Source organism: Mycobacterium sp. Dal123C01, from assembly GCF_052566995.1.
Window position 1 is genome coordinate 2,163,738 of the sequence record NZ_CP199580.1, and the last position, 53,577, is coordinate 2,217,314.

Annotated in this window: 60 protein-coding genes (2 of these 60 running past the window's edge); 36 read left to right on the forward strand and 24 right to left on the reverse strand. The window is 64.1% G+C overall.

What is annotated here, in order from left to right:
* The 3 genes in view from ACTXG5_RS10370 to ACTXG5_RS10380 are tightly spaced (at most 29 nt apart) and all read right to left on the reverse strand, a layout consistent with a single transcriptional unit that may run on beyond the window.
* A protein-coding gene (locus ACTXG5_RS10370) for a cytochrome P450 (RefSeq protein WP_445163572.1) crosses the window boundary here: on the reverse strand, nucleotides 1-1,327 show its 5' portion. Its footprint begins 38 nt before the window's first position; only the first 1,327 of its 1,365 coding nucleotides appear in the window; its start codon is at nucleotides 1,325-1,327; the stop codon falls past the left edge of the window.
* A 14-nt stretch (nucleotides 1,328-1,341) separates the two neighbouring features.
* Nucleotides 1,342-1,542, reverse strand: a complete 201-nt coding sequence (locus ACTXG5_RS10375; RefSeq protein ID WP_066813790.1) for a ferredoxin — start codon at nucleotides 1,540-1,542, stop codon at nucleotides 1,342-1,344.
* 29 nt (nucleotides 1,543-1,571) lie between these two features.
* Entirely contained in the window at nucleotides 1,572-2,273 is a 702-nt protein-coding gene (locus ACTXG5_RS10380; RefSeq protein WP_445163573.1) for an SDR family NAD(P)-dependent oxidoreductase, read from the reverse strand.
* 268 nt (nucleotides 2,274-2,541) lie between these two features.
* Here ACTXG5_RS10380 and ACTXG5_RS10385 point away from each other — a divergent pair, with 268 nt between their 5' ends.
* From ACTXG5_RS10385 to ACTXG5_RS10430, 10 genes are all read left to right on the forward strand, one after another.
* Nucleotides 2,542-2,730, forward strand: coding sequence for a hypothetical protein (locus ACTXG5_RS10385; protein ID WP_445164638.1), 189 nt, complete (start codon nucleotides 2,542-2,544; stop codon nucleotides 2,728-2,730).
* On the forward strand, nucleotides 2,727-3,932 hold the full coding sequence (locus ACTXG5_RS10390) for a CaiB/BaiF CoA transferase family protein (RefSeq protein WP_445163574.1): 1,206 nt from the start codon (nucleotides 2,727-2,729) through the stop codon (nucleotides 3,930-3,932). Before ACTXG5_RS10385 ends, ACTXG5_RS10390 begins: the two co-directional genes overlap by 4 nt.
* Nucleotides 3,933-4,291: 359 nt before the next feature.
* The gene (locus ACTXG5_RS10395) at nucleotides 4,292-5,110 is read left to right on the forward strand and encodes an MlaE family ABC transporter permease (protein WP_445163575.1); all 819 of its coding nucleotides are present in this window, start codon (nucleotides 4,292-4,294) and stop codon (nucleotides 5,108-5,110) included.
* A 9-nt stretch (nucleotides 5,111-5,119) separates the two neighbouring features.
* The gene (locus tag ACTXG5_RS10400) at nucleotides 5,120-5,965 is read left to right on the forward strand and encodes an ABC transporter permease (protein ID WP_445163576.1); all 846 of its coding nucleotides are present in this window, start codon (nucleotides 5,120-5,122) and stop codon (nucleotides 5,963-5,965) included.
* A 19-nt stretch (nucleotides 5,966-5,984) separates the two neighbouring features.
* Complete coding sequence (locus tag ACTXG5_RS10405; protein WP_445163577.1) at nucleotides 5,985-7,247, forward strand: MCE family protein; 1,263 nt, start codon at nucleotides 5,985-5,987, stop codon at nucleotides 7,245-7,247.
* A complete protein-coding gene (locus ACTXG5_RS10410) occupies nucleotides 7,244-8,266 on the forward strand; it encodes an MCE family protein (protein WP_445163578.1) in 1,023 nt (340 codons plus the stop codon). The genes ACTXG5_RS10405 and ACTXG5_RS10410 overlap by 4 nt, the downstream gene beginning before the upstream one ends.
* Nucleotides 8,266-9,384: an MCE family protein gene (locus ACTXG5_RS10415; protein ID WP_445163579.1), complete on the forward strand. Its 1,119-nt coding sequence runs from the start codon at nucleotides 8,266-8,268 to the stop codon at nucleotides 9,382-9,384. Before ACTXG5_RS10410 ends, ACTXG5_RS10415 begins: the two co-directional genes overlap by 1 nt.
* Nucleotides 9,381-10,805 carry an MCE family protein gene (locus ACTXG5_RS10420; protein ID WP_445163580.1) on the forward strand — a complete coding sequence of 475 codons (1,425 nt, stop codon included), beginning with the start codon at nucleotides 9,381-9,383 and terminating at the stop codon, nucleotides 10,803-10,805. The genes ACTXG5_RS10415 and ACTXG5_RS10420 overlap by 4 nt, the downstream gene beginning before the upstream one ends.
* Nucleotides 10,802-12,085 carry an MCE family protein gene (locus ACTXG5_RS10425; protein WP_445163581.1) on the forward strand — a complete coding sequence of 428 codons (1,284 nt, stop codon included), beginning with the start codon at nucleotides 10,802-10,804 and terminating at the stop codon, nucleotides 12,083-12,085. The genes ACTXG5_RS10420 and ACTXG5_RS10425 overlap by 4 nt, the downstream gene beginning before the upstream one ends.
* The gene (locus tag ACTXG5_RS10430; RefSeq protein ID WP_445163582.1) at nucleotides 12,086-13,822 is read left to right on the forward strand and encodes an MCE family protein; all 1,737 of its coding nucleotides are present in this window, start codon (nucleotides 12,086-12,088) and stop codon (nucleotides 13,820-13,822) included.
* Between the two features lie 80 nt (nucleotides 13,823-13,902).
* Here the strand turns inward: ACTXG5_RS10430 and ACTXG5_RS10435 are convergent, their stop codons facing one another.
* From ACTXG5_RS10435 to ACTXG5_RS10445, 3 genes are all read right to left on the reverse strand, one after another.
* The gene (locus ACTXG5_RS10435; protein WP_445164354.1) at nucleotides 13,903-14,424 is read right to left on the reverse strand and encodes a hypothetical protein; all 522 of its coding nucleotides are present in this window, start codon (nucleotides 14,422-14,424) and stop codon (nucleotides 13,903-13,905) included.
* Between the two features lie 131 nt (nucleotides 14,425-14,555).
* Entirely contained in the window at nucleotides 14,556-15,197 is a 642-nt protein-coding gene (locus ACTXG5_RS10440; protein WP_445163583.1) for a hypothetical protein, read from the reverse strand.
* On the reverse strand, nucleotides 15,194-16,000 hold the full coding sequence (locus ACTXG5_RS10445) for a hypothetical protein (RefSeq protein WP_445163584.1): 807 nt from the start codon (nucleotides 15,998-16,000) through the stop codon (nucleotides 15,194-15,196). Before ACTXG5_RS10445 ends, ACTXG5_RS10440 begins: the two co-directional genes overlap by 4 nt.
* Nucleotides 16,001-16,211: 211 nt before the next feature.
* On the opposite strand from ACTXG5_RS10445, the gene ACTXG5_RS10450 reads away from it, so the two are divergent.
* Complete coding sequence (locus tag ACTXG5_RS10450; RefSeq protein WP_445164355.1) at nucleotides 16,212-16,604, forward strand: hypothetical protein; 393 nt, start codon at nucleotides 16,212-16,214, stop codon at nucleotides 16,602-16,604.
* 25 nt (nucleotides 16,605-16,629) lie between these two features.
* Here ACTXG5_RS10450 and ACTXG5_RS10455 read toward each other — a convergent pair whose 3' ends face one another.
* Nucleotides 16,630-17,163: a TetR/AcrR family transcriptional regulator gene (locus tag ACTXG5_RS10455; protein ID WP_445164356.1), complete on the reverse strand. Its 534-nt coding sequence runs from the start codon at nucleotides 17,161-17,163 to the stop codon at nucleotides 16,630-16,632.
* Between the two features lie 167 nt (nucleotides 17,164-17,330).
* Here ACTXG5_RS10455 and ACTXG5_RS10460 point away from each other — a divergent pair, with 167 nt between their 5' ends.
* The 4 genes from ACTXG5_RS10460 to ACTXG5_RS10475 are packed head-to-tail and all read left to right on the forward strand — an operon-like array spanning nucleotide 17,331 to nucleotide 19,797.
* On the forward strand, nucleotides 17,331-18,107 hold the full coding sequence (locus tag ACTXG5_RS10460; protein WP_445163585.1) for a hypothetical protein: 777 nt from the start codon (nucleotides 17,331-17,333) through the stop codon (nucleotides 18,105-18,107).
* A complete protein-coding gene (locus ACTXG5_RS10465; RefSeq protein WP_445163586.1) occupies nucleotides 18,104-18,919 on the forward strand; it encodes a hypothetical protein in 816 nt (271 codons plus the stop codon). Before ACTXG5_RS10460 ends, ACTXG5_RS10465 begins: the two co-directional genes overlap by 4 nt.
* Before the next feature lie 53 nt (nucleotides 18,920-18,972).
* On the forward strand, nucleotides 18,973-19,503 hold the full coding sequence (locus tag ACTXG5_RS10470) for a cytochrome c oxidase subunit 3 family protein (RefSeq protein ID WP_445164357.1): 531 nt from the start codon (nucleotides 18,973-18,975) through the stop codon (nucleotides 19,501-19,503).
* A 3-nt stretch (nucleotides 19,504-19,506) separates the two neighbouring features.
* Nucleotides 19,507-19,797 (forward strand): cytochrome C oxidase subunit IV family protein, encoded by a 291-nt coding sequence (locus ACTXG5_RS10475; RefSeq protein ID WP_445163587.1) that lies wholly within the window; start codon nucleotides 19,507-19,509, stop codon nucleotides 19,795-19,797.
* A 19-nt stretch (nucleotides 19,798-19,816) separates the two neighbouring features.
* On the opposite strand, the gene ACTXG5_RS10480 is transcribed toward ACTXG5_RS10475, so the two are convergent.
* The gene (locus tag ACTXG5_RS10480) at nucleotides 19,817-21,112 is read right to left on the reverse strand and encodes a cytochrome P450 (RefSeq protein ID WP_445163588.1); all 1,296 of its coding nucleotides are present in this window, start codon (nucleotides 21,110-21,112) and stop codon (nucleotides 19,817-19,819) included.
* A 187-nt stretch (nucleotides 21,113-21,299) separates the two neighbouring features.
* Between ACTXG5_RS10480 and ACTXG5_RS10485 the strand changes: the two genes are divergently transcribed.
* Complete coding sequence (locus ACTXG5_RS10485) at nucleotides 21,300-22,013, forward strand: TetR/AcrR family transcriptional regulator (RefSeq protein WP_445163589.1); 714 nt, start codon at nucleotides 21,300-21,302, stop codon at nucleotides 22,011-22,013.
* Here the strand turns inward: ACTXG5_RS10485 and ACTXG5_RS10490 are convergent.
* Both ACTXG5_RS10490 and ACTXG5_RS10495 read right to left on the reverse strand, forming a co-directional pair.
* A complete protein-coding gene (locus ACTXG5_RS10490) occupies nucleotides 21,929-22,309 on the reverse strand; it encodes a hypothetical protein (protein ID WP_445164358.1) in 381 nt (126 codons plus the stop codon). The genes ACTXG5_RS10485 and ACTXG5_RS10490 overlap by 85 nt on opposite strands.
* A gap of 53 nt (nucleotides 22,310-22,362) precedes the next feature.
* Nucleotides 22,363-23,109 carry an enoyl-CoA hydratase/isomerase family protein gene (locus ACTXG5_RS10495; RefSeq protein WP_445163590.1) on the reverse strand — a complete coding sequence of 249 codons (747 nt, stop codon included), beginning with the start codon at nucleotides 23,107-23,109 and terminating at the stop codon, nucleotides 22,363-22,365.
* A 108-nt stretch (nucleotides 23,110-23,217) separates the two neighbouring features.
* Here ACTXG5_RS10495 and ACTXG5_RS10500 point away from each other — a divergent pair, with 108 nt between their 5' ends.
* The 5 genes from ACTXG5_RS10500 to ACTXG5_RS10520 all read left to right on the forward strand — a co-directional run bounded on the left by ACTXG5_RS10500 (nucleotide 23,218) and on the right by ACTXG5_RS10520 (nucleotide 27,208).
* Nucleotides 23,218-23,637, forward strand: a complete 420-nt coding sequence (locus ACTXG5_RS10500) for a lipoprotein LpqH (RefSeq protein ID WP_445163591.1) — start codon at nucleotides 23,218-23,220, stop codon at nucleotides 23,635-23,637.
* Nucleotides 23,638-23,706: 69 nt separating this feature from the next.
* A complete protein-coding gene (locus ACTXG5_RS10505) occupies nucleotides 23,707-24,897 on the forward strand; it encodes an amidohydrolase family protein (protein ID WP_445163592.1) in 1,191 nt (396 codons plus the stop codon).
* Between the two features lie 52 nt (nucleotides 24,898-24,949).
* On the forward strand, nucleotides 24,950-26,386 hold the full coding sequence (locus ACTXG5_RS10510; protein ID WP_445163593.1) for a FadD3 family acyl-CoA ligase: 1,437 nt from the start codon (nucleotides 24,950-24,952) through the stop codon (nucleotides 26,384-26,386).
* On the forward strand, nucleotides 26,383-27,006 hold the full coding sequence (locus ACTXG5_RS10515; protein WP_445163594.1) for a fatty-acid--CoA ligase: 624 nt from the start codon (nucleotides 26,383-26,385) through the stop codon (nucleotides 27,004-27,006). Before ACTXG5_RS10510 ends, ACTXG5_RS10515 begins: the two co-directional genes overlap by 4 nt.
* 16 nt (nucleotides 27,007-27,022) lie before the next feature.
* Nucleotides 27,023-27,208, forward strand: a complete 186-nt coding sequence (locus tag ACTXG5_RS10520) for a (2Fe-2S)-binding protein (RefSeq protein WP_445163595.1) — start codon at nucleotides 27,023-27,025, stop codon at nucleotides 27,206-27,208.
* 23 nt (nucleotides 27,209-27,231) lie between these two features.
* On the opposite strand, the gene ACTXG5_RS10525 is transcribed toward ACTXG5_RS10520, so the two are convergent.
* Nucleotides 27,232-29,013, reverse strand: coding sequence for an alpha-keto acid decarboxylase family protein (locus ACTXG5_RS10525; RefSeq protein ID WP_445163596.1), 1,782 nt, complete (start codon nucleotides 29,011-29,013; stop codon nucleotides 27,232-27,234).
* On the opposite strand from ACTXG5_RS10525, the gene ACTXG5_RS10530 reads away from it, so the two are divergent.
* Genes ACTXG5_RS10530 through ACTXG5_RS10545 form a run of 4 tightly spaced genes read left to right on the forward strand, consistent with a single transcriptional unit; the run spans nucleotide 29,012 to nucleotide 31,552 of the window.
* Complete coding sequence (locus ACTXG5_RS10530) at nucleotides 29,012-29,455, forward strand: SRPBCC family protein (protein WP_445163597.1); 444 nt, start codon at nucleotides 29,012-29,014, stop codon at nucleotides 29,453-29,455. The genes ACTXG5_RS10525 and ACTXG5_RS10530 overlap by 2 nt on opposite strands.
* Before the next feature lie 5 nt (nucleotides 29,456-29,460).
* On the forward strand, nucleotides 29,461-30,540 hold the full coding sequence (locus ACTXG5_RS10535) for a CaiB/BaiF CoA transferase family protein (RefSeq protein WP_445163598.1): 1,080 nt from the start codon (nucleotides 29,461-29,463) through the stop codon (nucleotides 30,538-30,540).
* A 58-nt stretch (nucleotides 30,541-30,598) separates the two neighbouring features.
* The gene (locus ACTXG5_RS10540; protein WP_445163599.1) at nucleotides 30,599-31,054 is read left to right on the forward strand and encodes an SRPBCC family protein; all 456 of its coding nucleotides are present in this window, start codon (nucleotides 30,599-30,601) and stop codon (nucleotides 31,052-31,054) included.
* A 42-nt stretch (nucleotides 31,055-31,096) separates the two neighbouring features.
* A complete protein-coding gene (locus tag ACTXG5_RS10545) occupies nucleotides 31,097-31,552 on the forward strand; it encodes an SRPBCC family protein (protein WP_445163600.1) in 456 nt (151 codons plus the stop codon).
* Here the strand turns inward: ACTXG5_RS10545 and ACTXG5_RS10550 are convergent.
* On the reverse strand, nucleotides 31,518-32,735 hold the full coding sequence (locus tag ACTXG5_RS10550) for a pyridoxal phosphate-dependent aminotransferase (RefSeq protein ID WP_445163601.1): 1,218 nt from the start codon (nucleotides 32,733-32,735) through the stop codon (nucleotides 31,518-31,520). The genes ACTXG5_RS10545 and ACTXG5_RS10550 overlap by 35 nt on opposite strands.
* Before the next feature lie 204 nt (nucleotides 32,736-32,939).
* On the opposite strand from ACTXG5_RS10550, the gene ACTXG5_RS10555 reads away from it, so the two are divergent.
* Both ACTXG5_RS10555 and ACTXG5_RS10560 read left to right on the forward strand, forming a co-directional pair.
* Complete coding sequence (locus ACTXG5_RS10555) at nucleotides 32,940-34,151, forward strand: acetyl-CoA C-acetyltransferase (protein ID WP_445163602.1); 1,212 nt, start codon at nucleotides 32,940-32,942, stop codon at nucleotides 34,149-34,151.
* 9 nt (nucleotides 34,152-34,160) lie between these two features.
* On the forward strand, nucleotides 34,161-36,305 hold the full coding sequence (locus ACTXG5_RS10560) for a 3-hydroxyacyl-CoA dehydrogenase NAD-binding domain-containing protein (RefSeq protein WP_445163603.1): 2,145 nt from the start codon (nucleotides 34,161-34,163) through the stop codon (nucleotides 36,303-36,305).
* Between the two features lie 59 nt (nucleotides 36,306-36,364).
* Here the strand turns inward: ACTXG5_RS10560 and ACTXG5_RS10565 are convergent, their stop codons facing one another.
* Together ACTXG5_RS10565 and ACTXG5_RS10570 are read right to left on the reverse strand one after the other, a co-directional pair.
* Nucleotides 36,365-37,243, reverse strand: coding sequence for an alpha/beta fold hydrolase (locus ACTXG5_RS10565; RefSeq protein ID WP_445163604.1), 879 nt, complete (start codon nucleotides 37,241-37,243; stop codon nucleotides 36,365-36,367).
* 112 nt (nucleotides 37,244-37,355) lie between these two features.
* Complete coding sequence (locus tag ACTXG5_RS10570) at nucleotides 37,356-38,345, reverse strand: PucR family transcriptional regulator (RefSeq protein WP_445163605.1); 990 nt, start codon at nucleotides 38,343-38,345, stop codon at nucleotides 37,356-37,358.
* Between the two features lie 48 nt (nucleotides 38,346-38,393).
* Between ACTXG5_RS10570 and ACTXG5_RS10575 the strand changes: the two genes are divergently transcribed.
* The gene (locus ACTXG5_RS10575; protein ID WP_445163606.1) at nucleotides 38,394-38,552 is read left to right on the forward strand and encodes a hypothetical protein; all 159 of its coding nucleotides are present in this window, start codon (nucleotides 38,394-38,396) and stop codon (nucleotides 38,550-38,552) included.
* An 82-nt stretch (nucleotides 38,553-38,634) separates the two neighbouring features.
* Here the strand turns inward: ACTXG5_RS10575 and ACTXG5_RS10580 are convergent, their stop codons facing one another.
* The 3 genes from ACTXG5_RS10580 to ACTXG5_RS10590 form a co-directional block, all read right to left on the reverse strand.
* Nucleotides 38,635-38,979 carry a hypothetical protein gene (locus ACTXG5_RS10580; RefSeq protein WP_445163607.1) on the reverse strand — a complete coding sequence of 115 codons (345 nt, stop codon included), beginning with the start codon at nucleotides 38,977-38,979 and terminating at the stop codon, nucleotides 38,635-38,637.
* 102 nt (nucleotides 38,980-39,081) lie between these two features.
* Nucleotides 39,082-39,942: an LLM class F420-dependent oxidoreductase gene (locus tag ACTXG5_RS10585; RefSeq protein ID WP_445163608.1), complete on the reverse strand. Its 861-nt coding sequence runs from the start codon at nucleotides 39,940-39,942 to the stop codon at nucleotides 39,082-39,084.
* A gap of 53 nt (nucleotides 39,943-39,995) precedes the next feature.
* Nucleotides 39,996-41,204: an FAD-dependent monooxygenase gene (locus ACTXG5_RS10590; RefSeq protein WP_445163609.1), complete on the reverse strand. Its 1,209-nt coding sequence runs from the start codon at nucleotides 41,202-41,204 to the stop codon at nucleotides 39,996-39,998.
* Nucleotides 41,205-41,274: 70 nt separating this feature from the next.
* Here ACTXG5_RS10590 and ACTXG5_RS10595 point away from each other — a divergent pair, with 70 nt between their 5' ends.
* Nucleotides 41,275-41,811 carry a TetR/AcrR family transcriptional regulator gene (locus tag ACTXG5_RS10595; protein ID WP_445163610.1) on the forward strand — a complete coding sequence of 179 codons (537 nt, stop codon included), beginning with the start codon at nucleotides 41,275-41,277 and terminating at the stop codon, nucleotides 41,809-41,811.
* A gap of 12 nt (nucleotides 41,812-41,823) precedes the next feature.
* On the opposite strand, the gene ACTXG5_RS10600 is transcribed toward ACTXG5_RS10595, so the two are convergent.
* Entirely contained in the window at nucleotides 41,824-42,054 is a 231-nt protein-coding gene (locus tag ACTXG5_RS10600) for a hypothetical protein (protein ID WP_445163611.1), read from the reverse strand.
* Nucleotides 42,055-42,157: 103 nt separating this feature from the next.
* Here ACTXG5_RS10600 and ACTXG5_RS10605 point away from each other — a divergent pair, with 103 nt between their 5' ends.
* Nucleotides 42,158-43,141 carry an LLM class F420-dependent oxidoreductase gene (locus ACTXG5_RS10605; RefSeq protein ID WP_445163612.1) on the forward strand — a complete coding sequence of 328 codons (984 nt, stop codon included), beginning with the start codon at nucleotides 42,158-42,160 and terminating at the stop codon, nucleotides 43,139-43,141.
* Nucleotides 43,142-43,144: 3 nt separating this feature from the next.
* Here the strand turns inward: ACTXG5_RS10605 and ACTXG5_RS10610 are convergent, their stop codons facing one another.
* Genes ACTXG5_RS10610 through ACTXG5_RS10625 form a run of 4 tightly spaced genes read right to left on the reverse strand, consistent with a single transcriptional unit; the run spans nucleotide 43,145 to nucleotide 46,019 of the window.
* Entirely contained in the window at nucleotides 43,145-43,438 is a 294-nt protein-coding gene (locus tag ACTXG5_RS10610; protein ID WP_445163613.1) for a putative quinol monooxygenase, read from the reverse strand.
* Between the two features lie 18 nt (nucleotides 43,439-43,456).
* On the reverse strand, nucleotides 43,457-44,473 hold the full coding sequence (locus ACTXG5_RS10615; RefSeq protein WP_445163614.1) for an ABC transporter substrate-binding protein: 1,017 nt from the start codon (nucleotides 44,471-44,473) through the stop codon (nucleotides 43,457-43,459).
* Complete coding sequence (locus ACTXG5_RS10620; RefSeq protein ID WP_445163615.1) at nucleotides 44,470-45,207, reverse strand: ABC transporter ATP-binding protein; 738 nt, start codon at nucleotides 45,205-45,207, stop codon at nucleotides 44,470-44,472. The genes ACTXG5_RS10615 and ACTXG5_RS10620 overlap by 4 nt, the downstream gene beginning before the upstream one ends.
* Nucleotides 45,204-46,019 carry an ABC transporter permease gene (locus ACTXG5_RS10625; protein ID WP_445163616.1) on the reverse strand — a complete coding sequence of 272 codons (816 nt, stop codon included), beginning with the start codon at nucleotides 46,017-46,019 and terminating at the stop codon, nucleotides 45,204-45,206. The genes ACTXG5_RS10620 and ACTXG5_RS10625 overlap by 4 nt, the downstream gene beginning before the upstream one ends.
* Nucleotides 46,020-46,248: 229 nt before the next feature.
* On the opposite strand from ACTXG5_RS10625, the gene ACTXG5_RS10630 reads away from it, so the two are divergent.
* Nucleotides 46,249-46,674, forward strand: coding sequence for a Zn-ribbon domain-containing OB-fold protein (locus ACTXG5_RS10630; protein ID WP_445163617.1), 426 nt, complete (start codon nucleotides 46,249-46,251; stop codon nucleotides 46,672-46,674).
* A gap of 16 nt (nucleotides 46,675-46,690) precedes the next feature.
* Nucleotides 46,691-47,836 carry a thiolase family protein gene (locus ACTXG5_RS10635; protein WP_445163618.1) on the forward strand — a complete coding sequence of 382 codons (1,146 nt, stop codon included), beginning with the start codon at nucleotides 46,691-46,693 and terminating at the stop codon, nucleotides 47,834-47,836.
* Here ACTXG5_RS10635 and ACTXG5_RS10640 read toward each other — a convergent pair.
* On the reverse strand, nucleotides 47,833-49,482 hold the full coding sequence (locus ACTXG5_RS10640) for a DNA repair helicase XPB (RefSeq protein WP_445163619.1): 1,650 nt from the start codon (nucleotides 49,480-49,482) through the stop codon (nucleotides 47,833-47,835). The two genes, ACTXG5_RS10635 and ACTXG5_RS10640, sit on opposite strands and share 4 nt — an antisense overlap.
* Before the next feature lie 59 nt (nucleotides 49,483-49,541).
* Nucleotides 49,542-51,794, reverse strand: coding sequence for a helicase-associated domain-containing protein (locus ACTXG5_RS10645; protein ID WP_445163620.1), 2,253 nt, complete (start codon nucleotides 51,792-51,794; stop codon nucleotides 49,542-49,544).
* A 149-nt stretch (nucleotides 51,795-51,943) separates the two neighbouring features.
* On the opposite strand from ACTXG5_RS10645, the gene ACTXG5_RS10650 reads away from it, so the two are divergent.
* The 4 genes in view from ACTXG5_RS10650 to ACTXG5_RS10665 are tightly spaced (at most 9 nt apart) and all read left to right on the forward strand, a layout consistent with a single transcriptional unit that may run on beyond the window.
* Nucleotides 51,944-52,144, forward strand: coding sequence for a hypothetical protein (locus ACTXG5_RS10650; protein WP_313861514.1), 201 nt, complete (start codon nucleotides 51,944-51,946; stop codon nucleotides 52,142-52,144).
* Nucleotides 52,145-52,153: 9 nt separating this feature from the next.
* A complete protein-coding gene (gene moaC, locus ACTXG5_RS10655; protein ID WP_445163621.1) occupies nucleotides 52,154-52,681 on the forward strand; it encodes a cyclic pyranopterin monophosphate synthase MoaC in 528 nt (175 codons plus the stop codon).
* Entirely contained in the window at nucleotides 52,681-53,163 is a 483-nt protein-coding gene (locus tag ACTXG5_RS10660; protein WP_445163622.1) for a MogA/MoaB family molybdenum cofactor biosynthesis protein, read from the forward strand. The genes moaC and ACTXG5_RS10660 overlap by 1 nt, the downstream gene beginning before the upstream one ends.
* Nucleotides 53,160-53,577 carry the 5' portion of a molybdenum cofactor biosynthesis protein MoaE gene (locus ACTXG5_RS10665; protein ID WP_445163623.1) on the forward strand. The gene runs 8 nt beyond the window's last position, so 418 of the gene's 426 nt are visible here — the first part of the coding sequence; it begins with the start codon at nucleotides 53,160-53,162; its stop codon lies beyond the right edge, outside the window. The genes ACTXG5_RS10660 and ACTXG5_RS10665 overlap by 4 nt, the downstream gene beginning before the upstream one ends.

Genomic DNA, 53,577 nt, shown 5'->3' on the forward strand with positions numbered 1-53,577 from the left:
GCAATGCGAGTTGTTGCTCATCGCAGATGCGTTGCAGCTTGTCCAGTGTTTCGTCAAGCCCGACGCCAACCGTGGGGCCGGGAGTAAAGGTGGCCGGCAGCTTGCGCATGCCCTGGATGACACCGATGCACTCATAGTGGATCGCGCCTTCGGGGTCGCAGTGGTAGTCCGGCATCCGGTCCAGAACTGCGGTGAGCATGGACTTGAACACGGTGCGCGCCACGTTGGATCCGACGCATCGGTGCACACCGATGCCAAAGCTGAAGTGCCGATTGCCTTTACGATCGAGATCAACCTTGTCCGGGTCGGCGAACACCGAGGGGTCGCGGTTGGCCATAGCCCACGAAATCCACAGTCGCTCACCTTCTTTGAATTTGTTTCCATTGAGTTCGACGTCGTCGGAGAATGTCCGGCCGTCGCCGGCCGCCGGGGTGAAGTAGCGCAGGAATTCCTCGGTTGCGGGGTCGAGGAGGGTGTCGCGGTTCTTGGAGAGCAGATCGCGCTCCTCGGGGTTCTCCGAGAGCCATTCCAGTGAGTGGGCCGTCAACGCCGTCGTGGTATCGAAGCCGCCGCCGATGACCAAGCCGAGGTTGCCCAGAATTTCCAGATCCGGCGCCGGCTCGCCGTCAATTCGCAACTGCAGCAACCCATTGACGATGCCGGGCCGCGGATTCTCACGAATCTCGAGCATGTTGTTGACCATGTCGAGGCCCATCTCCCGGTGCATCGCGGTGACCCGCTCGATGTCGGGTGAGTGCTCCGGCGTGTAGACCGCCGCGTGCACCGGTTCGCTGTACAAGTTCCACTTCTTCAGCGGGATGCCCAGCATCGCCAGAGTCAGCACAGCGGGTACGACGTTGGCCAGGTCGTCGACGAAGTCGATACTGCCTGTTTCGATCTTCTCGTCGAGGCAGGCGCGGGTCACGTCGTGGATGAACGGCTCCCAGCGCTTGACCGCGGCCGGCGACAAGTATGGGTTGAGCACGTTGCGGTAGGTGCGGTGCTCGGGGTCGTCCATCTCGAGGATGCCGCCGCGCACCATGCTGACGCGTCTGGCCTTGGGGATGGAAATCCCGCCGTAGCCGCGGCGTTCGTTGTTGATGTCGTGGTCGTTGGAAACCGCGGGGCAGCGGGCGAGTTCGAAGACTTCATTGCTTCCGGCCGCGACCCAATGCCCACCGTAGGTCTCGGTCCACGCCATCGGGCACTTGGCGTGCATCTCCTCGGTGATGCCTTTGAACTCGGAGCGGTACTCCGCGGCGTTGCGGTCATAGTGATACCGCGGCTTCTCGTGGTCGCCGCCGGTGACGGCGTCATCGACACTCAAGGTGCTGTCTCCCTTTAGGTTTCGTCCGTGATCATGATCGCCTGCTCGGGGCACGAGTGCGCGGCCTCGCGCACCTGGTCCTCTTGGTCGGCCGGCACCACCTCGTTGACTGCCGACGAACTGCCGTCAATGTCACTGAGCTCGAATGAATCCGGCGCAATCATCGCGCACAGGGTGTGGCCCTGGCAGCGTTCTGAATCAACCCAGACCTTCACGATGTCTCCTCCAGGGGCTGTTGTGGGGCTCAGGTGTTTCGACCGCCGTTGACGCCCAATATCTGACCGGTGATGTAGCCGGCTTCCTCAGATACCAGGAATGCGCATGCGGCCGCGATGTCCTCAGGCTTGCCTATCCGGCGCACCGGGGTACGCGCAATGGTCTCGTCGATGTCGCCGAGGAACCCGTTCTTCTCAGCGGCGCGCAGCATTGGGGTGTCGATAAAACCCGGGGGCACCGCGTTGACGGTGACGCCGCTGGGGCCGTACTCGAGCGCCAGCGACTTGGTGAGTCCATTGACCGCGGATTTGGCCGCGACATAGTGAGACATATAGGGAGCGCCGGAATGTGTGCTCGACGACGAGATATTGACGATCCGTCCCCACCCGGCCTCGACCATGTCGGGCAGTACCGCCTGAGTCATGTGGAAGACACCGTGCAGGTTGACATCGATGACTCGTTGCCAGTCTTCGAACGTGAGGTTGCTGAAGCGCTTGAACCCATCCAGGCCCGCGGCGTTGACCAGAATCGCCACCGGCCCCAACCGCGCGCGGATCGCCGACAGCGCGGCATCCACCTGGGATCGATCCGTCACGTCGGCGGTGAAAGACAGATCGGCGTCCGACGGCCTGAGATCGATCGACGCGACGTCGAGTCCGTCGGCGCGCAGCCGATGCGCAACCGCCAGACCAATCCCGGATCCACCGCCCGTGACCACCGCTGTCTTCACGCCAAGGCCCTCACGGTAAATGCGGCCATCTCAGTCACAAAGAATCTCCTTCGCAATTATGAGAACCTTACTCTCCGCCGGAACTGGCGTGCAACATACGCATGAAACGCCCCACAGCCTGGGCCGAGGACCTTCGCAGGGTATCGTCTGCGCCGTCGCGATGCTGGCCAGCCATTCCTATGAATTTCTTGAATTCTCGAGACTCGAATGTAAGATTCGCCCGGGAAGAGAATGAAATTTTCGTGACCGTCACCACACAAGGAGTCGAATGCCTGGTCAGGTCACAGTCTCGGAGGTTGCCGAGACCACTGGCTCAGGGGTCGACCGCGGACTGTTGATCAATGGCCGGCTCGTCACCAGGCAGTCCGGCGTCGGTCGCGAGGTGGGCGTCGCCGGGGTCGAGGAGTTCTTGGAACTCAAGACCTTTGCCGTCCCGGTTATGGCTGGCAACACATGAGGCCACTGGAGGGCATCCGCGTGCTGGAAGTCGCCATGTACGGGTTCGTCCCGTCGGCGGGCGCCGTGCTGGCAGAGTGGGGCGCCGATGTGGTCAAAGTCGAGCACGCGGTGACGGGCGATCCACAGCGTGGACTTCGGCAGACCGGCATGTTGCGCGTTGAAGGCGATCCCAATCCCAACATCGAGCACGCCAACCGCGGCAAGCGCAGCCTCGGACTCGACATGTCGGTTCCTGAAGGCAAGGAAGTGCTCTACGAGTTGGCCCGCCGCTCGGACGTGTTCTTGACCAGCTTCCTGCCCGGCGCCCGGCAGAAGTTCGGCATCGACGTCGACGACATCCGCACGGTGAACCCGTCGATCATCTACGCGCGGGGTAGCGCGCTCGGGCCCCGCGGTGAAGAGGCGACCAAGGGCGGCTACGACATGACCGCCTTCTGGTGCCGGGCCGGAACGGCCGCCACTATCACTCCGAAGGGGATGCCCGGCATGATCGCGCCGCCCGGACCTGCCTACGGCGACACCATTTCCGGCACCAACCTCGCGGGAGGCATTGCGGCGGCGTTGCTCAAGCGCGAGCGCACCGGCGAACCGTCCGTTGTCGACGTGTCGCTGCTCGGTAGCGGACTGTGGTCGATGGGTCACACCGTCGCATTGACAAAGCATCTGAATCAGCGACTGGAAGCACCACCACCCGGCGTGCACGGCGCACCCAACAACCCGTTGGTTGGGTTGTACACGACATCGGATGGCCGCTACATCTCTTTCGTGATGATGCAGCCGACGAAGTTCTGGGCCGACGTGTGCCGGCACGTCGAGCTGCCGGAGCTGGCCGACGATCCGCGGTTTGCCACCATCGAGCAGATCACCGCGAATACGGCAGAAGCAGTTGAGATCTTGACCAAGGTCATCGCAACCCGCACGCTTGCGCAGTGGAGCGAACGCTTTGCCACGCTCGCCGGACCGTGGGCACCGGTCCAGGACACGTTGCAGGCAGCCGATGACACCCAAGTCCGGGCCAACGAATATGTTGTCCGGGCAGGCGAACTCGACCTGGTCGCCAACCCCGTCCAGTTCGACGTGACCGCACCGCAAACCGGGCCTGCACCCGGATTCGCGGAGCAAACCGACGAGATCCTGCTGGAATTAGGACTCGACTGGGACCGCATTATCGACCTCAAAACGGCAGGCGCCGTCACTTAAAACCGTCACTGAGAAGCGGAGCAGCCTCAATTGTCTAACCCGAATTTCACTAGTGTTCAGACCCGCCCGCCCTGTCCGGGTGCGGCGGCTACAGGCCATTCCATAACGGTTGCGCGTTTTTTGCTCCGCCAGGACGTGGCATGAGTCACAATGACCCGACGCTTCTGGCGCGACAGAACGGAGGACTGGCGTGAGGACGGTTTCCGTTGTCGCACCGGATCTCGATGCCGTGTGGCTGCTAGGTGGGCGTTTCACCAACGCGGACACGGACTTACGGCCGCCGGTTCCATCAAATTTACGGCAGCCATTGCGCAAAAACAAGACTGCCAGTCTCGTGGCGTGGGAAGGGGCTGGCGCTGATGGCAACTAAGGGCGCAGACCACTGGTCAGCGGGATTGCCTGCGCTGAAACTGAAATGGGACATCGCGGGGCCCATGCAGGCGGTCGGAGCCTTGTTCGCAATGTCGGTCGACGCGGTGAAATTCGCGTTCCGCCGGCCCTTCCAGGGCCGCGAATTCCTGGAACAGTCCTGGTTCATCGCGCGGGTTGCGCTGGCGCCCACGTTGCTGGTTGCGATCCCGTTTACGGTCCTCGTCAGCTTCACGCTCAACATCCTTCTGCGCGAACTGGGCGCGGCGGATCTATCCGGTGCGGGCGCCGCGTTCGGTGCAGTCACCCAGCTCGGTCCGCTGGTCACGGTTTTGATCGTGGCGGGCGCGGGCGCGACGGCGATGTGTGCGGATCTCGGGTCGCGAACAATTCGCGAAGAAATCGACGCGATGGAAGTGCTGGGCATCAACCCGGTGCAACGGTTAGTCACACCGCGCATGCTGGCATCCGGATTGGTGGCCTTTTTGCTCAACAGCCTGGTTGTCATCATCGGCATCTTGGGCGGCTACATATTCTCGGTGTTTGTGCAAGACGTCAATCCCGGTGCGTTCGCCGCGGGCATCACCTTGCTCACGGGCGTGCCCGAGGTGATCATTTCCTGCGTCAAGGCAGCACTTTTCGGCCTCATCGCTGGTTTGGTCGCCTGCTACCGGGGCCTGTCGATCACCGGCGGGGGCGCTAAGGCTGTTGGCAACGCGGTAAACGAAACCGTGGTTTACGCCTTCATGTCCCTTTTCGTCGTCAACGTGGTCGTCACCGCGGTCGGCATCAAGATGACGGCGAAGTAGGGGCTGCCAATGGCACTGAGGGCTGCATATCCGCGACTGAGCCGCCAATTCGAGAGGCCGGTCGCCTCGTTGGGTCGGATCGGCGACCACACCCTGTTTTACGGTAAATCCCTTGCCGGTGTTCCCTTCGCAGCTACTCACTACCGGCGCGAAGTTGTTCGACTGATTGCCGAGATCAGCATGGGCGCAGGCACTTTGGCGATGATCGGTGGAACCGTCGTGATCGTCGGCTTCCTGACGCTGGCGGCGGGCGGCACACTGGCCATTCAGGGTTACACCTCGCTGGGCAATATCGGCATCGAGGCGCTGACGGGCTTTCTGGCCGCGTTCATCAACGTGCGTATCGCGGCGCCGGTGGTCGCCGGGATCGGTCTGGCGGCCACCTTCGGCGCCGGGGTGACTGCTCAGCTGGGCGCGATGCGGATCAACGAAGAAATCGATGCGTTGGAGGCCATGGCCATTCGGCCGGTTGCCTATCTGGTGAGCACCAGGATCCTGGCGGGAATGATCGCTATCACGCCGTTGTACAGCATCGCCGTAATCCTGTCGTTCGTGGCCAGTCAGTTCACCACGACGTTCTTGCTCGGACAGTCGGAGGGTTTGTACCAGCACTACTTCAACACGTTCCTGAACCCGATCGACTTGTTGTGGTCGTTCCTGCAGGCCGTCCTGATGGCGCTCACTATCCTGCTGATCCACACCTACTACGGATATTTCGCTTCGGGTGGGCCGGCCGGCGTCGGCAATGCGACCGGTAACGCGGTGCGCACCTCGCTCATCGTCGTGGTGTCGGTAACGCTGCTGATCTCGCTTTCTATTTACGGTTCCAACGGCAACTTCAACCTGTCCGGCTAGCAGAGGAGGTGGAAAGGCAGTGACGCAGAGTGTGCCAGCGGGTCGCGGCGCGGTCGCCGGTCGACCCCCGCGTGCCGGCCATACCCGGCCCCCGGCCGGACGGAATTACCTGCCGCCCCTGCTCGGCCTGGTCACCGTCGTCATCATTTGCTTGATTTTCGCGTTGGCGGTGGGTCTGTTTCAGGGCTCCTTCACCGAATCCGTGCCGGTGACCGTGATTTCGCAGCGAGCCGGCCTGGTCATGAACACGGACGCCAAGGTCAAGATGCGCGGCGTGCAGGTGGGCAAGGTCGCCTCGATCGATTCGCTGCCCAACGGCCAAGCGGCCATTCACTTGGCGATGGACCCTTCGCAGTTGCGCTTCATTCCCGGCAACGTGCTGGTCGACATCGCGTCGTCGACGGTGTTCGGCGCGAAGTCCATCCAACTGCTAGAGCCTGCCCAACCTTCGGCGCAGCGGCTACACGGTGGCCAGACGCTGCAGGGCCAGCACGTCATGGTTGAAATCAACACGGTGTTCCAGCAATTGGTGTCGGTTCTGGCCCAGATTGACCCGCCGAAGCTCAACGAATCACTGGGTGCGCTGGCACAAGCGTTCAGTGGGCGGGGCACAAAGCTTGGCCAAGCCCTGAGTGACTTCGATTCGTTCCTGGCCAAGCTGGAGCCGAGCCTCCCCGCGTTCAGGCATGACCTCGCGGTCTTACCAGCGGTGGCCAACGCTTATGCCGATGCGGCACCGGACCTGGTGAAGACCGCAGCTAACGCGACGCGGATCAGCAAGACCATTGTCGATGAGCAGCACAACCTGGATGCATTGCTGATCAGCGCGATCGGCTTGGCCGACATCGGCAACGACGTCTTGTCGACGAACCGCCAACCGCTGACGGATGTGATGCATCTGCTGGTGCCGACCACCGATCTGACCAACGAGTACCACGAGGCGCTTACCTGCAGTTTCGCCGGGCTCGTACACATAGGGCACGGTGCCCCATTGTCGGAGCCGAGCATCAACATATCGGCGAGTCTCACATTGGGCGCCGAACGTTATCGGTACCCGGTGAACCTGCCCAAGGTTGCCGCGACAGGCGGCCCCCGCTGCGTGGGTCTGCCGGCGATCCCGTTCAACACGAACCCGCCGCAATTGATTTCCGATATCGGCGCCAACCCGGGCGGGTACGGAAACCAACAGGTGTTAATCAACTTCGACATCCTCAAGCAGCTGTTGTACGGGCCTATCGCCGGCCCGCCGCGCAACCCCGCTCAGATCGGACAACAGGGATGAGAACGCGCGCCACGCTGATCAAGTTCGCGGCCTTTGCGGCCGTGATGGCGATGCTTACCGCCTTCCTGTTCTTCATCTTCGGCCAGTACCGGACGGGTTCGACGACCGGATATTCGGCGATGTTCACCGACGTGTCGCGGCTCAAGCCGGGGCAGTCGGTACGGGTCGCCGGGATCCGGGTGGGCACGGTCGATAGCGTTTCGCTGCAGCCGGACAAAAAAGTTGTGGTGAAATTCGACGCCGACCGCAACGTCGTCCTCACCGAGGGCACCAGGGCGGCGGTCCGCTACCTCAACCTGGTGGGCGATCGCTACCTCGAACTCGTCGAGGGTCCGGGCTCGACCAAGCTGCTGCCGGCAGGCGGTCAGATTCCTGTCAACCGCACCGCACCGGCGCTTGACCTCGATCTGCTGCTCGGCGGACTGAAACCCGTTACCCAGGGCCTGAATGCGCGCGATGTCAACGCGCTAACCTCAGGATTGTTGCAGGTCTTCCAGGGGCAGGGCGGGACTCTCGAGTCGCTATTCACCAAGACGACCTCGTTTTCAAATGCCTTGGCCGACAACGATCAAACCGTGCAGCAACTGATCGACAACCTCAACATCGTGGTCGGCACGGTTGCCAAGGACGGCAAAGAGTTCTCCGGCGCAATAGATCGCCTTGAGAAGCTTGTCAGCGGGCTGTCGGATGACCGCGACACGATCGGGTCCGCCATTGACGCCCTCGACAAAGGAACAGCGTCGCTCGCAGATCTGCTGGCCAGCGCGCGCCCGCCGCTGTCCGGCACCATAGCTCAGTTGAACCGGCTGGCTCCGATACTCGATGGCGACAGGGACCGCCTCGACGCCGCAATCGGCAAGGCACCTAAGAACTACCGCAAGCTGGTCCGACTCGGCGTAGCCGGCTCCACCATCCCGTACTACCTCTGCCAGTTGGAGCTTCGCGGCACGGATCTTCAAGGCAGGACGGTGCACTCCAATGTCTTCAGGTCGGATGCAGGAAGGTGCACAGAACCCTAATGCTTAAGTATCGCGGAGGCGGGCGGGTCAAGGCCGGGCTCATCGGCGTCATCCTGGCGGTGATGGTCATCCTGGTGGGCCTGTCACCCGACCGGTTTATTTCATGGGCGACGATGGTCCGGTACCAGGCGTTGTTTACCGAAGCCGGCGGCATCGCCGCGGGCAACCCGGTGATCGTGTCGGGGATCAAAGTCGGCACGGTGTCGGATGTGTCGCTGCGCCATGGCGATGCTCTGCTGACGTTCGCGATGAAGGCCAACATCCTGCTCGGGTCGGAGACCACCGCGCACATCCGCACCGGCTCGCTGCTGGGTGAGCGGATGGTGACGTTGGAGTCCGCCGGCGGCGGCACGCTGCATCCGATGACTCTCATTCCCATCTCGCGCACGTCCTCGCCTTATTCGTTGACGGAAGCGGTCAGCGACTTAACCTCGGACACTGCGGGAACCAACACCACGGGGCTGAATCAGTCGTTGGACCTGCTGTCGGCGACGCTCGACCAGCTCGCACCCAAAATGGGACCGGCCTTCGACGCACTCACCCGGTTATCACGCACCATCAACAGCCGTAACAAGAACCTGGGCGACTTGCTCAAGAGTGCCAGCGACGTCACCGGGGTTCTTTCCGAACGCAGCCAGCAGGTCAACAAGCTCATCCTCAACTCCGATTCTCTGCTCCAAGTCCTGGTGGCGCGGCGACAAGAAATCGTGGACCTGCTGGCCAACACGTCGGCGGTGGCCAAGCAGCTGACGGCGTTGGTGCACGACAACGAAAGCACCTTGGCGCCGACGCTGGAGAGGCTGAACCGGGTGACCGAGGTGCTGCAGAAGAACCGCGACAACATCGGCAAAGCGCTGCCGGGTCTCGCCAAATTCGAGATCACGGTCGGTGAGGGGATCTCCAGCATGTACGCCTACTCGGCGTTCGTCCCGAACTTCCTTGCCCCGCAACTCTTCCAGCCGTTGTTCGACTACCTCTGGGGATTCCGCACCTTCGACACTTCTCGCGGTCCCGGCTTCCCGTCACCGCTACCTCGGTCGCTGACTCCCTGGCCGTACAACGCTGTCCCTCCGTGCCCTGGCTGCACGTTGGGCGGCAGGGTCGGAGGATCGCAATGACCTCCCGGATCCCGCGCAACAGGCTGGTCGGCGTAGCGGCGCTTGTCCTGGTCGTGCTGATCGTTGCCGGCGTGGCCGTGGTCGTCCGTAACACGGTCTTCGGCCCACGGACGATCACCGCCTACTTCACCACCACCACCGCGATCTACCCCCACGACGAGGTGCGGGTGTCGGGTGTCAAAGTCGGCAACATCAAATCCATTGAGCCGCAAGGTACACAGGCCAAGATGACCCTCGAGGTCGACCGCGACGTGCCCATTCCGGCGGACGCGAAGGCAATTATCGTCGCCTCGAATTTGGTGTCTGCCCGTTACGTCCAGCTCTCGCCGGCCTATCGCGATAGTGGGCCGGTCATGCGCGATGGGGGAGTTATCCCGGTCGATCGGACCGCGGTGCCGGTCGAGTGGGACGAGGTCAAAACCCAATTGATGCGACTGGCAACGGATTTGGGGCCCAAGAGCGGGGTGTCCGGCACGTCCGTGGGTCATTTCATCGACAGCGCCGCCAACGCTCTCGATGGTAACGGCGACAAGCTGCGGCAAACCCTCGGTCAACTGTCAGGGGTCGCCCGGATCCTCGCCAACGGCAGCGGCAATATCGTCGACATCATCAAAAGCCTGCAGACCTTCGTCGGCGCGCTGCGTGACAGCAACGTCGAGATCGTGCAGTTCAACAACCGCCTGGCCACGCTCACCAGCGTGGTTAACGACAGCAAATCCGATCTGGACGCGGCGCTTACCGATCTGTCCACGGCGGTCGGCGAGGTGCAGAGATTCATTGCCGGGACTCGCAATCAGACCAGCGAGCAAATTGCCAGGTTGGCCGACGTCACGCAGAACCTGGTCGATCACCACATGGCTTTGGAAAACATTCTGCACGGCGCGCCGAACGCCCTTGGCAACTTCTTCAACGACTACAACGCCGACACCGGAACCATCGTGGGAGGGTTCGGACTGATGAACTTCGCGAATCCCACGTGGGGGGGCCAGCTTCTGCTGTCCGTACCGGGCTGCGACCAAATTAGCGCCATCGAGAACGTTACTGCGGTCGAATCGGGCAAGCTGTGCGCCCTGTTTATGGGTCCGGGATTGCGAGTGCTCAACTTCAATAACTCGCCACTTCCCATCAACCCGTTCCTGCAGAAGTCCATCGACCCGTCCAAGATCCTCTACACCGAACCGCGCTTGGCACCCGGCGGCGAGGGCCCGAAACCCGGACCAGCCGAGATCCCGCCCGCGATATCGGCCTACACCGGCCTGCCGGGTGATCCGGTGGGACCGCCGGGGTCGGTGCCCCTGGGGCCGATACCGGGTGCGGCGATGCCGCTCCCGCCCCCGCCATCGACACCGATGCCGCCACCACCGCCAGCGGCGCTCGGTGCGTCGGACATGCTGCTGCCGACCGATGGGCCACAACAATGATCGCCGGGGTTGCGGTTCGGCGGGTGTTCACCATCGGCTGTTGTGTGGTGTTGACGGCTACGGGATGCGCATTCCACGGCCTGAATTCACTACCGTTGCCTGGTGCGGTTGGACGCGGGCCGGGGGCCAACATCTACCACGTGGAGCTGCCCAATGTCGGGACGATGGAGTCGAATTCGCCGGTGATGATCGACGACGTCGTCGTCGGCAGTGTCGGTGCGATGCGGGTGCAAGGCTGGCACGCCGACGTCGAGATCTCGGTCAAGCGCGATGTCGCCGTCCCGGCCAACGTGGTAGCCACCGTCGGTCAGACCAGTCTGCTGGGGTCGATGCATGTGGAGCTCAATACTCCGCTGGGCCAGTCGGGTAGCGGACGGTTGGCACCGGGCGCGACCATTCCGCTGAGCCGGTCGTCGGCCTATCCCTCGACAGAGCAGACGCTGTCGTCGCTGGGCGCGGTCGTCAACGGCGGGGGACTGGGGCAGATCGGGGAGATCGTCCACAATTTCTCCGTCGCCCTGACGGGGCACGAGGGCGCCTTCCGTGATCTGATTACTCGCCTCGACACATTCGTGGGAACTCTGGACGAACAACGGGACAATCTCGTCGACTCCATTCGGGCGCTGAACCGGCTTGCCGGCACCTTCGCCGACCAACGCGACGTTCTTACCGACGCGCTGCGCAAGATACCGCCGGCACTCGATGTGCTGATCAAAGAGCGCCCGCGCCTGACGACCGCCCTGGACCACCTTCGCGTGTTCAGCAACACCGCCACCCGGTTGGCCAACGACACGCAGGCCGACCTGGTCAAGAATCTGCAAAACCTGGAGCCGACCATCCGCGCGCTCGCCGACGTCGGACCGGAGTTCGGCACGGCGATCGCGGCGGGGTTCGTGTTCCCATTCACCCAGAACTTCGTCGACCGCGCAGTCCGAGGCGACTACTTCAACCTGCATGTCGATCTTGACATCTCGATTCCACGGCTCAAGAAGGGACTGATGTTGGGCACCCACTGGGGGCAGCTGGACGAGCCCGTGCCACCGCTGCCCGGGGAGCCGTATCGCATGAATTACACCCTCGATCCGCTGCATGATCCCGTGCGGCCACCGTGGGTCGATCCCAACGCGCTTCCCCTGCCCGGACCTCCGCCCGGTGTGCCCCTGGGACCGGGGCCGGGGAACAACGGTGCCCCGCTTCCTGGGCCGCCGCCGGCATCGGTGCCTGACGCGGGTCTCGGTCAAGCGCCGCCGGCTGCGGCACCGACTGGAGGTGGTGGATAGATGCTGACGCGCTTGGTTCGGATCCAGTTGGCGATCTTCACGATCGTCGGGACCCTTGGCGTGATCGCGATGGTCCTCTTCTACATCCAAGCCCCGACCCTGCTGGGCATCGGCCGGATGACTGTGACGCTGGAGCTGCCGGCGACCGGCGGCCTGTACCAGTTTTCCAACGTGACCTACCGTGGGGTTCAGCTCGGCAAGGTCACTTCGGTGGGTTTAACACCGACCGGCGCGAAAGCGACGCTGTCGCTTAACACTTCACCCAAGGTGCCCGCAGACCTGACGGCAGCGGTGCTCAGTGTCTCTGCGGTGGGTGAACAGTATGTGGACTTGCGGCCCAGAACCGGTTCGCCGCCTTACCTGCACGACGGCTCGGTTATCGCCATGCACGACACGACGATTCCGCAGGCGGTCGGGCCGATGCTCGAGCAGGTCAACGCGTTGGTCGGCAGCATCCCGAAGTCCAAACTCAGCCAATTGCTCGACGAAACCTTCCAGGGCTTCAACGGCACCGGCTACGACCTGGGGTCGCTGCTCGATTCCTCAGAGACGCTGTCCCGCGATTCCAACAGCGTCGTCGATCGCACCCGAGCTCTCACCGAAGACACTGGGCCGCTCTTGGATACCCAGGCACAGACCACCGATTCGATCAGGACGTGGGCACGTAGCTTCGCTGGGCTCTCAGATGTGTTGGCGAACAACGATTCCCACTTCCGCACTATCCTTCAGAACGGTCCTGGGGCTGCGGACGAAGCGTCGTCTCTTCTCGAACAAATCAAACCGACGCTGCCGGTGTTGCTGGCCAACCTGACCACCATCGGGCAGATCGGCGTCACCTATCACCCCTCGATCGAGCAGCTGCTGGTGTTGCTGCCGTCCGCGGTTGCTATCGAGCAGGCTGCTCAGGGCGAAAACCATCCCGACGGTAAGGCGATGGGCGACTTCGCACTCACGATCGACGATCCGCCTATTTGCTCGGTCGGCTTCATGCCGCCCAACACCTGGCGATCCCCGGACGACCTGAGCGACATCGACACACCGGACGGGTTGTATTGCAAACTCCCGCAGGATTCGCCGATGGCGGTCCGCGGTGCTCGCAACTATCCCTGCATGGGTCACCCGGGTAAGCGCGCGCCTACCGTCGAAATCTGCAACAGCGACAAGCCGTACATGCCACTGGCGATGCGCCAGCACACTCTTGGTCCCTACCCTCTGGATCCGAACCTGCTCGCCCAGGGCGTCCCGCCCGATGACCGGATTACCGGCAACGACAGAATCTTCGGCCCGGTGCAGGGCACACCGCTGCCGCCGGGAGGTGTGCCGCGCGGCGCACCTGCGGGGCCGCGGGGAGAAAATCCACCACCGGGCACGCTCGGAGCAGCTGTCCCTCCCGTGCCGTCGTCGGGACCGAGGTTAGCGCCCATTTCGCCAATGTCGGTTGAGCTTCCGCCCTTCGCGCCACTCGATGTCCCTTTGCCGGGGGAACTTGCTCCGCCACCGCCACCGCCACCGCCACCCGTCGTCGCGGCACCGCTGGACCAGGTCGACGGCGGACAGCCCCAGGCTGCGCCAAGCTCGTTCGGAGCCAAGGCTTCTAAGCCTGCGCCCTCGGTCGTGGTGGCAAAGTACGATCCGCACACCGGTCGTTATGTCGGTCCGGACGGGAAGTTGTACCAGCAGTCGGATCTCGCGACCTCGAAAGCGCCCAAGACGTGGAAAGACATGCTTCCCACCTGAAGCCGCCCTGAGACCATGCCCGACATGGGGGTACCGCCCGCTTGCGGGGGAGGTGGGGCAATGAAGCTACGACCGCCCGGTCAGCTCAGCTGATCCAGGCGCAATGGCATCGCGATATCAAGCCACTGGTTTTGCCCGCAGGCACCGCTTGGGCCGACCGTCTTGTCCTTGCCGGACAAGGTCCGCGACCCGACTTGATATCCACCATTGTCGTTCACCGGGAAGAAAGAGAAGGTCTGCGATCCGGCGAACGCGGTACCGTCTTCACACCGCTCCCAATTCGGCACTTGGCGTTTCAGCTTCCACATCTCCCCATCATTCAGATAGAGGGGCGCGGTCCATCCCTGGTCGCTCGTCACTGTGCCGTGGCATTCCTGGAATGTGACGCACGTCGAGCTGATGGTCCATATCTGGTAGACCGTCGGCTCGCCGAAGAATTGATCATTTCTCTGGGCCCAATCGCCAATAGACGTGGCGCGGAACGTCCCGTTGATGGCCACTTCTTCCTTGGTTGTTGCCTGGGCCGGGGATGCCGTGCCCAAACCGCCGAATGCGGTGGCAGCCACCAGCGTTGCGGTGGTGAGTGCTTTTACTGAACGCATTAGGTACTCCTCGAAGCGCATAATCCGACAGTGCCTCTGGCAGCTTTTCGCCATCGGTTGCGGCGTTCTCGAGCGATGACGTTACACCGCTTCGGTCGACCAGGTAACGGTTAGAACAAGATTTGCCGCGCTCATCTGACCGGGTCGAATTTCCCGATCAGCCAGGAACCATTGACCTTTGTCAGCGTGACCAGGATGGCACTCTGCGTCTTCTCGGGATCTTTCTTTTGCAGGCTTGCCGTGGTCTGGTCTACGAAAACCAGCACGACGGCCGAATCGGGATGCAATTCCGAAACTGCGGACCGAATCACCTTGGCGGTCGTCGTCAATTGCCCCTGCTGCGCCGTCGGCGCGACGACATCGTCGGTGAATTTGTTGTAGTAGGTCAGAAAGCCGCCGGTGAGATGCGATTTCGCGTTGGCGAAATCGCGATTTAAATGGTCGTAGGAATAGGACAACACCGCCACAGCACCATCTGACGCCGCCTGGACTGCCCGGTGTGCCGTCGCATCGTCGACGCGCTGATCCGGTCGGTACAGAATGAAATACACACCGGCAGCGACTCCCACGGCGGCAACGACGAACGTTGTCGCGACTATTGAAAGCCACCTTGCCAAACCCCGGCGAGCCCAGTGCCGGATCGCTGCCGGCCGGCGCAAGCGTGCCGATGCCTCCCCAGCGGGTGGCCGCCCCTCCTCCTCGGTGGGCGGACTCTCCGCGCTGTCAATCGCCGTTTCAGTGTTGTCCAGCGACGATCCATGCTCGACAGTCATTGCAGGAAATCAACTTTCGACATCTTGAGCTGACCGCCGTCGCGGTCCATCGTGACACTGAGCCGAAACAAGGCCGGTGGCGGTTTGGCGTTATCCGGCCCAGTGGGAGCGGTTTTCGCCGCCACAAGCACGACTCCCGAATTGTCGCTCAACGACTCGACGGAGACGGCTTCCACGGTGACCTTGCTGCCGACCTTCGAGTCCTCGGCCTTTTTGACGATCAGGGTCGACAGCACTGACAGCATGTTCTTTTGGTCGCCTGTAGAGGCATCGATCATGCGCTGGACGTCCTCCCTGGCGTGATCGGGATCAATCGACATCATCGCCGTGATCCCTTGCCGGGCGGCTGCACTGAACTCCGCGGTGAGCTGCCGATTATGGACTGCGGTCTGGTGCTGCCACAGCATGTAACCGCTCGCGCCGAGAGAAGCGGAGGCGAGCACGATGCCGGCGCCAACAGCTAGCGTTTTCCGCCCTGGCCGGCGGAGCCCCCGCGGACGCCCGGGACGACGCGGCAACCGTAGCCATTTCCGGGCCGGCTTACCGGTGCGCTGCTTGGCATCTCGGGACACGGCGTCGTCGTCCGCGTCGCCGGTTTCTGCTCCCTGGCGCAGCCGTACGAGGCGTGCCCGAGCCGCCTCGGCGCGCACTTCGGCCTTGGCAACTTCGTCTTCTGTGTCCGCTTCCGCGACTGGCGCTACTGCGCCGGAATCGACGCCGGATCGCGACGGTGATTCGTCGGGATCGGTCACGTCCGCCGCGTCATCACAATGGTCGGCGTCAGACCGCTCCGGATGGTGCACGGAGAAGCAGCTTATCACTTCGGCCTGCGGTCAACGCTGACCTTGCGCAACCGCTTTCGTCGCTCTTACATGCGGAAATGCTCGCTCGTCGGGGAACGGGTCGGAGTAGCGTTCGGGGTCCTCCGGCGGGGACGGCCGTTCATGCTCAAGCGATCTTCTCCAACCAGGAGAATTTTCTTTTCGGGTGTGCCAAAGTAATCTGGTGCGATTAATGGTGGCCCTGTTCGCCGCGTTGCTCGGCACCAGTGTGCTGGCGGCGCCGCCGTCCCTTGCCGGACCGACTGTCTGCGACTACCCCGACTGCACACCCGGCATCATGCCGCATCAGGTCCTCGGAGCGCCGTGTGACAACACCAGCTACTACGCCTTCGGTGTCACGGACGGTTATGTCTCCTTCGCCTCGGAGCCCGGACGGCTGATGTTCTGCGGCTCGCCGAGGAGATACCAGCCCCGATGGTTCCGGTCACCACCAATGGCGGGAATCAAGGACGAAAGCGCCAACTGCCAGAATTACCAGAACTACGTCGCGCAGTCGCCCGATGGTCTGTTCCTGATCTGTTTTGCCCACGATGGTGTGATGACCTGGATCCGCGCCGACACGTAGCCGCACTGTTTTCGTTGAGCCGCTCTTAGTCTGCGGGCACACCGATCTCGGCCGCGTGGATGAGTCGGCGGGTGATGCGCCGCAGCTGGCAACGCAGCGTTTCGTCGTCGATGCCGCCCACCAAGGGGTGCACCACTCCCACCGCAATGGCCCCCGACATCATCGCCGCTAGCACCTGGCTGTCGTCGCCGGCGTCGCCGACGAGCACTCGGTACAGGCGCTCGATGAACTGTTGGAACGGTTCTTGTTCGCCGAGCAACCGGACGATGACGGGATCAAACTGCAGGGTGCTGGCCGCCCCGCGGCGTTCGACGGCCAGATCGATGACCCGGTCCAGCAGCAGTTCGCGTGCCCGCGGCGGGTGATCCTCGGCCTCGGCGGCCTCCAAGGCCTCCTCCAAATCCCCGAGCTCGCGTTCGGTCAGCGCGATGACGATCTGTTCCTTGGTGTTGAACTGGTGATAGACCGCCGCCTTGGTGACCCCTACCGCGTCGGCGATCATCTGCAACGACGTCCCGCCCACACCGTGGTCCGCAATGAGTTTCAGCGCCGCATCCAGGACCCGCGTCTGCGCTGGACTGCGTTTGACGGAGCTGAATCGATGTCCGGCCGGCGGGGAAACCACCACCAGAGCGTAGCCGAACGGCTATTGACCTTCGGGTAGCCGTTCGGCTAGTTTCGCTCCCTAGCCGTGGATAGCCACGCCATCGCAGCGAAGGAGCCACGATGTCCGACATCGGCGAAAACCAGGTAGAAGATTCGCCCGCCGCGCTGCGGCGCCCCGACGGCGAGCTCATTCTGCTCTGGACGTTGCCCGTGGCACTGATCCTCTGGATCGCCAGCTTTTTCCTATTTCCGGGCTTCAATCCACCGATGTCCCCCACGATGCCGGCGGAGCAGGTCGCCGCGTTCTATCGTGATCCGGCCCACCTGCCGGAGATCCGGTTCAGCATGATCGTGTTCAACTGGTTCGGCGTGTGCCTCGTCCCGATTCTGGCCCTGATCGTGCTGCAGATCCGCAGGATGGCACATCGGACGCCGATCTTCTCCTACGCGATGCTGGGTTGCGTGGCCGGCGGTCCGACTCTGTTTCTCGTCGCCAACGTCTGCTGGCTGCTGGCCGCATTTCGTCCGGAGCGGAGCCCGGAGCTGACTCAGCTGCTCAACGACCTCGGCTGGATCACCTTCACCATCGTGGTCCCGTTTTTGATCGGGCAAAGCGTAATCCTGGCCCTGGCAATCTATTTCGACGATCAGTCGCATCCGGTATTCCCCCGTTGGGTGGCTCACTTCAATCTTTTGGTGGCGGCCGCGTTGGTGCCCGCTTCCTTCGTCGGCGTGTCATTGACCGGCCCGCTGGCGTGGGACGGCCTGCTGTCGTTCTGGGTGAAGAACGTTGCGATTGCGGTCTGGATCGTCGTGATGGGAGTTGTTCTTGGCCAGGCGATTTACCGTGAGCGCGCCGAGAACCCGCGGCGCGGTGAAGAATTGGTCGAAGCATGAGCGCGGTAATCACGCCGCCCGTGACCCCGGCTGCGCAACCGCCGGGGTCACTGCCGCAGCGGATCGCCTGGCACCTGCTGCGCGGCCCCAAGCGCGAGCTGTGGCTGGCTTGGGCGGTGATGCTGGTCTTCTACAACTTCTTCTTCCCGATGTTCTTCATCGTGGCGCAAGTCCAGCCCCCTCCGGAGCCCACCTGGAGTCTCGCAACGCAGGCGCATTGGTTCTCCGAACGCCACCTCGGGATACCCGTTGGCTTCGGCATCATTTTCGCCATCAGCGGCATGATCGCGATCAACAATGCCCTGATCGCGTACTCGATGCGACGAATGTCGGTCAGCCGCGCGTTCGGGTATTCATATCTGATCATCTACTCGCTCAGCGCAGTTCCCGGAATGCTGCTGCTGTGCATCGCGCTGATCGTCGGGACGCTGCGGCCCGACCGAGACCCCGAGGCGATCGGTTGGCTCTACGACTTCGCCTTCTTGTCCTTCGACGGGACCATGGGCGTGTTCCTGATTGGTTCGCTGATCTGGATGGTCGCGATCCTGCTCGACAAAAATCGGGTGTTCCCCAAGTGGTTCGGCTATCTCAACCTGTGCAACGCGCTGACCGAGGTTGTCGTGTCGCCGTGCTGGATCTTCCGGCGTGGCGTGTTCGCCTGGGACGGCGAGATCGCTTGGTGGCTGGACATGGTGGTGTTCGGCGTCTACCAAGTCACCTTCATCGTCATGCTGTTTAGGATGATCCGCCGCGAAGACTTCGGCACCGGTCCACTGCCGGACATGCCGCGGAAGAAGGCGGTTGCGCAGTGACCGACCTCGTCGACAAGACCAACCGCGCCAGGTTTGTTCCTGGCCAGCCCGACATGTGGGCATTCGTGTTGTTCGAGACCTTGGTGTTCACAGCTTATTTCGGCTTCTACCTATTTTTCCGCGCCCGAAGTCCCGAACTTTTCCTACACGCTCAGGCGCAGCTGGACCTGCGCGTCGGAGTCTTCAATACCTTGGTGTTGTTGTTGAGCTCCTGGTCGGTGGCACGGTGCGTTCAGTCGTCGCGCGCCGGCGCCTACCAAGCGGCGCTCCGGGATGTCTTCCTCACGGCCGCACTGGCCGCAATGTTCCTATTTGTGAAGGTGTTTGAGTGGGCCCGGTTGGTTCACAACGGAAATAGCGTGGACAGCAACGACTTCTTCACGTACTACTTCTTTCTCACCGGAATTCACTTCGTCCACCTGCTTGTTGGCTTCGTCGTCCTTGGCGTCATCGTCTACCAACTACGAGGAGCGAAACCACGATCCGCTGACTCTCAGGAACTCGTCGAAACCTGCGCAACATATTGGCACACAGTCGATTTCTTGTGGGTGCTCATCTTCGCGCTGCTCTACGTGGTGAGGTGAACAGTGAAATTCAACAAGAGATTGCTGGTGGTCTGGTTAGTCCTGGCCCTGTTGACGCTGGCTTACCTGTGGATCGACCACTCCAGCAAGGATCAGGCCGGATCGCTGAGGTCCAGTGCCGTCCTCACGTCGAGCGTCATCGTGATCGCGCTTGTCAAGGTGCGCATCATTTTTCGCGAGTTCATGGAAGTGCGAAACGCCCCTGTCCTGCTGTGCCGACTCACCGACGCGTGGGTGGTGATAATCGGCGCCGCCTTGCTTGGCTGCTACTTCATCGGTATGCAGCTCCGCTAAGGCGTGCGAACGAAAAGCCTCAGCCGACCGGTGCAACCGAATCGGCGGTCGTGAAGTTGAGGTGCAGTTGGCTCAAGCCGCGCAAGATGTACGTCGGCTCGTAGTTGTACCGGCGCTCGGCGGCCGGCCCGTGGTGGGTTTCGTTGATTTCGATGTGCGGCATCCGATCGAGGATGCGTTCGATCGAGACGCGGCCCTCCACCCGGGCCAGCGGTCCGCCCGGGCAGGAGTGGACCCCGCGGGCAAAGGCCATGTGCTCGCGCACATTCTTGCGGCGGATGTCGAACTCATGCGGGTTCTCGAACCGGCGCGGATCGCGATTGGCGGCACCCGGCAGCACCATCACGACGGTGCCTGGGGCGATGTCGACACCACCAATGCTGGTGGCCCTACGGGCCAACCGGCAGTCGCTCTTGACGGGACTGTCCATACGCAGCGATTCCTCGATAAACCCGGGGATCAGGCTGCGGTCGTCGCGCAGCTGCTGTTGTATATCGGGCCGGTCGCCAATCACTTGGAGTGCGGCGCTGAGCAGCTTGGCCGTGGTCTCCTGTCCGGCGGCGAAAAGGAACGTTGCCGAGCGGGAGATTTCGATGACCTCAGGTGTGGATTCGTCTGGATATTTCGCTGTCGCGAGCGCGGTCAGCACGTCCTCGCGCGGATTGCTGCGGCGATCCTCGATGTAGGAACAGAATTTGTCGTCGAGCCACTCCAATGGGTTGGTGCCGACCGATTCGTGGTCAAGTGCCCCGACCCGGGCGCCGGGACGGTCGGCTCCCAAGACGGAGCGGAACTCCTTGTGATCCTCCTCGGGAACGCCGAGTAGGTCGGCGATCACCAGGGTGGCGAATGGCTTGGAATATTCGGCGATGAACTCGCACTCCCCGGTGCTGAGGAATTCGTCGAGTTGGCGGTCGGCGAGGCGCCACATGAATTCCTCGTTGTGCTTCAGCCGGCTTGGTGTCAGCAGCTTGCTCAGCACCGACCGGGCCTTTGTGTGGTCCGGCGGATCCATGGTGACCATGTGCTCGTTCATCGGAAAGGAACTTCGGTGCTGGTCGATCTGGGCACTGATGTCGACGCCCTCGGGCGCGAACGGCAACGGCGGGAACGGGCCGCCGAGCGCGACGATGTTGGAGAAGGTTTCCGGGTCCTTGTAGATCTCGGTGGCTTCTGCGTAACCGGTGACGGCGACGACCCCGTAATGCGGCAGGCGCAGCACCGGGCTCTGGCTGCGCAGGTAGTCGAAGTAGGGGTGGGGATCTGGAACCAGCGACTGGTCGGTGAAGAAGTCGATCGAGTCGTAGTTGCTCATCGGGTTGCGTCTCCCTGGGCTGGGTTTACCGGTGATGTTCGGCGGCATGCGTTATGGCCGCGCGATTTCGAAAATCTGCTGAGCACCTGCTTAGCACGGCGGTAATGTCGTGGTCAAGGTCACAACGCGATGCCGCGCTACCATTCCCGTGGTCGGCAGGCGAGTACGGCCAGGATGGAGTAGCGGCATGACCTCTAGTTCCGGGTCGGCCCGCAGGATCGGGGCGCCGGACGCCAAGAACCGTGGCCTGCTGCTCGACGCGGCCGAACAATTGATGATCGAAGAGGGCTACGCCGCCGTCACGTCACGTCGGCTGGCCAACAAGGCGGGGCTGAAGCCCCAGCTGGTGCACTATTACTTCCGCACCATGGAGGAGCTGTTCCTGCAGGTCTTCCGACGCCGCGGTGAGGAAGCGCTCGAGGTGCACGCGCAGTTGATGCAGTCGCCGCAGCCGCTGTGGGCGGTGTGGCGATTCGGCACCGATCCCGCATTCACGCGTATTTCCATGGAATTCATGGCGCTGGCCAATCACCGCAAGGAGATGCGGGCCGAAATCGCTTACTACGCGCAACGATTCCGCGAGGAGCAACGGCAAGCGGTAACGACCGCGCTGCAGAAGTATGGCGTGGCCAGAGAAGAGATGCCGCCGGTGGTGGTTAGCGTGCTCATGTCCAGCCTGTCCAGATTTCTGGTGCTCGAGCAGGCGGTCGGCATTTCCGACGGTCACGCCGAAACCGTGGAATTAGTCGAAAATTATCTGCGTCGCCTGGAAGGCGAGCCGCAGCCTTTTGCGGGGGTACCGGAGACCTGGGTGGTTCACCAGTTCCGCAGCGAGCAAAGCACGCCTTTGAGGCCATCCTTGGATACGACGACAACTCCGTCCACCGCCAGAACGCAGTGAAGCCCCGGGTTGCCGGGCTCCGTGCCCGTGCTCGCCACGACCATCGCGTAGTCGTCCGGGTCCGTCATGTCGAGATCGAAGGTCCACGGCTTGCCCGGGCCGAGATCGACATCGACGTGTGGTGTGAATGAGTACGGGTTGTGGCTGTAATCGGCGAATTTTGCCGGCTGGTGGTCCAGGTAATAGATGTCGGTGTAGATCGGATTCTCCGCGGTGACCGCGTACTTGACGTGATGCATGACCGGGTCGGCATGGGCCAGTGGAGTGCTCACAGCCAAACCGGCGCCCACCAACAGCCCTGCCACGGTCATCGCCGATCCGATTGCCAGTGGTCTCTTCACGCTGGTACTCATGTCGCTCCTCCGGCGGCTGGCCGCGGCTTGGCGGTGCGGTTCATCACCCGTTCGGCGGCTTGCCAGTGTGCGTCCGCAACCCATAGCCGCGCAAAGGATGCTATCGCTTCATCAGCAGAAACACCGCGAATTACGCGCTTTATGTCGATTGCCGGGTGGCGAGCGAGTTTCGTCGCGATCGATCGCCAACCCTCGTTGAACGATGACCGAGGCAACACCAGATCGACCAGGCCCATTCGCTGGGCTTCGACGGCATCGACGGCGGTTCCGGTGCCCGCCAACAACAGCGCCCTGCCCTGTCCGACCAGGGCCGCCAATCGCTCGGCACCTCCCCAGGCCGGCATGATCTCCAGCTCCACCTGATTGAACGCAATCTTGATGTCGTCGGCGGCCAACCGGATGTCGGCGGCAACAGCGATTTCGGCGCCGCCGCCGAAGGCGCTTCCGTTCAGCGCGGCGATGACCGGAGCGCGGAAGTTCGCCAGCTGATCGCAGATCGACCGCATCCGCTTCGCCATCGCCGCGGCGTCCTCTTCGGTCCGCAGCGAACTCAGCTCCTTGAGGTCGCCGCCTGACACGAACGCCCGATCACCGGCACCCGTGATGACCAGGGCTTTGGCGCCCGCCGCGGCATCGAGCGCCTTTTCCAGCTGCTCCATGGTGTCGAGCGCGATGGCATTGCGTGCGTGAGGGCGATTAATGGTCAGCACTGCCAAACCATCGTCGATCTCTAGGTCGAGCATGCGTTAGTCGCTCCTCGGACAAGGGCCCCGATATATGCATTCTCTTTTCGCGAGAATAACATCACTGCAGGCCCAAGAACTTTCGTCAGAGAGGATGGAGCTGATCCGATGCGGAACCGAATCGTGGTGGCCACTGCCGCCGTCGCTGTCGCCCTGCTTGGGGCGTGCACACCGCGACCACCGACCCAACTCTCTAGCACCGCATCTGTGACCGTCAACGGTAACGACGCGAATTTCCACATCGTGAAGTGCAGTCAATTGCAGTGGACTCGGACCATCGATATCGGCGGCAACTTCGCCGGAGCCAAGGTTGTCATCGACGAGGGAGCGCAACCGGCGTCGGCCCAGTCGGTACACATCCGGAACCTGGGTGGGTTCACCGGCATGTACTCCCGGGGAGGCGACGGCGACGCCGATATGAGCATGAGCGCTGACAAATTCACCGTCACAGGCACCGCCAGTGGCTACAAGACCGACAAGCCCGGCGAACCGTCGACCGCCAAATTCAAAATCGTCGTGACGTGCTGACCCCTGGGGCACGTTGCGGTCTCGCCCCTGAAGAGAATAGTATTCTCACAAAACGCGAAGGAGGATTCCATGGGTCAGTTGTCGCATCGGGAAGACGTCCCGTTTCCGATCTTTGACGCGGACAACCATCTCTACGAGCCGCCGGAGGCGCTGACCAAGTTCCTGCCCAAGGAGTACAAGAACCACGTCCAGTACGTGCAGGTCAACGGTCGCACCAAGATCGCCATCCGCGGACAGATCAGCAACTACATTCCCAACCCGACCTTCGAGGTCGTCGCCCGGCCGGGTGCGTGGGAGGAATACTTCAAGTACGGCAACCCGGACGGCAAGACCAAGCGGGAGTTGTTCGGTGAGCCGATGCGCGCGATCCCGGCGTTCTTCGAGCCCGGCCCGCGCCTGGAGAAGATGAATGAGCTGGGCTTGGACCGCACCCTGATGTTCCCGACGTTGGCCAGCCTGCTCGAGGAGCGGCTGTCGGACGACCCGGTTGCCATCCACGTCCTGGTCCATGCGCTGAACGAGTGGCTCGATGAGGTCTGGGGCTTCAACTACCAGAACCGCATCTTCACTACCCCGGTCATCACCCTGCCGATCGTCGAGAAGGCGATCGAGGAGCTGGAGTGGGTCGTCAAGCGTGGCGCGCGTTGCATCTTGGTCCGCCCGGCTCCGGTTCCCGGCTTCCGTGGTCCCCGGTCGTTCGCGCTGCCCGAGTTCGACCCGTTCTGGGAGCGGGTCGTGGAGTACGACCTGCTGGTCGGCATGCACTCCAGCGACAGCGGCTACTCCCGGTACACCTCGGAGTGGGACGGTGCCAGCGCAGAGATGCTGCCGTTCCAGACCAATGCGATGGGCATCCTCAACGAGTGGCGGCCGATCCAGGACTCGGTGGGCTCGTGGGTGATTCATGGTGCGCTCTACCGCCACCCGAAGCTGAAGGTGGCCATCGTCGAGGCTGGTTCGAAGTGGATGACCCCGTTGCTCGACGGCCTGGCCGAGGTCTTCCGGAAGGCTCCGGAAGCTTTCCCGAGCGACCCCGTCGAGATGGTCAAGAGCCGCATCCACGTCAGCCCGTTCTTCGAGGACGGCATCGACGATCTGGTCAACCTCGTGGGTGTGGATCGGGTGCTGTACGGCTCGGACTGGCCGCACCCGGAGGGGCTGGCGGAGCCGACCTTCTACGTCAACGCCCTATCGCACCTGTCGGCCGACGACCAGGCGAAGATCATGGGCGGCAACCTGTCCCGACTCGTCACGGTGTGACAGCGCGCTGCGACGATCAAGGGCGGAAACGCCCGATGAGGAGCAGCGCGATATGACGAGTCAACCCTGGGAGACCATCCCCGAGATGGTCTTGAGCGCGGCGGACCGTTTCGGCGATGCCGAAGCCATCGTCGATGGTCCGCTGCGCTTGACATTTTCACAGATTGTCGAGCAAATCCGTTGCGCCGCTGGTGCATTCGCGGATCTGGGCATCGACAAGGGTGACCGGGTCGCGGTTTGGGCGCCCAATTCGGCCGAGTGGATAATCGCGGCCTTCGGGTTGCTCACCGCGGGTGGTGTCCTGGTACCGGTCAACACGCGCTTCAAGAGCGAAGAGGCGGGCGACATCATCGCCCGCAGCGGAGTGAAAGCCGTCCTGGTGCAGAAGGGCTTTCTGGGCCAGGACTACACCGCACCCGCGGGAACGCCGGTCATCGATCTGAAGTCCGACTTCCTTTCCAGCGGTTCCCCGTTCGAGCGGACGGTGAGCGGCAGCGATATCTCGGACATCATCTTCACCTCGGGCACGACCGGCCGCCCGAAGGGCGCGATGATGAATCATCGTCAAACGCTGCGGATGTACGAGGAGTGGGCGACGCTCGCCGATCTGCGCGAGGGTGACCGTTACTTGCAGATCAACCCGTACTTCCACACGTTCGGCCTGAAGGCAGGACTCATCACGTCCTTTCTGCGTGGCGCGACGATGCTGCCGGTCGCGGTCTTCGACGTCGACGCGGTGGTGGAAATCGTTGCGCGCGAAAGCATCACAATGCTTCCCGGGCCGCCGACGCTGTACCACTCGCTGCTGACGGTGGGGGACAAGTCCAAGCTGTCGACGTTGCGGGCCGGCGTGACCGGCGCCGCCGACATCCCCGTCGAGCTGGTCCGACGCATCCATGACGAACTGCCGTTTCAGACGCTGATGACCGGCTACGGGCTGACCGAGGCAGGCAATGTCACCCTGTCCCTACCGGGCGATTCCTTCGAGGATGTCGCCACCACCGCGGGCGTTCCCTGTGCGGGCGTTGAGGTGGGCATCGCCGACGACGGCGAGGTGCTGGTCCGCGGCTACGGCGTCATGCAGGGCTACCTGGACGACCCCGCGGCCACCGCTCAGGCGATCGATGACGACGGCTGGCTGCACACCGGAGATCTTGGGGAGTTCACCGCGGGCGGACGGCTGCGCATCGTCGGGCGCAAGAAGGACATGTTCATCGTCGGTGGTTTCAACGCGTACCCGGCAGAGATCGAGGGCTTCCTGCTGAGCCACCCGGCCATCGCGCAGGCAGCGGTGATCGGTGTTCCCAACGAGCGACTCGGCCAGGTGGGCAAAGCGTTTGTGGTCCGCAAAGGCGATGTCACCGCCGACGAGTTGATCGGCTGGTGCCGCGACCGCATGGCCGGATTCAAGGTGCCGCGCGCGGTACAGTTCCTTGATTCACTCCCACTCAACGCGACGGGCAAAGTGATGAAGGACCAACTTCGTTGATCAACGGCGATATTCACTCGATGGTGATCGCGTCGGACTATCGCGTCCCGGATCCGACCCGGGTGTGGCCGCTGCTCGAGCGCAACAAGGCGGCCCTCTCCGACATCGGCGCGCACCACGTTCTGGTCTACACGTCAACACACGACTACGGCCGCGTCCTGGTGATGATCGGCGTGCACAGTCGTGAGCCGATCGTGGAATTACTGCGATCGCGGGTCTTCTTCGACTGGTTCGACGAGGCGGGTGTCGAGGACATCCCCGCGGTCTTCGCCGGGGAGATCATCGACAGATTCATTCCCGCGCCCCCGCCGACCCCGGCGGTGCCCGGGGTCGTGGTGGCCGCCATCGCGTCGGTCGAGGATGTGCCGGCGCTGACCGCGGGCGTCGACTCGGCGATGGACCGGTTCACCGCCGCCGGCATCCGAAAGACGTGGATATTCCGGGCTTTCGACGACGATCACGAGGTGTTGATTCTGCAGGAATTCCCCGACGAACAGAGCGCGCGGCAGTGGATCGAACACCCCGACTCCGCCGCCCAATGGATGTCCGGCGCGGGAGTCGGCCCGTACCCGCCGCTGTTCGTCGGCCAGTTCTCCGACATCATGCGCATCGAGAGTTAAGCGAGCCGACCGCTCGATGTTCGTGTGCCTGTGTAACGGAGTCACCAGCCAGACGGTGTCCGAGGTGGTCGACGCCGGGGCATCGTCGACCAAGGCCGTTGCCCAGGCCTGCGGAGCCGGCGCGGACTGTGGCCGCTGTCGGCGAACCGTCCAGGCGATGCTCAAATCATCGAAGCCGGATCGAACGGCACACCGGGCCTAGACCCGTTCGGTGAAGGGCACGCCTCAGCGACGCCTACTGCCATCCGGCGACATGGGTTGGACAAGTTGGGCCAGTAGGGGCGGAATCTCCAGGCGCGGCAAGACCACCTCGACGAACACCATGCGGTCCTGATGCTCCGCGGCCGCGGTGAGCGCGTCGTCGAGCTCGCCGTAGGTTTGCGCCCGGAACGCGAGGTTATTGGCCACTCCCAATGCGTGGGGAATGTCGGTCCAACTCCAGCTGGCGATGTCGTTGTAGGGCGCCGTCTCGCCATGGATCGCCCGTTCGACGGTGTAGCCGTCGTTGTTGACCACCACGATGACCGGGGACAGTCCTTCGCGGAAGAAGGTGCCGAGCTCCTGCACCGTGAGTTGCGCGGCGCCATCGCCGATCAGCAACACCGTCCTGCGATCAGGTTGCGCTAGTGCCGCTCCGACGGCCGCAGGCAATGTGTAACCGATTGAACCCCAGAGGGGTTGGCCGATGAAGGTGACGCCCTGCGGTAGCCGGTGGTCGGCCATCCCGTAAAAGCAGGTGCCCTGATCGGCGAGCACGACGTTTCCGGGGGTGAGGGCCCGGCACAGCCGGTCCCACACCATCTGCTGGGTCAGGGGCTGATCGCGCCCGGGCGCTTCGGCGCCGGTGTCGGGCTCTTGGCCGTGTGGCGACACGACGGCTGGCGAACTTATCCCGCGCCGCACCAGGATCTGAGTCAGTGCGTCCAGCGCGGCGCCCATTTCCAGCGGCGCGAACACTTCGCCGGCCACGCTGCTCTGGTATTGGTCGACGTCGATGGTTCGGGCGGAGTCGATGTGCTGGCTGAAGAAGCCGCTGACCATGTCGGTGAACACCACCCCGGCGGTGACCAAAACGGGCGCGTCTTCTATCGCGGTACGCACCTTGGGCGCGCTGGCCGCACCGGCATAGATCCCCAGATAGTTGGGTGAGCTTTCGTCGAGCAGACTCTTTCCCCACATCAATGTGGCGTACGGCACCACGTCGGCCGCCAGTAATGACTCGAGCTCTTTGACCACCTGCAGTCGATGGACCAGCAAGTCGGCAAGCACCGTCAATTGGTGGTCTTCGATGAGTTCGGTGGCGGCCTCGACGAACATTGACAGCGCGCGCGGGCTAGTGCCACCGGTGTAGCGGGGCAACGGTGCCCCGGGGGGTTCGGTGGGGAAGCGGGCCACATCGGTAGACAGCAGTAGGTATCCGGGCCGCTTCTGCTCGCGCACCTCGGACAGCACCCGGTCGATCTCCCGGCACGCCGCTGCCGGCATGAGATTGGCTTGAGCACAGGTGATTTCGCGACTGATGCGGAAGAAGTGCTCGAAGTCGCCGTCTCCGAGGGAGTGGTGCAACGCCCGCCGGGTTCCCTGGGCGTCTTTGGAGGGGCCCCCGACGATATGCACGACGGGCACATGCTCGGCGTAGCTGCCGGCTATCGCATTGGTCGCCGAGAGTTCGCCCACTCCGAATGTCGTTACCACAGCTGACATTCCGCGCAGCCGTCCATACCCATCGGCGGCGTAGCCGGCATTCAACTCGTTGGCGCTGCCCACCCACCGAATGGTCGGATGGGCGACGATGTGGTCAAGGAATTCCAGGTTGTAGTCCCCGGGGACGCCGAAGATCTCCGAGACGCCAAGCTCCGCGAGGCGGTCTAACAGGTAGTCACCGACGGTGTAGACGGAATCGGCGGGGCTGGACCCCGCCGCAGTCGCAATATCAGCCACGAGGACGACGGTACCCTCGGTCGAAATCGCCCCGGGCGGACGCCGTACCGCTATCGTGCGGGCCATGGCGATCAACGAAGCTCGTGAAATTGTTATCGAAGCCAGCCCGGAAGAAATCCTCGATGTCATTGCCGATTTCGATACGGTGACCGAATGGTCGCCGCCACACCAGAGCGCTGAAATTCTCGAACGAAACGCCGACGGGCGCCCCACCAAGGTCAAGATGAAAGTCAAAGCCGCGGGCATCACCGACGAACAGGTGATCGCTTACACCTGGGGCGATAACGAGGTGAGCTGGACGCTGGTCAGCTCCGGTCAACAGCGCTCACAGGATGCGTCCTACACGTTGATACCCGATGGCGACCGCACCAAGGTCAAGTTCCAGCTCAGCGTCGACCCGGTGGTCCCGCTACCGGGCTTCGTGTTGAAGCGCGCCATCAAAGGCACGATCGACACCGGCACCGAAGGCTTGCGCAAGCGAGTACTGCAGGTGAAGAAGGGTAAGTAGTCGCCATGACCGGCGGCGGCCCCTTGGCCGGGGTCAAGGTGATCGAACTCGGCGGCATCGGGCCGGGGCCGCACGCGGGGATGGTGCTCGCCGATCTGGGTGCCGACGTAGTGCGGGTGCGCCGCCCCGGCGGGCTGATGATGCCGGCCGAAGACCGCGACTTGTTGCACCGCGGCAAGCGGATCGTCGACCTGGACGTCAAGACGCAGCCGGGTGCGCTACTGGAGCTCGCCGCCAAGGCCGATGTGCTGCTGGACTGCTTCCGCCCCGGCACGTGCGAGCGACTCGGCATCGGACCCGACGATTGCGCGGCGGTCAACCCGCGGCTGATCTTTGCCCGCATTACCGGTTGGGGGCAGGACGGGCCGCTCGCCGCGACCGCGGGTCACGACATCAACTATCTGTCGCAGACCGGCGCGTTGTCGGCGCTGGGCTATGCCGACCGGCCCCCGATGCCGCCACTGAACCTGGTCGCCGATTTCGGCGGTGGTTCGATGCTGGTGCTCCTGGGTATCGCCGTCGCGCTCTATGAGCGGGAACGGTCGGGCAAGGGGCAGGTCGTCGACGCCGCGATGGTCGACGGGGTCAGTGTGCTCGCCCAAATGATGTGGACCATGAAGGGAATTGGCAGCCTGCGCGACCAACGCGAATCCTTTCTGCTCGACGGCGGCGCCCCGTTCTACCGGTGTTATGAGACCTCCGACGGCAAGTACCTGGCCGTCGGCGCGATCGAGCCGCAATTCTTCGCGGCGCTGCTCAAGGGGCTGGGCCTGTCGCCGGACCAGGTGCCGGATCAGCTCGAGATCGGTTCGTATCAGCAGATGTACGACGTGTTCGCGCAACGGTTCGCCAGCCGGACGCGTGACGAATGGACCGACGTTTTCGCCGGCACCGACGCCTGCGTCACGCCGGTGCTGACGTGGAGCGAGGCCGCCACCAACGATCACCTGAACGCGCGCTCGACGGTGATCACCGCCCACGGCGTCGAGCAGGCCGCGCCCGCTCCGCGTTTCTCTCGCACGCCGGCCGGCCCCGTCGGGCCACCCCCGGCCGCCACCACGCCGGTTAGCGAAATCAACTGGTAGCGAGTTAATTACCCCGAACACGTTCCGTGTGTCGGGCGGTGTTGCTAGGTTGAGTTAAGTGGCTGTAAAGGCATCACGTGAGTTTGTCATTGATGCGCCGCTAGACGTGGTCATGGGGGCGCTCGAGGATGTCAGCGTGCTGGAATCCTGGTCGCCGTTGCATAAACGGATCGAAGTGATCGACCGTTATCCCGACGGTCGCGCTCATCACGTGAAAACCACCATCAGAATTTTTGGCCTCGTCGATAAAGAGGTCCTGGAATATCACTGGGGCCCCGACTGGGTGGTGTACGACGCCAAAGGGACTTCCCAGCAGCATGGCCAGCATGTCGAGTACAACCTCAAACCCGAGGGTGTCGACAAGACGCGGGTGCGGTTCGATATCACCGTCGAACCGGCGGGACCCATTCCCGGATTCGTCGTCAGGCGTGCAATGGAAAATGTCCTGAATGCCTCGGTACGGGGACTACGCGACCTGGTCATGGGCAGCGGCAATTCGGATAAGGCGACGTAATTTTCCCTCCACCGGGGCTCGCGATTGCTAATTTAGTAACCAGTGGCCGTCCAAGCATCGCGGGAAATCATCATTGATGCGCTGCCAGAAGTGATCCTAGCCGCGCTAGCCGATGTCGGCTCGGTGCCGTTGTGGTCCTCGGTGCACAAGAGGGCCGAAGTCGTCGATACCTATCCCGACGGGCGTCCGCACCACGTCAAGGTCACGATCAAAGTGATTGGGCTCGCCGATCATGAGTTGCTCGAATACCACTGGGGCCCCGACTGGCTGGTTTGGGACGCCAAGAAGACTGCCCAGCAGCACGGCCAACACGTCGAGTACACGCTGCGGCGCGAGGGAGAGACCAGGACACGGGTGCGTTTCGACGTCACCATGGAGCCGTCGGCCCCGTATCCGGAATTTCTGGTTAACCGAGCCCGTCAAAAAGTCCTCAAAGCAGCAACCGAGGGCCTGCGAGACTTCGTTATGAGTCGCCCGGATGCCATTCCGTCTGAGTAATTGATCCGTTCTTGAGCCCGGCCAGTCGCCTGATCGCCTCGTCGAGGGTGTCGTCGCGTTTGCAGAAGGTGAAGCGCACCAGGTGATTCCACAGATCGGCATGCGGTGCCGCCGGATCGCAGAATGCCGACATCGGAATGGCTGCCACGCCAACCTTTTCCGGTAACGCTGCGCAAAACGTCGTGCTGTCGTCGTACCCGAGTGGACGCGGGTCGGCGCAGAGGAAATAACTGCCGTTACTGTCGTGCACCGCGAAGCCGATGTCGGCGAGGCCCGCGGCCAGCCGATCGCGTCTGGCCTGCAAAGAGCACCGGAGTTCGGCCACCCACGCATCCTCGGTGTCCAGCGCCAGGGCCACCGCAGGCTGGAACGGCGCGCCACCGACATAGCTCAGATACTGTTTGGCCGCACGCATCCCGGTGATGAGTTCCGCTGGGCCGCAAGCCCATCCGATCTTCCAGCCGGTGCAGTTGAACATCTTGGCCGCACTCGAAATGGTGATGGTGCGTTCGGCCATGCCGTCGAAACCCGCCAGCGGTAGGTGGCTTCTGCCTTCAGGGCCGTCGAACACCAGGTGCTCGTAGACCTCATCGGTGATCACCAACAGGTCGGCCGCCACCGCGATCTCGGCGACGGCCGCCAGTTCGGTCGCGCTCAGCACGGCGCCGGTGGGGTTGTGCGGTGAGTTGATGATGAGTGCCCGGGTCGCCGGTGTCACCGCCCGGCGCAACGCGTCGATGTCCAGCGCGAAGCCGCGGCCATCGGCGACCAGCGGTACGGCGACGCGCCGCGCGCCGGCCATCGCGACCACCGGCGAGTAGGAGTCGTAGAAGGGCTCGATCAGCAACACCTCCGAGCCGGGCTCGACCAGTCCGATCACCGCCGCCGCGATGGCCTCGGTGGCCCCGACGGTCACCAGGACCTCGGTGTCCGGGTCGTACTCGATGCCGAAATGGCGCTTGCGCTGGGCTGCGACGGCGTGGCGCAGCGGCGCGATGCCCAGTCCTGGCGGGTACTGGTTGGCCCCGTCTGCGATCGCGTCCTGCGCGGCCTTCAGCATGGCCGGTGGCCCGTCCTCGTCCGGAAAGCCCTGACCCAGGTTCACTGCGCCGATCCGCGCGGCCAGGGCCGACATTTCGGCGAACACCGTGGTCGCGTAGGGCCGCAATCGCGACACCGTCATGGTCGTCGAGCTTAGGCGGGGCCGGCGAGTGTGCGGCTGGCCGCACGTTCGGCAGCCAGTGTGCGCCTGGCCGCACATCGGATGCGATACGGGCGTTCGACCGCTGATCAGCGCCAACTTGCCCAACCAACAGGTTGGCCGGGAGCCCCTGTTAAGGTGCACGTAGACGGACCCGAAACCCAAATTTGTGAAGAGGAAGTCGACATGTCCGAAGAAGCCTTTATCTATGAGGCCATCCGCACACCACGCGGCAAGCAGCGCAACGGATCGTTGAACGAGGTCAAGCCGGTGAACCTGGTCGTCGGTCTGGTCGAGGAGCTGCGCCGGCGCAACCCTGACCTCGACGAGAACCTGATCAGCGACCTGATCCTCGGCGTGGTGTCGCCGGTCGGCGACCAGGGCGGCGACATCGCTCGTACCGCGGCGCTGGTGGCCGGGCTGCCCGAGACCACCGGTGGCGTCCAGCTCAACCGCTTTTGCGCCTCGGGCCTGGAGGCCGTGAACACCGCCGCCCAGAAGGTGCGCTCCGGCTGGGACGACCTGGTGCTGGCCGGTGGTGTCGAGTCGATGAGCCGCGTTCCGATGGGCTCCGACGGGGGCGCCTGGGCGACCGACCCCGAGACCAACTACCGGCTAGGTTTCGTGCCGCAAGGCATCGGCGCCGACCTGATCGCCACCCTCGAAGGCTTCTCCCGTGAAGACGTCGACGCCTACGCGGCCCGTTCGCAGGAGAATGCGGCCGCTGCCTGGTCGGGCGGTTACTTCGCGAAGTCGGTGGTGCCGGTGCGGGACCAGAACGGTTTGGTCATCCTCGACCACGACGAGCACATGCGGCCCGGGTCCACCGTGGAGAGCCTCGGCAAGCTCAAGACCGCCTTCGACGGCGTCGGTGAGATGGGCGGGTTCGACGATGTGGCGCTGCAGAAGTACCACTGGGTCGAAAAGATCAACCACGTCCACACCGGCGGCAACAGCTCCGGCATCGTCGACGGGGCGGCGCTGGTGCTGGTCGGTTCCGAGGCCGCCGGCAAGTCGCAGGGGCTGACCCCGCGGGCGCGCGTCGTGGCCACCGCCACGAGCGGCGCGGATCCGGTCATCATGCTCACCGGCCCGACCCCCGCTACGCGCAAAGTGCTTGACCGGGCGGGCCTGACGATCGATGACATCGACCTGTTCGAGCTCAACGAGGCGTTCGCGTCGGTGGTGCTGAAGTTCCAAAAGGACCTCAACATCCCGGACGAGAAGCTCAACGTCAACGGTGGCGCCATCGCAATGGGTCACCCGCTGGGCGCCACCGGCGCCATGATCACCGGCACCATGGTCGACGAGCTCGAGCGCCGCAATGCGCGTCGCGCGCTGATCACGCTGTGCATCGGCGGCGGCATGGGCGTCGCGACCATTATCGAGCGAGTCTGAGGAAAGAGCATGCCAGAGAACACCATTCAGTGGGACAAGGACGCCGACGGCGTCGTCACCCTGACACTTGACGACCCCACCGGGTCGGCCAACGTGATGAACGAGCACTACGCCGAGTCCATGCACAATGCCGTCGAACGTCTTGCGGCAGAGAAGGATTCGATTACGGGCGTGGTCATCACCAGCGCGAAGAAGACCTTCTTCGCCGGCGGTGACCTCAAGGGCATGATCCAGCTCGGCCCGGAGAACGCCGGCGAGGCGTTCGACACCGTCGAGTCAGTCAAGCGTGATCTGCGTGCGCTGGAGACCCTCGGCAAGCCCGTGGTGGCCGCCATCAATGGCGCCGCGCTCGGCGGCGGCCTGGAGATCACACTCGCCTGTCACCACCGCATTGCCGCGGACGTCAAGGGCCTGGTGGTGGGCTTCCCGGAGGTGACGCTGGGCCTGCTGCCGGGCGGCGGCGGGGTGACCCGCACCGTACGGATGTTCGGCATCCAGAACGCCTTCATGAACATGCTGTCGCAGGGCACCCGGTTCAAGCCCGCGCAAGCCAAGGAGAATGGGTTGATCGACGAGCTCGTCGGCTCGGTCGAGGAGCTGGTACCCGCGGCGAAGGCGTGGATCAAGGCCAACCCCGAATCACACACCCAGCCGTGGGATGCCAAGGGCTACAAGATGCCTGGCGGCACTCCGTCCAGCCCGGCGCTCGCCGGCATCCTGCCGTCGTTCCCGGCGCTGCTGAAGAAGCAGCTCAAGGGTGCGCCGATGCCGGCACCGCGGGCCATCCTGGACGCGGCCGTCGAGGGCGCGCAGGTCGACTTCGACACGGCCAGCCGCATCGAGAGCCGCTACTTCACCCAGCTGGTCACCGGCCAGGTCGCCAAGAACATGATCCAGGCGTTCTTCTTCGACCTGCAGGCCATCAACGGCGGTAGCTCGCGACCCGACGGCATCGCGCCAGTCAAAATCAACAAGATCGGCGTGCTCGGCGCGGGCATGATGGGTGCGGGCATCGCGTACGTCTCGGCTAAGGCCGGTTACGACGTGGTGCTCAAAGACGTCAGCATCGAGGCCGCGGAGAAGGGCAAGAACTACTCGGAAAAGATTGAGGCCAAGGCACTTCAGCGTGGCAAGACCACCGAGGAGAAGAGCAAGGCGCTGCTGGCTCGCATCACGCCGTCCGCTGATCCCGCCGATTTCAAGGGCGTCGACTTCGTGATCGAGGCGGTCTTCGAGAGCCAGGACCTCAAGCACCAGGTGTTCGGTGAGATCGAGGACATCGTCGAACCCAATGCGCTGCTCGGGTCCAACACCTCGACGCTGCCGATCACGGGTCTGGCGACCGGCGTGAAGCGCCAAGAGGACTTCATCGGGATCCACTTCTTCTCACCGGTCGACAAGATGCCGCTGGTCGAAATCATCAAGGGCGAGAAGACTTCTGACGAGGCGCTGGCCCGGGTGTTCGACTACACACTGGCCATCGGCAAGACTCCGATCGTCGTCAACGACAGCCGCGGCTTCTTCACCTCTCGAGTTATCGGCACGTTCGTCAACGAGGCGTTGGCGATGCTCGGTGAGGGCGTGGAACCGGCCAGCGTCGAGCACGCCGGCTCGCAGGCCGGCTACCCGGCGCCCCCGCTGCAGTTGTCCGACGAGCTCAACTTGGAGCTCATGCACAAGATCGCCGCCGCCAGCCGCAAGGGTGTCGAGGACGCGGGTGGCACCTACGAGCCGCACCCCGCGGAGTCCGTCGTCGAGAAGATGATCGAGTTCGGCCGGCCGTCGCGGTTGAAGGGCGCCGGCTTCTACGAGTACGTCGACGGCAAGCGCGCCAGCCTGTGGCCGGGCCTGCGGGAGACGTTCAAGTCGGGCTCCTCGCAGCCGCCGCTGCAGGACATGATCGACCGCATGCTGTTCGCCGAGGCCCTGGAGACGCAGAAGTGCCTCGACGAGAACGTGCTGATGACGACCGCCGACGCCAACATCGGGTCGATCATGGGCATCGGGTTCCCGCCGTACACCGGTGGTAGCGCGCAGTTCATCGTCGGCTACTCCGGGGCCGGCGGTACGGGCAAGGAAGCCTTCGTGGCCCGGGCTCGTGAACTGGCGGCCAAGTACGGCGACCGGTTCCTGCCACCCGCCTCGCTGACGTAGCGAGCGCTAAAGCAGTCGCGAAAGCCCCCGAAATGACGCCGTTTCGGGGGCTTTCGCGCTTATTGCCGATCACTCGCCACACTGTTCGATTGCCTTGATGGCAGTGACGAGATGAAACCGGTTAACAGTTCGGCGAACTCATCGGGGCGCTCGATTTGCGGCATGTGTCCAATGCCCTGGAATACGCGGGTTTGGGCGTGCGGAAGAAGTCGGCGAGCTGTGTTGAGCTGATGGATCGGCAGGATGCGGTCGCAGTCTCCCCAGACGATCAGGGTAGGACGCGGATATTTGACGGCCTCGGCAAGCAGGTCATGCTGCCATTGACGCCGGAGTCCTCTGCCAGTACCGAGTGCGCAGCACAGTTCGTGCAATGCCGGTCCGGCTTCAGGTTGCCTGGCGATCGCCAGCCCGTGATTAATGCGTTCCGTCGTGGCCAAGGACGAATCGGCGTAGATCGCCCGTTCGGCCATCCGTGCACTGGCACGGCTGGGGTGGCGGGCCGCAAAACTGCCGATCCCGGGCACGGCGAGCATCCGAATCATCCAACTGACCTCTGAGCCGAAGCCTGCGCTGTTGACCAACGCCAGGCTGGCCACCCGTTCGGGTTGGAGTGTAAGTAGTTGTAGCGCAACCGCTCCGCCAAGTGAATTGCCGACGACGTGCAGTGGGCGCTTCTCGCCGAGCATGTCGAGCATGCCGGCTGCGCCTTGCGCGAGCGTCTGCAGCGACATCGGGCCGGGAAGGCGAGTGGAGAACCCGAAGCCGTGCATGTCGAGGGCGATGGTTCGGTAGCCGGCCAGGCGGCGGAACTGCGGTGCCCAGTCCTCGAGGCTGCGGCCGATACCGTGCAATAAGAGGATCGCCGGCCGGTCTGGGTCGCCGTCGACGCGAACTCGGGTGCGGCGGCCATGGACGTCGATGATGTCGGGTGTGTTCATGCCTCCCAGCGTCGTGTGGCACGAGACGGCCATCAAGCGCAATTTGCACCACCTTCGGCTGTGCGCCGGGCATTTTGCACTCGGTTGGGTATCGACTGACGGGAGACACGAGTCAACCGACGGGCTTCTCCGCGCCGCCCTGCCATCGCCGAAGTTCAAGTGCCGCGGCAACCGCGATGAAGTTGTCGCTCAATGGGCGGGGCAAGAGTTGTTCGGCGGCGGCGACCCGTCTTATCACCGTATTTCGGTGGCTGTGCAGCCTTTCGGCTGCTTTAACGCTGCTGCACCGCAGTGCGATCCACGTGAACACCGTGTCGATCGTCTCCGCGTCGGCAAGTGCGAAATCGCCCAAGGTGTCACGGATGAAATCGTCGGCTTGTTGGGTGTCGGCAGTCATCAATGCAGCCAGCTGTACGTCTTCGTACCTGGCCACCTGGTGAGGCGAGGACAGCCGGTTCAAAAAGCGTTGGGTGGTCAGCGCTTCAAGGTGGCTGCGACGGAAACCATCCAGATCGAATCCCGGACGACCCAGTGAGACATGGATCGCAGGGTTCTCCGCGAGTTGACGGGCCGCCTTTGCCACGTCGATATCTCTTGTGGGGAACCAGATCCAGAGGGCCGATGTGTTTGCCACGACGGTCAGTCGCCGCGTCGCATCGCTGGCTCGTGTCAATACGTCCGCCGCCAGTTCGAGATGACCCGGATCTTGCCCGGAGCGAGTCCACACGATCGCTGCCAGCTGCGGGCCGGTGAGCGGGTAACCCAGCTGGGACTCGGCGCGCGCACGAGCGATGGGGGCGCCTTCTAGCAGCAAGGACACGGTTTCACTTCGCTGAGCGTGCGTGCTGCGGCTGAGTTCCTCGCGGGCGAGTTCGATTTGTTCGGCAAAGACCGCAACGAGATCGTCGATGTAGGTGGATATCGATTGCAGCGTGACGTCGAGCAATTCACGAAGGTCGCTGGGATCGCTGGTGAGATCGAAGCAGATCCGCATGCATCGTCTCCACGCAATGGAGAGCGCGACCCGGTACGAATCCAGTGCCGTCTGGTCTAGTCCACGCCGGACGAGATCGCGGGCGAACAGCAAATTCTCCCCGTGCATCGGTACGGACGCTCGGCCACCAGGTTCCTGAATATTCGAGGATGCCCAATGCAAGAGATTGAAAAGGTTTATCCGCCTGGAATTTTCGGCGAGGACCGGGTCGTCAAGGAATGCACCGAGCCCCAAGTTGCCGAACGCCGCCGCGCGCAATTCGTCGGCAAACTCGTCACGCGTGTTGAGGACGGCTTCGGCACCCGAGCGTATTAATTGCTTTATCTTTTCTGAGGGCGTGGGCCAGGGAGTTTCCACACAACACATTCTGCCTTCGTGGCCAAGCCACCGGAGTCTCTCACCTGAACACATCTGTCACTTGCGTCGCGGCGGCGGAGGTGAGCAACTTTTTGCCCACCTCCGAGCGACAACGCAGTGCCAGCACCCGTTGATGAATCCTGTACTCGGTCGAGCGCGGGATACACGCCGGTCCATATCGGCCGCGCGCCAGCCGACGCACCCGGCCGTGCTCGATCTCCCAGCGCAGCGCGTCCGAGACGGCTTTGGATGGGCGCCCGCGGACGGAGAAACCGTGGTGGCGCAGCGCATCGATCAGCTCGGCGATGGTCGCGGGCCTGTGCTGAGCTAGGTGCACGGTGAGCGCGTAACGGAGCTCGATTCCTCGAAGGCATGGCTGATGCATCGTCGAACCGTCGCACGCCGGTATGACATCGACCGCAGTTGTCGCTGAGAGGCGGGCAAAACGGGTGCCGCCCCCCGGAGAGACTCCTGTGGTGGGTGTGACTTAGGTGCAGGCCGCGGCGATCCGGCGCCACTGCTCGCGGGGGAAGGCCTGCGGGTCGGCCAGCAGCACCTGGACGCAGACGTGGTCGGCGCCGGCAGCACGATGCTCGGCGACCCTGCGCAGGATGGCGCCCTCCTCGCCCCACACAATGATCGCGTCGAAGAGCCGATCGCTGACCTGTGTCAGATCATCTTCGGAGAATCCGCTGCGCAGCAGATTGTTGGCATAGTTGGGTAACGCCAAATAGGCACGCAGCCAATCGGTTCCGATGCGGCGCGCCTCCTCGGCGTCATCGGTGAGGATCACCGTCTGCTCCGGTAGCAGCAGCGGACCCTCGCCCAACGTCGAACGGGCAGCAGCGGTGTGATCGGGCGTGACCAGGTAGGGGTGTGCCCCGCCAGCGCGGGTGGCCGACAGGGTCAGCATCTTCGGTCCGAGTGCGGCGAGCACCCGCCGCTCGGTAGGAACCGGCTGTGGCGCGGCATCCAGTCCGTCCAGAAACGAGGCCGTCGCGGCCAGCGGTTTGCGGTATCGCCCGGGTTCACCAGCGTCGATCAGCGGGGCGTGGCTGACCCCTATCCCCAGCAGGAAGCGGTCCCCGTGCTCGGCAGTCAGCGCGGCGTAGCTGTGCGCGACGTCGCCGGCCGAGTGCATCCACAGGTTCAGGATCCCGGTGGCGATCACCGTGCGCCTGGTCGCGGTGAGCAGCCGGCCCACCGCGTCGAAGACCTGCCCGCCGACGTCCGGGATCCACAGCGCCTTGAAGCCCAACTCATCCAATTCCGCCGCGGCGTCGGCAGATTCGGCTGGATCGCCATAACGTAGTTGACTGCTCCATACCCCGACACCGGCAAGCTCCATCGCAGATCTTTCCTTTCGTGGCATGCGGTCCATGGACCGCAGTGGCCATTCTGTCAAACGTCGATCTCGGCGTACTCCTTGTACTGCATCGAGTCGTACAGACGGGCACCGTTGGTGTTCATCTTGGCGATCGCTCTGGTGAGACCAGCGGGCAGCACCGAGATCAGCCGAGCGGCGCGGGTCAGCGCCCAAACGCCGGCCCGGGAGCCGGGAACGATGGTCTTGGCTGCCGCACGCGCAAAGGTGCGGCTGCGGCGAACCGCGTCGGCCATTGCCCGTTCGTAGGACGCGAAGGCTCGGGCGTAATCACCCTTGGCTTCTGCCAATTCACCCGCCAGCACATAGGCGCCCAGGACCGCGATGCTGGTGCTCCCGCCGACCGCCGGCCCGGGGCAGTACCCGGCGTCGCCCACCAATGCGACCCGCCCGCATGACCAGGTGTCCATCTCCAGCTGGATGATCGAGTCGAAATAGAACGTCGGTGAGCGGTCGAGCTCCTCGAGCCAGCCGTTCACCGCCGGATGCATCCCGGCAAACGTTGTGCGCAATAACTCCTTCTGCCGCACGACATCTCGGTGATGGTATTGAAGTTCTTCCTTGCTTCGGAACATGAACAATGCACGCGCGTCATCCAGGGGCTGCGCGGTATAGATCCCCGCCATCCGGCCGGCACCCATGTGCACGACCATTTCCCCATCGCGGGCAAGCGATTTCGGCACCGATTCCACCGTCAGGTAGCCGCCGAGAAACCTGCTGCGCACCGCGTCCTCGCCGAAGACCAGGCGGCGAACGTTGGAGTGCAAACCGTCGGCGCCGATGACCACGTCGAACGCGCGTGGCGCGGTGTGTTCGAAGGTGACGTCCCCGTCGGGCGAGATGGACGTGATCGAGTCCCCGAAGAGGTACTCGACGTCATCGCGGCCGGCGTTGTAATAGGCCTCGCTGAGGTCGTCGCGCATGATCTCGACATGCCGGTCGGATGAGGCGCCGAAGACCTTGGTGAGATCGACGTGCGCCGGCCGCCCGACGCCCTCGCGATACATGGTCAGCTCGGTCGTCCCGGTGGCGAGGGCCTCGATCTGTGGGAGCACGCCCATCTTTGCCGAGATTTCCATGGCCGGCCGGAACAGATCTACGGCGTGACCCCCGGTCTTACGCAGGTCGGGCGCGCGCTCGACGATCGTGACATCGAAGCCGCGGCGGGTAAGCCAGTACGCCAGCACGGGGCCCGAGATGCTCGCCCCCGAGATGAGAATCCGCATGTCGACCTCCTTGGAGTTAGGTGACCCTAACATAGCACTTACCTATCGGTAAGTCAGCTAAAATTTCCGAGTGACGAGACCGCGGTCAGATACCCGTCAGCGCATCCAAGAGGTCGCCCGGGAGCTGTTCCTTCAGCGGGGCGTGCAGCGAACCAGTCTGCAGGACATCGCGGACAAGCTGGGGATCACCAAACCCGCGTTGTACTACCACTTCACCTCCCGCGAGGAACTGGTGCGCAGCATCGTGATGCCGTTGATCGACGAGGGTGAGCGATTCGTCGAGGACCAGGAAGGCCGCCGCGGCATCGATGCCCGCGAATTGCTGGAGGGCTATTTCGATTTCCACTACCGGCACCGTGAGCACATCGTGTTGGTGCTCACGGAATTGACGATGCTGGCCGACCTGGGCCTCATCGACAAGGTGCTGGCGTGGCGTGATCGGCTGGGCAAGTTGGTGTTCGGGCCGCGGCCAACGCTTGCGCAGTCCACCCGCGCGGTGGTGGCGTTCGGCGGCTTGCAGGACTGCTGCTTACAGTTTCCCGATACGCCGTACGAGGAGTTGCGTGCGGCATCGGTCGAGGGCGCACTCGCCGCGCTCGGCGGGTGACGCTGGGTTGCGTTACGTTCCTGCCCCGCTTGCGGTGCTCTGGTCCTGAGCGTTCTGCGTGAAGGTGTCACCGGAGGTCTGGCCGTTGTCGTTGACGCCTCCGTCGTCGACGGTGATGATGCGGGCCGTGGGCGGCCCGGCGGCGACGGATGCGGGGTTGCCGGGCTGTGCCGCGCTAAACAGTGCGAGTGCCGCGACGGCCGCGGCCCCGGCCAATGTCACGTGCATCATCTTGGTTGCCATGCATTCATTTACCGCTCGGCTGCCAGGTACCGGCTGGGTGCTTGATAGCGATCCGCTGTGAAGCCGTTCCCGCTGGCCTCGCCGACAGCTAGAGTCGCTAACTATGCGTTTTGGTCTTTTCATCCCGCAGGGCTGGCGGATGGATCTGGTAGACATCGACCCCGCGAAACACTGGGCGGTGATGCGGGACTTGGCGGCCTACGCCGACGGCAGTGCCTGGGACTCACTGTGGGTCTACGACCACTTCCATACCGTCCCGATGCCCAGCGCCGAAGCGACGCACGAGGCCTGGTCGTTGATGTCGGCTTACGCCGCGACCACGTCGCGGATCAAGCTCGGCCAAATGTGCACGGCGATGAGCTACCGCAACCCGGTCTACCTAGCTAAGGTGGCGGCCACTGCCGACATCATCTCCGGAGGCCGCATCCAGATGGGTATCGGCGGCGGCTGGTACGAACACGAGTGGCGCGCTTACGGTTACGGATTCCCGTCGGCCGGGGTGCGGTTGGGCCGGCTGGACGAAGGCGTGCAGATCATGCGCGACGCTTGGCGCGACGGCAAAGTCAGTTTCGACGGCAAGCACTACCAGGTCGACGGTGCGATTGTCGAGCCGAAGCCATTGCAGGACAATGGTATTCCGCTGTGGATCGCCGGCGGGGGCGAGAAGGTGACGTTGCGCATCGCGGCACAGTACGCGCAGTACACCAACTTCACGCCCGAACTCGAGGCCTTCAAGCACAAGTCGGAAGTGCTCGCAGCGCACTGCAGCGCGGCGGGCACCGATTTCGACGCCATCGTGCGCTCGGCGAACTTCAGCGCGATCATCGGCACTTCCGACGCCGACGTCAAAGACCGGCAGCAGCGGGTACGCGACCGCATCGCCGGCTACGTCCCCAAGGAGGTGGCCGAGGCCATGCTCTCCGGCGGCTCGGAGGGGGCAACGGGCACAACCGAACAGGTGATCGAGCGCATCGCCAAGGTCCGCGATCTTGGTTGCGAGTACGCGATCGTCTATTTCCCCGAGGCCGCCTACGACCGCTCCGGCATCGAGTTGTTTGAACGCGAAGTGATTCCCGCCCTCAGCTAGTGCTCACACGTCGCTGGTGACGTACCGCGTCTTGACCGGCGGTGCGGCCAGCAGCGGAGGGAGCTGGGTCACCTTGCCCTCGCCGGCGCGAAACGCACGGTAGGCCTCGTCGGCGTCGACCGTCTCCCACTCTTCGTAGATGATCCAGTGGGCTTCGTCGTCTGCATCGAACCAGACGTCGGTGCGGAGATTTCCCTCGAATGCCCGGGTGGTTTCCAGCGTCCGGCCCATCAATTCACGCCCCGCGCCGACCTCGTCGGGCTTGAACTTCAGTTCCAGTAGCACGATGACCGTCATCGTCGTCTCCTCGTATCGTCACTGTGTGCTGCTCACCGCGAGCACGCTATTGAACCTACGGTCGACCCATTTGACGAACTCGGGCGCCTCCGGAATCTGGTCGGCGGACGCGAACAAGTCGGCGAGGCGTTGTTCGGCAGCGACCACCTTGTCGTCGAGGGGGATGGGCAGCCGCAGCAACCGGCTCTGCGCGAGTTCGGCAACCTTGAGATCCAGGCCCACGGCCTTGGCGTACTTTTTCGCCCACTCCGCCGGGTTTTCGCGCGCCCACTGCGCGGCCCGCTCATAGCGCACCAGCAGATCGGCCAGCGCGGAATTCCGCTTCGGATCGGTCAGCGCCCGAAGGGAGGCGCTGCCGAACCAGTAGCCATTCTCCGCCGAGCCGATACTGCGCACCTTCAGGGTGAGCTCGGCCTGGGCGGTGTAGGGCTCCCAGATGACCCAGGCGTCGCCCTGCCCGTTGGCGAATGCAGACAGCGCGTCGGCGGGCTGCAAGAAGACCAGCTTCACGTCTTTCGGCTTCAGCTTCGTATCGGCAAGGTGTTCAAGTACATTGGCGTGCGCGGCGCTGCCCTTGGCCACCAAGATCGTCTTGCCGGCCAGATCGCGAATCGTGGTAATCGGTGAATTGGCGCGCACCAGGATCCGCTCGCCGACCGCGGCGCCGTCCCACGCCGCCACCACGCGGGTCTTGGAGTTGGCGGCCGCGCCGAAAACCGGCGGGGTGTTGCCGGTGATCGCGAAATCGATCTTGCCGGCGGTCAATGCCTCGATCTGTGGCGGCCCCGAAGTGAACGTCGAGAACACAACTTTGTACGACACATTGTCCAGGGCGTTGGCCGCGCGCAGCAGCGCTTCGGTATTGCCCTTCTGATCGCCCACTTGCAAGGTCACCCCGGACAGCTCGGACACCGGCACCGCCGCCGGCACCCCGATCAACTGTGGTCCCAGCGACCGCGACACACACGCCGGCACGCTGGCCGCGAGCACCAGCGCGAGGGTGACGCGAACTACGATGCGGTGCTTGGCAGTCAAAGCCGAACGCCGAGCTTGTCGAGAAGGTCAGCGCGGTATTGGTCGTGCTCGGCGGTGCGTTCTGAGGCGGTGGGCCGCGGGTTTCCGATCTCGATTGAGTGGGCAACGCGGCCGCCTTCGAGGATCAATACCCGGTCGGCCAGCTCGATGGCCTCATCGACGTCGTGCGTGACCAGCAGCACGCCGAACCCGTGATGGCGCCACAGGTCGAGCAGCAGCGCGCGCATGGAAAGCCGGGTGAGCGCATCCAACGCCCCGAACGGCTCGTCGAGCAGCAGCAGCTGAGGCTCGGCCACCAGTGCCCGTGCGAGCGAAACACGTTGTGCCTGACCACCGGACAGCGTCAGTGGCCACGCCGCGGCATAGTCGGCAAGCCCGATCTCGTCGAGCGCGCGCTCGGTCCGGTCCCGGGCCCCATCGTGCGAGAGCTTGGTGCGGTTGAGGCCGTAGCGCACGTTGGTCAGCACGTCGCACCACGGGAACAGCCGTGGCTCCTGGAAGGCGACCGCCGGTGCACCGACGACCTCGCGATCACCGGTGTGGTCGGGGGAAAGCCCTGCCAGCACCCGTAATACGGTCGACTTGCCGCACCCGCTGCGCCCGACCAGCGCGACGATCTCGTGGGTGCGGATCTCGAGAGAGATGCCGTCGAGAACCCGCCGGGTCCCATACCACTTGTCAATGTTGGCGAGCCTGCCGACGACGGAGGTCTGTCGCTCTGATGTCAATGTCATGTGCGGTACCTCAGGGTTCGATGTTCAAGCGCTCGGACGATGGCATCGGTCCCGATGCCCAGCAGCGCGTAGATGACCAAGCAGAAAATGATGATGTCGATACGCAGGAAGTCGCGGGCGTTGTTGATCAAGAACCCAATGCCTTTGTCCGCGTTGATCTGTTCGGCGACGATCAACGTCAGCCACGCGATCGCCAGAGACTGCCGCAGCCCGACCAGCACCTGCGGCGCCGCGCTCGGCAAGATGATGATGCGCAGCCGCTGCCGTAGCGAAAAGCCAAGAACATCAGCGGTTTCCAGCAGTTTAGGGTCGACCTGCTTGATCGCGGACACGGTATTGAGGTACAGCGGGAAACTGACGCCGAGCGCGACCAGCAATACCTTCGGCAGCTCACCGATGCCGAACCACAGGATGAACAGTGGAATCAAGCCCAGGTGCGGTAGTGCGCGCACCATCTGTAAGGGCGGGTCGAGGGTCGCTTCGAACCACCGCGACAACCCGACAACCACACCGAGGGCAACGCCGATCACGCCACCGAGGAGCAGTCCTTCGACCACGCGGAGCCCGGACACCTCCAGGGCTTCGGCGAGTTTCCCGTTTCGGATCAGCTGTAGGCCGGCATCGAAGATCAATTGCGGGGCCGGTAGCACCTCCTGCGGGATGAGCCCGGTGGCGCTGAACAGCTGCCACAACAGCAGCAGCACCACCGGCGACGAGATCCGGATGATCGCCCACCGGCGTTGCTTGCGGGGCCTGCCGACCGTGGGTGCCGGCGCTGATCCGACGACCGTCTGGGCGGGAGTGCTGACCATTGTTCGCAAAACCTCTGGGGGAAGCGGGGGACGCTCACGGGTTGGCGGCGGCATTGCCCGTCCAGACGGTAAGCGGATTGGGGTGCCGGGATAAAGAGTTTGGCTCCGTGTGACGGGAACGGCGTCGCCGTCATACGGCCTCGGAGAATGCGGTTTCCACTTTTGTGGAACGCTGTTGTAGCTTTTAGTGAGCGCATTATCAAGTTGGCGGACGACGGAGGATCGCTCGATGCAAAAGGCACTTGCCCCCGAGATCTCGACCTGGCCCGATGAGAACCCGCAGCTGATCGGTAGTCGGTGCGGTGATTGCAGTGCCACCACCTTCCCGGTGCAGCAGTGGTGCCCGCGGTGCAGCGGCGCAGCAATGAGCGACGTGCTGTTGCCGCGCAGCGGCACCCTGGTGGCCTGGACGACCCAGGGCTTCGCGCCCGGGGCCCCTTACGCCGGCCCGACCGGCAAAGACTTCGTCCCGTTCGGCGTGGGCCTGGTTCAGCTCGGCTTGGGAGAAGACGCGGTGATCCGCGTCGAGGGACGCCTCACCGAGAACGACCCGGCCAAACTCCAGTTCGGCCAGGAGGTCGAGCTCACCATGCTGCCGTTCACCACCGACGCAGACGGCAACGAGATCATCACGTTCGCCTTCCAGCCGGTCTAGAAAGAAGGAGCCTGAGATGAGTAACGATGTAGCCATCATCGGCGTCGGCCTGCACCCCTTCGGCAGGTTCGACAAGACCGCGATGCAAATGGGCGCCGAGGCCATCCAATTCGCCCTGACCGACGCCGGCGTCCAATGGAAAGACATCCAGTTCGGTTTTGGCGGTAGCCACGAGGTGTCCAACCCCGACGCAGTGACCCGTCTGGTCGGACTGACCGGCATCACCTTTACCAACGTGTTCAATGCCTGTGCCACCGCCGCCAGTGCCATTCAGCAGACCGCCGACACCATTCGGTTGGGCAAGTACGACATCGGCATCGCCATCGGCTTGGACAAGCATCCGCGTGGCGCGTTCACCGACGACCCCGCGAAGTTGGCGCTGCCGCAGTGGTACGCGCAGAACGGGCAGTTCGTCACCACCAAGTTCTTCGGGATGAAGGCCAACAAGTACCTGCACGACCACAACATCTCGCAGGCCACCTTGGCCAAGGTGGCGGCCAAGAACTTCCGCAACGGAGCGCTGAACCCGAATGCCTTCCGCCGCAAGCCGATTTCCGAGGAAGAGATCCTCAACTCGGCGGTGCTCAACTACCCCCTGACGCAGTACATGTTCTGCGCGCCCGACGAGGGTGCGGCCGCGGTGATCATGTGCCGGGCCGACATCGCGCACAAGTACACCGACAAGCCGGTGTATGTGCGGGCCTGCGAAATCCGCACCCGCACGTACGGCGCCTACGAAGTGCACGCCACCTTCGCTCCGCTGGACGGCGACGTCTCCCCGACGGTGTACGCCTCCAATGCGGCCTACGAGGCCGCCGGCATCGGACCCGAGGACGTCGACGTGGCTCAACTGCAGGACACCGACGCCGGCAACGAGGTGATCCACATGGCCGAGACGGGTCTGTGCGCCGACGGCGAACAGGAAAAGCTGCTGGCCGACGGCGCCACCGAGATTCACGGTTCGATACCGGTCAACACCGATGGCGGTCTGATCGCCAACGGTGAGCCGATCGGTGCCTCAGGGCTGCGGCAGATGCACGAGTTGGTGCGTCAGCTGCGTGGCGAGGCGGGTGACCGTCAGGTGCCCGGCAACCCGAGAGTCGGGCTGGCACAGGTGTACGGCGCTCCCGGCACCGCGTCGGCGACGATCTTGTCGGTCTAAATCGCCGGTCCCAGAAGGTCGTCCGCGTCGCGGATGATGTAGCCGTAGCCCTGCTCGGCCAAAAAGCGCTGCCGGTGCGCGGCGTATTCGGCGTCCAGGCTGTCACGGGCCACCACCGAGTAGAAGATGGCGCCACCGCCGTCGGCCTTGGGCCGCAGTAACCGGCCCAGCCGTTGGGCCTCCTCTTGCCGCGAGCCGAAGGTGCCCGAAACCTGGACCGCCACCGAGGCTTCGGGTAAGTCGATGGAGAAGTTGGCGACCTTGGACACCACCAGCGTCGATATTTCACCGGTGCGGAAGGCTTCGAACAACGCCTCGCGTTCCTTGGTCTTGGTCGACCCCTGGATCACCGGGGCGTTCAGCTCGGCGCCGAGCTCGTCGAGCTGATCGAGGTAGGCGCCGATCACCAGGGTCTGCTCGCCCGGATGCTTCGCCAGAATCGACTTGACCACAGCGATTTTCGTGTGCACCGTCGAGCACAGTTTGTAGCGTTCCTCGGGTTCGGCGGTGGCGTACATCATCCGTTCGTTATCGGTCATCGTGACCCGGACTTCCACACACTCCGCCGGAGCGATCCAGCCCTGCGCCTCGATGTCCTTCCACGGCGCGTCATAGCGTTTCGGGCCGATCAGGGAGAACACGTCGCCCTCGCGGCCGTCTTCGCGGATCAACGTGGCGGTCAGGCCCAGCCGACGCCGGGACTGCAAATCGGCGGTCATCCGGAATACCGGCGCCGGCAGCAGGTGCACCTCGTCGTAGATGATGAGCCCCCAGTCGCGACTGTCGAAGAGCTCCAGGTGCCGGTATTCGCCCTTGGTGCGGCGGGTGACCATCTGGTACGTGGAGATGGTGACCGGCCGGATCTCTTTGCGCTCGCCGGAGTATTCGCCGATCTCGTCCTCGGTCAGCGAGGTTCGCGCGACGAGCTCTCGCTTCCACTGCCGGGCAGCAACGATGTTGGTGACCAGGATGAGCGTCGTCGCACCGGCTTTGGCCATCGCGGCCGCACCGACCAAGGTCTTGCCGGCGCCGCAGGGCAGGACGACCACCCCGGAGCCGCCGGCCCAGAACGAGTCCGTGGCCAACTGTTGATAGTCGCGCAGCTCCCAGCCATCGAACTCCAGGCTGATCGGATGCGCCTCGCCATTGACATAGCCCGCGAGATCTTCTGCGGGCCAGCCGATCTTGAGCAGCATCTGCTTGACGCGGCCGCGTTCGCTGGGGTGGACGACAACAGTGTCGTCATCGAGTCGGGCGCCCAGCATCGGTGCGATTTTCTTGTGGCGCAGCACCTCTTCGAGCACAGCGCGGTCCATGCTGACCAGCGTCAGGCCGTGCACCGGACTCTTGACCAACTGCAACCGGCCATAGCGGGCCATGGTGTCGACAATGTCCACCAGCAGCGGCTGCGGCACCGCGTAACGCGAGAAACTGACCAGCGCGTCGACCACCTGCTCGGCGTCGTGGCCGGCGGCGCGGGCGTTCCACAACGCCAGCGGCGTGATGCGATAGGTATGTATGTGCTCGGGTGCGCGTTCCAGTTCGGCAAACGGCGCGATGGCGGCGCGTGCGGCGCCGGCCAGCTCGTGATCGACTTCGAGCAGCACTGTCTTATCGGACTGAACGATCAACGGTCCGTCGGACATCTTGCGCTACTCCTCCTCATCGCTGCGCTCTGCATCGTCGCCGGCGCGCATGTGATCCATTATCGGTTGTCGGCCGACACTACTGACGTGATGCGGTGGATCGCGAAGTCACGTAGCCGTCCCGACGCCGAATCAAAGGCCACGAGCTGGCCACCCCGGATTGTGATCGGCGACACCATCCGCTGGCTGGCCACGCCCGCGGCGTCGAGATACCCGATCACCAGTGTGTCTTGCTTCTTTGCCGCGTCTTGCAGCAGCGACATCGCCAGCGCCGGGTCGACGCGGCTATTGCCGAACGGCGCGGTGGTCACCTTGCGGAGTACTGAGACCACCGCGTTCAGTGTCTCGCTGTTGGGGCGCGGCGCCGCGCGGTATGGCCGGCGTTGCTGCGGCGTGGGTACCCGTGCCCGCAACGGGCGGACGTCGACGATCGCGCCGGTGGAATCTTCGGCGGCGGGGGCGAAGCCCGCGGCCCGGAGCGCGGAGAGCATCTCGGCGATCGGCACGGGGGATACCGCCACGGTCGGGGTCAGGGCCCGCAGCTGCAGGTCTTCGGCCGCCGCTATCGCCTGGGCCAGCAGAGCCGGGTCTTCGCAGCGCACGAACGACGCGGCCATGCCGATTCGAAGCTGGCCGTGCCGGCGCGCGACATCGTCGATGAGGTAGGTGAGCCCCTGCGGCACAGGAGTTTTGGAGCGGCTGGCAAAAAATGCGTGCATCCAGTCGCGGGTTTTGCCGACATCGAGCGCGTGCCGGATCGACTGCTCGCTGATGCGGTAGACCATCGCCGCACCGGCCGATTCGACGTTGGCCACCGTCGCGAGTTCGTCGGCGAGATCGCGTTGCAGGGGCCCGGGCACCACGACGGTCAGGTCGGCTTGCATCAGGAAGTGGTCGATCGGTTTGGGCAGTGCCCGCGCCATGGCGTCGACCGTGACGGAGAAGTCGACGGTTTCCTCCAGCAGGGCGCGGCCGGGAGTGCTGATCGCGCCGCGGCCCACCAACCCCATCGCGTGGCTCTCGGCCAGCAGATCCGCTACGGGCCCGGGCTGCAATCGCCTGGTCCAGCGCGGACGCCGCCAGAGCAGCGCCGCCGACGCCGTTCTCGCGTCGACACAAGCGCCGGTGGGCAGGTCGGCCAGCATGCCCAGCAGCAACCGTCGATCCAGCGGGGCTGCCGTTGAGTAGAGCGAATCAGACAGGGCTGCATACGGTTTGGCATCCGGACCGCGGCTGCCGATCAGTCCCGGGCGGCCTGGAAGGTCGAGCCAGGCGCTGGCCAGCAGGTGCCAACGTGCGGCCGCGGACATCGCGGCGAACCGGTCGGCGGCCACCGTCGGCGCCCAATACAATCCGTCACCGTTTTCCGGTCCCCGATCGGGCGTGCCGCTGGCGATCAACCCGGCGGCGGCCGCGACTTCGAGAACCAGGCCCAGCCGCGGCTCGTCAATGCCGGTTGCCTTGGCCAGCCGCTTGACTTCGCGGACTCCCAGTCCACCGCTACGCAATTCGGAAACCGGTGTGGTGCCGAGGTTTTCCAGCAGGACGTCGAATTCACGTAGCAGGTCAATGACGGCTCCGGCCGCCGAGGCGTCGACGTCGTGGTGTGTGGTGGTCGATACCACCGGGTCGGGTGCCGTCAGCGTCATCGGTCCGGGCTGCTCGCCGCGCAGTACCTGCGCGACGTGCCGGGGCAAGATCACTGTCTCGGCATCGACCCGTCGTAGCAGGCCCATCGCCAGCAGCTGTGGCACCGGCCGATCTGTGGGGGCGCCGGGCGCGGCGTCACGGGTACGCCCCATCGGAGACCCCTCGAGCAGCTTCTGCAGCACCTCGGTCTGCGCCTGGTTGAGCCCGTCGATGAGCTCCGAAATCTGTTCGCCGGTGCGTGAAGTGTCCTCGAGCGTCACCTGCCCCGGATGCCAGGGCAGCGCCATGCCGGTGTCGGCGGACACCCGCGTCGCGGCATCGCCCCAGACCAGAGCGCGCCGCCTGAGGTCGTCCAGCGCGTCGATCACGTCGGTCTCGGGGGCGCGGTCGTCGATCAGCGCCAGCAGCTTCGCGGTCGGCACCGCAGCGGTGTCGGCATGCAGCACCAGCAGCGCGTCGAGTACCGCCAGCCGCAGGAAGTCGAGCTCGTCGGTGGCGGCTTTGACCGACTGTCGCGCCCCGGCGCGCGCGGCCAGTGCGGCGATGTTGCCGGGTGGCGGCTGGGCAAGGTCTGGCCGTAATTCCAGTAGTCGGATCAGCCGCTCGTCGGGCAAGTCGGCCAGCCAGGACCCCAGCGGGATATCCGGGGTGTTGTCGGTCATCGCTGACCAGCGTAAAGCAGCTCGCGGATCCTCAGGTGGCGGCGAGGACGAACCAAGCCGTGCCTGCGGGGTGCCGCCGGCTCACGGGGTACAGCCGCGCTTGCCGACTAGCGTCACGCGCGCGGGCGCGACCTGTCAGAATGGACGACGTGGCTGACATTGCTGAGGGCAAGGCGGGCAAAACCAGGTACGTCGACAACGGCTGGCCGGCGACGGATCCCGACGATCACGCGGTGAGCGAGCTTGCGACCGATCGCACGGGTGCGCTATCGCCGTTTGGCGACGTGGTGTTCCCGGTGCCCTCCGACGACCTGCCCTACGTCCACCCGGTCACCGTCGTCAACCGCTAGGTCACCGGGATGGCTGGGGCATCCGGGGCGTCCAGGCCTGCCAAGGCCGGGCAGTCGGCGGAATCCCGCCCGGACGCACTGTCCCACCTCGACGAGCGGGGCGCGGCGCACATGGTCGATGTCACCGACAAGGGAGCCACCAAGCGCACCGCCGTTGCCGCGGGCGCCTTACGGACCTCCGCCCAAGTGGTGACGCTGCTCTCCAGTGGCGGGCTGCCCAAGGGCGATGCGTTGGCTACTGCCCGGGTGGCGGGGATTCTGGCGGCCAAACGCACCAGCGAGCTGATCCCGTTGTGTCACCAGCTCGCGCTCACCGGAGTCGACGTCGATTTCACCGTTGGCGAGGCGGATATCGAGATCGTCGCGACGGTGCGCAGCACCGACCGCACGGGCGTGGAGATGGAGGCGCTGACGGCCGTGAGTGTGGCCGCGCTTACGCTCTACGACATGATTAAAGCGGTTGACCCGGCGGCCCGTATCGATGACGTCCGTGTGCTCCGCAAGGAGGGCGGCAAGACCGGAAATTGGGCGCGGTGATGAGCACCCGATCCGCACGAATCATTGTCGCCTCGACCCGCGCGTCGGACGGTGTGTATACCGACAAATGCGGACCGATCATTGCTGAATGGCTTGCGCAGCACGGATTTTCGGCTGCGGACCCGGAAGTGGTCGCCGACGGGAACCCGGTCGGCGAGGCGCTGCGCGGTGCGCTCGACGACGATGTCGACGTCATTCTCACCTCGGGTGGCACCGGTATCTCGCCGACCGATGCGACCCCCGATCAGACCGTTGCGGTGCTGGACTACATGGTGCCCGGCCTGGCTGAGGCCATTCGCCATTCGGGGCTTCCCAAGGTGCCGACATCGGTGCTGTCGCGCGGTGTGTGCGGTGTCGCCGGCAAGACCTTGATCGTCAACCTGCCTGGTTCGCCCGGCGGAGTACGTGACGGGCTGGGAGTGCTTGCCGACGTGCTCGAGCATGCCCTCGACCAGATCGCCGGAAAAGACCACGAGCGATGACGGTCGTCCTGCGTGCTTCGCTGACCGAGGAGCCGATTTTCTTGGCCGAGCATGAAGCACTGGTAGGTCACCGGTCGGCCGGCGCCATCGTTGGATTCGTCGGCATGATTCGCGACCACGACGAGGGACGCCGGGTGGTGCGGCTCGAGTATTCCGCGCATCCGTCGTCCGCGCAGGTGCTGGCGGACGTGGTGGCAGAAGTCGCCCAGGAGGCCGGTGGCGTGCGCGCGGTCGCGGCCAGCCACCGGATCGGCGCGCTGCACATCGGAGAGGCGGCACTGGTGGCCGCGGTTGCCGCCGACCACCGGCAGGCCGCATTTGCCACCTGCGCCCAGCTCGTCGACACCATCAAGGCACGGCTACCGGTGTGGAAACACCAGTTTTTCGACGACGGAACCGACGAGTGGGTGGGTT

Bases quoted from the DNA above. Each gene is read 5' to 3' on its own strand.
- ACTXG5_RS10660 (WP_445163622.1), top strand. From the start codon at position 52,681: ATGAGCACCCGATCCGCACGAATCATTGTCGCCTCGACCCGCGCGTCG.
- ACTXG5_RS10570 (WP_445163605.1), bottom strand. From the start codon at position 38,345: ATGCACGGGGAGAATTTGCTGTTCGCCCGCGATCTCGTCCGGCGTGGA.
- ACTXG5_RS10585 (WP_445163608.1), bottom strand. From the start codon at position 39,942: ATGGAGCTTGCCGGTGTCGGGGTATGGAGCAGTCAACTACGTTATGGC.
- ACTXG5_RS10560 (WP_445163603.1), top strand. From the start codon at position 34,161: ATGCCAGAGAACACCATTCAGTGGGACAAGGACGCCGACGGCGTCGTC.
- ACTXG5_RS10525 (WP_445163596.1), bottom strand. From the start codon at position 29,013: ATGGCCCGCACGATAGCGGTACGGCGTCCGCCCGGGGCGATTTCGACC.
- ACTXG5_RS10580 (WP_445163607.1), bottom strand. From the start codon at position 38,979: ATGCATCAGCCATGCCTTCGAGGAATCGAGCTCCGTTACGCGCTCACC.
- ACTXG5_RS10500 (WP_445163591.1), top strand. From the start codon at position 23,218: ATGCGGAACCGAATCGTGGTGGCCACTGCCGCCGTCGCTGTCGCCCTG.
- ACTXG5_RS10440 (WP_445163583.1), bottom strand. From the start codon at position 15,197: ATGACTGTCGAGCATGGATCGTCGCTGGACAACACTGAAACGGCGATT.
- ACTXG5_RS10505 (WP_445163592.1), top strand. From the start codon at position 23,707: ATGGGTCAGTTGTCGCATCGGGAAGACGTCCCGTTTCCGATCTTTGAC.
- ACTXG5_RS10420 (WP_445163580.1), top strand. From the start codon at position 9,381: ATGACCTCCCGGATCCCGCGCAACAGGCTGGTCGGCGTAGCGGCGCTT.
- ACTXG5_RS10470 (WP_445164357.1), top strand. From the start codon at position 18,973: ATGTGGGCATTCGTGTTGTTCGAGACCTTGGTGTTCACAGCTTATTTC.
- ACTXG5_RS10410 (WP_445163578.1), top strand. From the start codon at position 7,244: ATGAGAACGCGCGCCACGCTGATCAAGTTCGCGGCCTTTGCGGCCGTG.
- ACTXG5_RS10395 (WP_445163575.1), top strand. From the start codon at position 4,292: ATGGCAACTAAGGGCGCAGACCACTGGTCAGCGGGATTGCCTGCGCTG.
- ACTXG5_RS10425 (WP_445163581.1), top strand. From the start codon at position 10,802: ATGATCGCCGGGGTTGCGGTTCGGCGGGTGTTCACCATCGGCTGTTGT.
- ACTXG5_RS10510 (WP_445163593.1), top strand. From the start codon at position 24,950: ATGACGAGTCAACCCTGGGAGACCATCCCCGAGATGGTCTTGAGCGCG.
- ACTXG5_RS10430 (WP_445163582.1), top strand. From the start codon at position 12,086: ATGCTGACGCGCTTGGTTCGGATCCAGTTGGCGATCTTCACGATCGTC.
- ACTXG5_RS10485 (WP_445163589.1), top strand. From the start codon at position 21,300: ATGACCTCTAGTTCCGGGTCGGCCCGCAGGATCGGGGCGCCGGACGCC.
- ACTXG5_RS10390 (WP_445163574.1), top strand. From the start codon at position 2,727: ATGAGGCCACTGGAGGGCATCCGCGTGCTGGAAGTCGCCATGTACGGG.
- ACTXG5_RS10385 (WP_445164638.1), top strand. From the start codon at position 2,542: ATGCCTGGTCAGGTCACAGTCTCGGAGGTTGCCGAGACCACTGGCTCA.
- ACTXG5_RS10635 (WP_445163618.1), top strand. From the start codon at position 46,691: ATGAGTAACGATGTAGCCATCATCGGCGTCGGCCTGCACCCCTTCGGC.
- ACTXG5_RS10520 (WP_445163595.1), top strand. From the start codon at position 27,023: ATGTTCGTGTGCCTGTGTAACGGAGTCACCAGCCAGACGGTGTCCGAG.
- ACTXG5_RS10620 (WP_445163615.1), bottom strand. From the start codon at position 45,207: ATGACATTGACATCAGAGCGACAGACCTCCGTCGTCGGCAGGCTCGCC.
- ACTXG5_RS10400 (WP_445163576.1), top strand. From the start codon at position 5,120: ATGGCACTGAGGGCTGCATATCCGCGACTGAGCCGCCAATTCGAGAGG.
- ACTXG5_RS10600 (WP_445163611.1), bottom strand. From the start codon at position 42,054: ATGGCAACCAAGATGATGCACGTGACATTGGCCGGGGCCGCGGCCGTC.
- ACTXG5_RS10565 (WP_445163604.1), bottom strand. From the start codon at position 37,243: ATGAACACACCCGACATCATCGACGTCCATGGCCGCCGCACCCGAGTT.
- ACTXG5_RS10590 (WP_445163609.1), bottom strand. From the start codon at position 41,204: ATGCGGATTCTCATCTCGGGGGCGAGCATCTCGGGCCCCGTGCTGGCG.
- ACTXG5_RS10465 (WP_445163586.1), top strand. From the start codon at position 18,104: ATGAGCGCGGTAATCACGCCGCCCGTGACCCCGGCTGCGCAACCGCCG.
- ACTXG5_RS10550 (WP_445163601.1), bottom strand. From the start codon at position 32,735: ATGACGGTGTCGCGATTGCGGCCCTACGCGACCACGGTGTTCGCCGAA.
- ACTXG5_RS10610 (WP_445163613.1), bottom strand. From the start codon at position 43,438: ATGACGGTCATCGTGCTACTGGAACTGAAGTTCAAGCCCGACGAGGTC.
- ACTXG5_RS10625 (WP_445163616.1), bottom strand. From the start codon at position 46,019: ATGGTCAGCACTCCCGCCCAGACGGTCGTCGGATCAGCGCCGGCACCC.
- ACTXG5_RS10450 (WP_445164355.1), top strand. From the start codon at position 16,212: ATGGTGGCCCTGTTCGCCGCGTTGCTCGGCACCAGTGTGCTGGCGGCG.
- ACTXG5_RS10460 (WP_445163585.1), top strand. From the start codon at position 17,331: ATGTCCGACATCGGCGAAAACCAGGTAGAAGATTCGCCCGCCGCGCTG.
- ACTXG5_RS10640 (WP_445163619.1), bottom strand. From the start codon at position 49,482: ATGTCCGACGGACCGTTGATCGTTCAGTCCGATAAGACAGTGCTGCTC.
- ACTXG5_RS10530 (WP_445163597.1), top strand. From the start codon at position 29,012: ATGGCGATCAACGAAGCTCGTGAAATTGTTATCGAAGCCAGCCCGGAA.
- ACTXG5_RS10605 (WP_445163612.1), top strand. From the start codon at position 42,158: ATGCGTTTTGGTCTTTTCATCCCGCAGGGCTGGCGGATGGATCTGGTA.
- ACTXG5_RS10575 (WP_445163606.1), top strand. From the start codon at position 38,394: ATGCAAGAGATTGAAAAGGTTTATCCGCCTGGAATTTTCGGCGAGGAC.
- ACTXG5_RS10495 (WP_445163590.1), bottom strand. From the start codon at position 23,109: ATGCTCGACCTAGAGATCGACGATGGTTTGGCAGTGCTGACCATTAAT.
- ACTXG5_RS10630 (WP_445163617.1), top strand. From the start codon at position 46,249: ATGCAAAAGGCACTTGCCCCCGAGATCTCGACCTGGCCCGATGAGAAC.
- ACTXG5_RS10645 (WP_445163620.1), bottom strand. From the start codon at position 51,794: ATGACCGACAACACCCCGGATATCCCGCTGGGGTCCTGGCTGGCCGAC.
- ACTXG5_RS10555 (WP_445163602.1), top strand. From the start codon at position 32,940: ATGTCCGAAGAAGCCTTTATCTATGAGGCCATCCGCACACCACGCGGC.
- ACTXG5_RS10480 (WP_445163588.1), bottom strand. From the start codon at position 21,112: ATGAGCAACTACGACTCGATCGACTTCTTCACCGACCAGTCGCTGGTT.
- moaC (WP_445163621.1), top strand. From the start codon at position 52,154: ATGGCTGGGGCATCCGGGGCGTCCAGGCCTGCCAAGGCCGGGCAGTCG.
- ACTXG5_RS10415 (WP_445163579.1), top strand. From the start codon at position 8,266: ATGCTTAAGTATCGCGGAGGCGGGCGGGTCAAGGCCGGGCTCATCGGC.
- ACTXG5_RS10535 (WP_445163598.1), top strand. From the start codon at position 29,461: ATGACCGGCGGCGGCCCCTTGGCCGGGGTCAAGGTGATCGAACTCGGC.
- ACTXG5_RS10435 (WP_445164354.1), bottom strand. From the start codon at position 14,424: ATGCGTTCAGTAAAAGCACTCACCACCGCAACGCTGGTGGCTGCCACC.